Source organism: Amycolatopsis sp. NPDC098790, assembly GCF_044759945.1.
Taxonomy (GTDB): Bacteria; Actinomycetota; Actinomycetes; order Mycobacteriales; family Pseudonocardiaceae; genus Amycolatopsis.
The window spans coordinates 346,030-402,361 of record NZ_JBIWAI010000002.1 but is presented as its reverse complement, the minus strand read 5'-3'; the positions used below and the strand labels follow the sequence as shown (position 1 = coordinate 402,361).

Here is a 56,332-nt window from a genome sequence, read left to right as displayed (position 1 = left end):
AAGTGCCGGCGGAGCGCGTCGAAACCCCGGCCCCACCGCGTCGGCGCTGGTACGCCGCGGTGGCCATCGCCGTCGTGGTGCTGCTGGCGGGCGGCCTGTTCTGGGTCACCGCCGACGGGTCCGGAGCCCCTCCCGGCCGGTACGCCGACCGCGTGCTGTTCTCCCCGGGCTGCCAGCCCCCCGTGAGCATGGGCCAGCACGACGAGTGCGTCACCGAGGTGCAGAACCTGCTGGTCTCGGCCCAGGGCCGGCTCTCGGTCGACGGCTCGTTCGGTCCGGAGACCCTGCGCCGGGTCACGGCGTTCCAGGTGCTGGCCGGCCTGCCCGCGCGCGGTGTGGTCGACGACGCCACCAAGAACGCGCTCTACGACCACCGGACGAGCCTCGCGGGCTGGCCGCCGGCCGTGGTGGAGCAGCGGATCCGGGCCGTGTTCACCGAGGCACCAGACACCGCCGTCGCGATCGCCCGCTGCGCGTCGTTCCTCGACCCGCTGTGGGTGCTGCCGAACACGAACGGCAGCCGCAACTGGGGCGTCTTCCAGATTTCCGACGCCCGCCTGCTGGACCTCGGCGGCACGCCGCGCCAGGCGTTCGACCCGGGGTGGAACATCGAGGCGGCCCACCGCCTGTGGAGCGTGCGCCACGACTTCCACGACTGGCCGTCCTGCTCGGCCGCGCTCCAGACCCCGCCGCCGCACTGAGCACCGAAAAGGCGAAGCCCGCGCCCCCCTGCGAGGGGTGGCCCCCCTGGGAGCGGGGCCGGGAGGGCGCGGGCTTCGCGGCAAGCTGACGCCGGAAACCCGTTGTCCGATGCGGGTTTCCGGCGTCAGACCCCCAGTGGCCGGATCAGACGGTGCCGTTCTCCCACCACCACGCGCGGCCGAGGTCGGCCCGGCTGTCCACGTGCTGGTGGTCGGTGTTGTAGGTCTCGAGGCCGGAGAACCCGCTGGTCTCGGCCTTCTGGTAAACGGTCTTGTTGGCCACGCCCGGGACGTCGAGGTCGGCCGCGGTGCCGTACATGTGCATGCTGTCGCTGGCGCCGCCGATCTCGGCGTTGTGCGCGATGCTGCGGAACCCGGAGTTCACCGTGATCGGCTTGTTCCCGAGCTTCTTGCGCACCGCCTCGAGCTTGTACATGCAGCGGCGGGCGTTCTCCTTGGCGGTGGCCGCGCTGACCTTGCCGCCGTTGAAGGTGCCGCTCACCCGGTCGGTGAACTCGCTGAAGTTGAAGTGCGCGGTCGACCCGTCGCTCTGCTCCAGCGCGTTGAGCGCGGCCTGGGTGGCCGGGCCGGCCTGGCCGTCGACGCCCAGTCCGTAGGCCGCCTGGAACCGGCGGACCGCCGCCGCGGTGCCGGGGCCGAACTCGCCGTCGATCGAGACCCGGCTGTGGCTGGGCGAGTCGGCCGCCCAGCCCGCGACGCGGATCTGGAGCTCGGTGACGTCGGCGCCCGTGTTGCCCTGCACGAGGGTGCGGGACCACGAGTACGCCTGGGCGGTGCCGGACAGCAGCAGCGGGCCGGCCGCCGCGGTCGCGCCGAGCACCACCGCGCCGCGGAGCACCGTGCGGCGGCTGAGGGGGAGAGTCATTCTCGTCCTTTCCTAGCGGGGATTCAGCGGTTGGCGAGCCGGTCGAGGTCGGCCTGGGTGCCGTTGAAGACGTCGCCGGTGGCCGGCGCGGGGATGCCGTCGGGGATGGCCGCGTCGGTGTACTGCCACATCAGCCACGTCTTCGACCCGGCGGGTAGCGCCGGCTGCGTGACGGACTGCCGGTAGTCCGCGAGCTGCATCGGGTACGCGGACAGCGCGGTGGTGCCGCCCAGGCACGCGTCCAGGAACGACTTCTGGGTGTAGATGATCGGCGTCCGGCCGAACGCGGCCTGGACCTTGTCCAGCCACGCCTTGGCGTCGGCGACGGTGGCGTACGGCGGGCAGCCGCCGGAGCCGTCGTCCTTCCACTCCAGGTCGAAGACGGGCGGCAGGTCGCCGGCGCGCTTGCCGGTGTACCCGGTGGCCTTGACGGCGGCGATGAACCGGTCCGCCTGCGCGCCACCGGTGTTCGCCGCGGTGCCCGTGTAGAAGTGGTACGGCCCGACCGCCAGGCCGGCGTTGCGCGCGGCGGGCAGGTCGGTGGCCAGGTAGTCGTCGGTGACGTTCAGGCCGCGGGTCGCCTTGACGGTCGCGAACTCGACGCCGGACGCCTTCACCGCGCCCCAGTTGATCGGCGCGCCACCGGGGTGCTGGTACTTCGCCGTGTCGACGCCGTCGATCGGGTGCCCGGCGGGCTTCGGTGGCGTGCAGTAGGTGTTGCGGCTGGACCAGTCGGTGACCTTCGCCCAGGTGGTGGGCCCGGCGACGCCGTCGGCACTGGCATTGACGCAGTGCTGGAACTGGATCACGCGGGTGCGGGTGCCGTCGCCGAACTGGCCGTCGATCGTCAGGGGCGGGTAGTGGCCCGGCTCCATGGCGAGGTTCAGCCGGCACTGGAGTTCTTCGACGTCGGTGCCGGTGGACCCGCTCTGCAGGGTCGGGCGGGCGGTGGAGAGGCCGCACACGACGCTCTGCGCGGTGCCGGCGGTGCCCTGGGTGGCGCACTTGCGGGGGTGCGCGGACCACGTGTTCAGCGCGGCCCAGGTGTTGGGCCCGATCTGGCCGTCGACGTTCAGGGCGGCGCACTTCTGGAACACGCGCACGCGGGCGTCGGTGGCGGGACCGAAGGAGCCGTCCGCACCGATGGGCGAGTACCGGCTCGCCTTGGTCGCGAGGTTGAGTTCGCACTGGGCTTCGGCGACGGCCGCGCCGGTCGCCCCTGCGGCCAGGGTGGGCTGAGAGGTGGTGTGCCCGCACACGGCGACGGCTTCGACGGCTGGTTCGGCGGCGACCGCGGTCGCGGCGGGGACCACCAGCAGCACCGCGACGGCCAGAGCGAGTCTTTGCATGGCGAGGAGGCTGGCAGCGGTTCAGCCTGCCGGTCGCGGGTCACCGGGCAAGTCGGGACGCCGGGACAGTCCCACCCGGGTGGACCAGCGGGAACGCCGTCCCCGTGGGACGCCGCTGGGATGACGGCGCGCCCAGCCGTCTCAGGTTCGCGGCCCGGCCTTGCGGGTCAACCACGTCTCGGCGGGCCGGCACGACAACCGCGTCCCCTCCGCGCGGCACCAGGTCTGGTAATCCACCGAGTACAACCGCGCGCCGACCCACGCGTACCCCGGCCCCGGCTCCGTGCGGGGCGTGTACGCGACGAAATTGGCCGCGTCGTCGGTGCTCCCCGTGCCGTCGTACCGGGCCACCGCCGGGTACGGGAACACCGGGCGGCTGCGCGTCCCGTTCGTGGCGACCACCCGGCCTGGCTGCTTCCCCGTTTCCGCCCACGCCATCACCGGGGTCAGCACGTCGAACGTGTTCGGGCCGTCGCCGCCGCCGCAGTGCGCCACTCCGGGGAACAGGTACAACCGGGCGAACCCGGCGCCCGTCGCGGTCCGCAGCGCGTCCCAGTAGGCGAGCGTCGACTGCGGCGAGATGTGCTGGTCGTTCCAGCCGTGCCACAGCAACAGCTTCCCACCGCCACGCTGGTACGCGCGCAAGTCGGGGTTCATCGCCGCCAGGTAGGCCGACGACTGCACGGTCTTCCAGAACGACGCCTCGGTGAACTCCAGGTCCGACAACCGGAAATCCGGGTCCTGCGCGTCCGGGTAGGCGAGGTAGCGCAGGTAGGACAACGCGAAGTTCGCGCTGGCCGACGGCCCCGTCGGCGTGGCCGGGACGAACAGCGTCCACTCGAGCTCCGAGCCCCACTCGTGGGCGATCGCGGGTTCGAGGCGGCGGCCCCGCGCGTCGACGGCGCCGTCGTGCAGCTTCCGGACGACCGCGGCTTCGGCCGGGCTGAGGCAGGTCGCCGGGTCCTGGCCGGGCGCGCAGATGAGCGTGGCGGGGTCGAAGCGGCACCGCCGGGGGTCGTCGAGCTGGCCGTCCCGCAGGCCGTCGAGCGCGTCGCAGGCGTTGAGAACGCCCGCGTGGACGAGCGGGAGCTTGCCCGCGAGCAGGATGGCGTGGCCGTCGGCGTCGAGGTTGGCGACGACGTTCCAGGCGTGGTGGAAGGTGTTCTGCACGGCCATGTCGTTGGCGGGCGCGCCGGCGGCGATGCCGTCGAAGTCGTCCGGGTAGCGCTGGGCCTCCATGAGGGCTTCGCGGCCGCCGTCGGAGCAGCCGGTGAAGTAGGAGTACGCGGGGGCGCGGCCGTAGAAGCGGGTGATGAGCGCCTTGGCCACCTGGGACGTCACGTGCACGCCCCGGTAGGCGAAGTCGATCTGCGCCTGGGGGTTGTCCAGCGCCCACGAGCCGTCGTTCTGCCCCTGGTGCCCCATGTCGGTGGTGGCGCTGGCGAGACTGCCGTCGACGACGAGCGGGCACGTCGATGCCTGCCCGAAATTGATGTTCGCGCTGCCGCAGAGCCCGCCGCACCCGGTTTGGACGTACCGCTGGGTCCAGCCGTTCAGCGGCAGGCGCACGACGACGGTGTTCGCGGGGGCGACGGTGCCACGCACCTCGCAGTAGGGCGCGGCGGTCCCGGTGGTCACCTCCTTCGCCGACGTGATGGTGACCGGTGCGTCGGTGACACCGCGGAGATCGAGCGAGGGGACGTCGGCGCAGGTCATGACCGGCGGCAGCGCCGGGAGGGCGGCCAGCCCGTCGGGACGCGGCCCGGCGGCCGCGCTCCCCAGCGGCAGCTGGACGCCGAGCAGGACGGCACAGCACACCAGCACCGTGCGGCGGAGGGAAGGGCGAGCGAAGAGACCCGGCATTGCGCAGCTCCACTTCGACGAGGCGAGTCGGGGCGTCGACCGGCTCGAAACGCTACGAGACTGTCATCGAAATTGTCAACGATTTCATCGCCATTCACCGGCCCGGTGCCGGGCAGCGGCGGCCTTCGTACACCTAAGGTTGCGGCTTTCCCCGTTCCCGCACCGGTTTTCCGCTCTTACGCTCGGCTCGTCCGGGCCCGTGACCCGGCGGGAAGGCGGAGCACATGGCGGCGAAAACCGTGCCACGGCTGGTGGCCGGAGCTTGGCGGGCACCCGACGCCGGCCGGGTCCTGGAAGTACGCGATCCGGCCGACCTCCGGCGGGTCGTGGCGCTCGTCCCGGCCATGACGGCGGCCGAGGTGGCGGAACTGTTCGACGCCGCCGAGCGCGGAGCCGTGGCCTGGGCGGCCGAGTCGCCGCTGCGCCGGGCCGAAGTGCTCACCGGTGCCGCCCGGCTGCTGCGGCAGCGGGCGGACGAGATCACCGCCGACCTCGTCGCGGAAATGGGCAAGACGCGCGCGGAAGCTGCCGGCGAAGCGGCCAAGTCCGCCGACTTCCTCGACTACTACGCCTCGTTCGCGCGCCGGCCCTACGGGTCGCTGCTCGCCGACGCGCGGCCGAGCACCTCGATGAGCACGCGGACCGAACCGCTCGGCGTCGTCGTGCTCGTCACCCCCTGGAACGACCCGCTGCTCACGCCGGCGCGCAAGCTCGCCCCGGCCCTGATCGCCGGCAACGCCGTGGTGCTCAAGCCCGCCACCGAAACGCCCCTGTCCGCACTGCACCTCGCTCGCGCGCTGCACGACGCCGGGCTGCCCGCGGGCGTACTCGGCGTCGCGGTGGGCCGGTCCGCCGGAATCGGCGACGCGCTCCTCGACGACCCCCGCGTGGCCGCGGTGTCGTTCACCGGCAGCACCGCCGTCGGCCGCGGCCTGCAGCGCCGGCTGGCCGGGCGCGACGTGCGCGTGCAGACCGAGATGGGCGGCAAGAACGCGACCGCCGTCCTCGCCGACGCCGACCTCGGCCTGGCGGCGTCCACAGTGGCCGCCGCGGCGTTCGGGCAGACCGGGCAGCGCTGCACCGCGACCAGCCGCGTGGTCGTCGACCGGGCCGTCGCCGGGGAACTGACCGAAAGCCTGATCGGCGCGGCGCGGGCCTGCCGGGTCGGCCCGGGCGAAGACGCCGCCACCACGACGGGACCGCTGGTCAGCGCGGCGCACCGGACCGACGTGCTCGAACACCTGACGCTGGCCCGAAAGGAAGGCGCCAAGCTGCTCACCGGCGGCGAAGTGCCGGCCGAGGGACACGGCTGCTTCCTCACGCCCGCCGTGCTCGGCGGCGTGACCCGGACGATGGCGATCTGGCGCGACGAGGTCTTCGGCCCGGTCGTCGCGGTGCACGTGGTCGACGGGTTCGACGAAGCCGTCGAGGCCGTCAACGACTCCGCCTACGGGCTCGCCGCGGCCGTGTTCACCACGAACCTGCGCCACGCCAACGAATTCGCCGCCCGCGCCCGGACCGGCCAGGTGGCGGTGAACCTGCCCACCACCGGCTGGGACGTCCACCTGCCCTTCGGCGGCTTCGGCGACTCCGGCTCGCCGTTCAAGGAGCAGGGCGCCGAGGCGCTGCGCTTCTACACCCGCGTGAAGACGGTCGCGGTCGCGTGGTGAGGGTCGGGGTGGTCGGGGCCGGGCTGATCGGCCTCGCCGTCGCGCGGGAACTCACCAGGACCGCCGAAGTCGTCGTCTTCGAAAAGGAAACCGCCGTCGCGCGGCACCAGTCCGGGCACAACTCCGGGGTCGTGCACGCGGGCGTCTACTACCCGCCGGGTTCGCTGAAGGCGACGCTGTGCCGCCGCGGTGCCGGGCTGCTCAAGGACTTCTGCGCCGAACACGGCCTGGCGTACCGCGAAATCGGGAAGGTGGTCGTCGCCCGGGACGAGCGGGAAGCGGCCCGGCTCGACGAGTTGGAGAGCCGCGCCCGCGCCAACGGCGTCCCCGGCCTCCGGCGGCTTGATGCGGCCGCTTTGAAGGAGCTCGAACCGAACGTCCGCGGCGTCGCCGCGCTGCACTCGCCGACGACCGCGATCGTCGACTACCCCGCCGTCGCGCGAGCGCTGGCCGACGACGTCGGACGCCGAGGGGGCAAGGTGCTCCTCGGTTCCCGCGTCACCGCCATCGAACCCGCCGGCGAACGGGTGACCGTCCATTGTGGAGAAGACCGGCACGGGTTCGACGCGCTCGTCCTCTGCGCCGGGCTGCAGTCCGACACCCTGGCGGCGCTGGCGGGCGCCGGGCCGGAGCCGAGGATCGTCGCGTTCCGCGGCGAGTACCACCGGCTGCGCCGGGACCTCGTCACCGGGCTCGTCTACCCGGTGCCGGACCCGGCGTACCCGTTCCTCGGCGTGCACGTCACGCCGCGGATCGACGGCACGGTCGACGTCGGCCCGAACGCCGTCTTCGCGCTCGCCCGCGAGGGTTACCGGCGCCGTGACGTCGACGTCCGCGACCTGTGGCGGACGCTGACCTGGCCCGGGACCCGGCGGCTCGCCCGGGCCCACTGGCGGACCGGGCTCCGCGAGCTGCACGGCTCACTGTCCAAACGCGCCTTCGCCGCGGCGGTGCGCGAGTACCTGCCGGAGCTGACCGCCGCCGACCTCGTCCCGGCGCCCGCCGGCGTGCGGGCGCAGGCGGTCGACCGCGACGGCGGGCTCGTCGACGACTTCCGGATCCACACCACCGGCCCGGTCACCGCCGTGCGCAACGCCCCCTCCCCCGCCGCCACCTCGTGCCTGGCCATCGCCGAGCACCTCGTCCGAGACCTCTGAAGGAGAACCCATGTTCATCGTCGACACCCAGATCCACGTCTGGCAGGAAGAAACCCCCGACCGCCCGTGGGTGCCCGGCGCCCGCGAGCGGATCCGGCTCAACGGCCACCGCGAAGAGGCGTTCAGCTACCAGGAAGCCTTGCGGCTGATGGACGAAGGCGGCGTCGACCGCGCGCTGATCGTGCCGCCGTCCTGGGAAGGCGACCGCAACGACTACGCGCTGGAAGCCTGCGAGAAGCACCCCGGCCGGTTCGGCGTGATGATCCGCATCCCGCAGAACAAGCCCGAGGAAGGCGCGGCGCTGATGCGGGAGGCCGCGGCGAACCCATTCGTCAAGGGCACGCGGCTGACGTTCCACCGGCCGCAGGACCGCAACTGGATGATCGACGGCACCGCCGACTGGTACTGGCCGCTGGCCGAGGAGCTGGGCCTGGTGACCATGGTGCACGCGCCGATCTGGAAGGCCGAGCTGGGTGCGATCGCCGCGCGGCACCCCGGGCTCAAGCTGGTCATCGACCACATGGGGATCATGGCCCGCTGCGTCGACGACGCCATCGGCTACTGGGTCAAGGAGACCGCCGACCTGCACGTCCACCCGAACATCCACGTCAAGGTCTCGGCGCTGCCCGGGTATTCGACGCAGCCCTTCCCGAACCTCAACCTCGCGAAGTACGTTCGGGAGATGGTCGACGCGATGGGTCCGCAGCGGTGCTTCTGGGGCACGGACCTGACCCGCCTGATGGGTCACGGCCTCACCTACGCCGACACGGTCGCCCAGTTCACCGAGCACTTCGGCTTCACCGAAGAGGAACTGGAGTGGATCATGGGCCGCGGGATCAGCGAATGCCTGGGCTGGCCGGTGCCGGCCGCCGCGGAGCCGGCCCGATGACGCTCGACGGCGGCGAGGCGATCCTCGCGGCGTGCCGCGACCTCGGCGTCGACGTGGTGTTCTCCTCCCCCGGCTCGGAGTGGGCCCCGGTGTGGGAGGCGCTGGCCCGGCAGGCGCGCGATCGCACGCCCGGCCCGCGGTACGTCGACCTGCAGCACGAGACCCTGGCCGTCGCGATGGCCACGGGGTACGCGCTGGTCACCGGGCGGCCGCAGCTGGTGCTGCTGCACGCCGGTCCGGGGTTGCTGCAGGGTGCGTGCGGCATCCACGGCGCGTTGCTCACCGGGGCGCCGATGGTCGTCTGCTCGGCCGAGTCGACGACGTACGGCGAGACCGAGCCCGACCCGGGTTCGCAGTGGTACCGCAACCTGTCGGTGGTCGGCGGGCCGCAGGCGATGGCCGCGCCGTTCGTCAAGTGGTCGTCCCAGGTCGGCGATGTGTCCACTTTGTACGGTTCGGTGGTGCGGGCCGCGGAGCTGGCCCGGCGCGGGCCCGCGGGACCGGTGTACCTCAACGTCCCGGTCGAGGTGCTGCTGGCCGGGTGGACGCGGCCCGCGGCCGCCCGGCCGGTCCCCGAACCCGGCACCCGCGTCAGCCCGCCCGAGGAGCTGCGGCGGGCGGCGGACCGGCTGCTGGCTGCCGAACGGCCGGTGCTCGTCACCGAGTCCGCCGGGCGGCACCCGGACGGGTTCGCCGCGCTGGTCGCGTTCGCCGAGTCGCTGGGCATCCCGGTGGTGGAGCCGCAGTCGGCGGTGTGCGCGAACTTCCCGCGCGACCACCCGCTGCACCGCGGCGGTGACTTGGTCCGGGACGCCGACCTGGTGGTCTTGGTGTGCTGCCGGGCGCCGTGGTACCCGCCGAGCAACCGTCCCGAGGCTGAAGTGCTGGTGATCGACGACGTTCCGCACCGGCCGTACGTCGACTACCAGGTGCTAAGTGCCGACCAGTACCTGGAAGGGGACGTCGGCCCGACGTTGCGGGCGTTGACCTCGGTCGTGCTCGAGTCCCGGGTGGACGTTCCCGTGCTTCCGGCCGCGCTGGAAACGCCGATCGCCGGGGATGGTCTGGAGGCCGCGCACGTCGTCGACTTGCTCCGGGAGCTCCTGGACCCGGACGCGGCGGTCGTCGACGAGACGATCACCCACAGCCGGACCGTGCAGCAGTACCTGCGGGCCGACCGGCCCGGGCGCTACACGTACGTCCAAGGTGGACTGGGCCAGGGCCTCGGCGTCGCGCTCGGGGTGAAGCTGGCCGACCCGGACCGCGAAGTCGCCCTGACCATCGGCGACGGCTCGCTGCTGTACAACCCGATCGTCCAGGCCCTCGGCGCGTCGCGCTCGCTCGGGCTGCCGCTGCTGATCGTGGTGTTCGACAACCGGCAGTACCGGTCGATGAAGCTGAACCACCTGCGCTTCTACCCCGACGGCGCCGCGGTGTCGGAGAACGACTTCCGCGGCGTCGACCTCGCCGACGCCCCCGACCCGGCCGAGCTGCTCACGCCGTTCGGCCTGCTCGGGCTGACCGTGCGGGAGCCGGGCGAGCTGAAGCCCGCGCTGGTGCGTGCGCTGGAGAGCGTCCGCGCCGGGACCACCGCGCTGGTCGACGTCCGCGTCACCCGCTGACCCCTTCTCTCCTCCGGAGGCTCCTGTGCCGAGTACTTCTGTGCCTGCTGTGTCCATTCCTGAGAAGGCGCTTCGCACCTTCGTCGCCGACCTCTTCACCGCCCACGGCACCAGCCGCGAGCACGCCGACACGATCGCCGACGTGCTCGTGTGGGCGAACCTGCGCGGGATCGAGTCCCACGGCGTGTCCCGCATCCCGCGGTACCTGGAGCTGTTCGCGTCGGGGGAAGCCAACCCGCGGCCCGAAATCGGCTTCGACCAACCGCGTTCGGCGGTGGCCACGCTGGACGCGGACGCCGGTCCCGGCCCGGTCGCGCTCACCCGGGCGATGGACGAAGCCGTGAGCATGGCCCGCTCCGCGGGCGCGGCGTGGGTCGCAGTGCGTGGAACTGTCCACACGGGAGCGATCGGCTACTACACCGAACGCGCGGCGCAGTACGGCATGGCCGGGCTGGGCATCGTGGCCGGGGTGCCGAACATGGCATACCCGGGCGCGGCCGGACCGGCGGTGGCGACGAGCCCGCTGTCGATCGCGCTGCCGGCCGGGAAGCATCCGACGGTGCTGCTGGACATGGCGACGGCGGTGGTGGCGCTCGGCCGCATCGCGGTGCTGAAGGCCCGCGGCGGCAGGCTCCCGGAGGGCGCGGCCGTGACGGCCGACGGCCACCCGACGACCGACCCCGCCTCAGCGGCGGTCCCACTGCCGGTGGGCGGCGCGAAGGGCGCGGGCATGTCGTTGCTGTTCGACATGCTGGCGGGAGGGCTGACGCTGAACCCGATCGTTCCGGCGTTTCATTCGGGCGAGCGCCGGCACCGCCAGAACGCGCTGCTGATGGCGATCGACGTGGCTGCGTTCACGCCGGTGGCGGAGTTCCGCCGGACGGTGGACGAGACGGTGGAGGCGATCAAGTCCCTGCCGAGGACGGACCCGGCGGCGGAGATCCTGGTCCCGGGCGAGCGCGGGGCGCGGTGCCTGGACGAGCGGCTCGTGTCGGGGGTGCCGGTGGCGGCCAAGCTGGCGGGAACGCTGCGGACTCTCGCGGTGGAAAGCGGTGTGTCGGTGCCGGAGGGGCTTGGCTGACCACGGAGGCGCCCCGGCCGGCGGAGATCCTGGCCGGGCGCGGCGCCGGGTCTCCGGAGTGCCGGTGCCCGCCAAACGGGCGAGCGCCCTGCGGACACTCGCGCCGAAAGCGGTGTAGCGGTTCCGGAGGAGCTGGCCCGACAACAAAGGTGCCCCGGCCAACGGCGTGGCGGAAATCCTGGCCGAGCCCGGTGCGTGGGCAAGCGGCTCACCTCCGGGTACCGGCGCTGGCGGGCACCCTGCGCACGCTCGCGGCCAAAAACGTGAGCGGTGCCGGAGGACTGGCGGAAACGCTGCGGACACTCGCGACGGAAAGCGGTGTGTCAGCTCCGGAGGAGCTGGCCTGACCACAAGAATTGCCCCCGGCCAAGTCGGCCGGGGGCATTTCGGCTGTCATGAACGACTCTTTCATGTCGTCTGGCGACATGAAAGAGTCGTTCATGACGTTCGGCCCGGCCTCAGAGCTCATTGCCCCAGAAGTACCGGGCCGCCACCTCGACCAGCTCCAGCTTCGCCCGCTGCACCCCCTCGACCGCCGGATCGACGAAGGCGCCGTTCGTAGCGATCGCGATGTCGTCCACCGCCACCACCGCCGCGGCCTCATCGACCCGCCGAAGCAGGTCGTCGACCGACTCCAAAGCGGATGTCGACACATCGACCACCCCCAGCGCGACCACGCACCCCGGCCGCAGCTCTTCCAGCGGGAACGGGTCCTCCACACCCAAACGGCCGAACGGCTGCCGGTCCAGGAACGTCGTCAGCGCCTTCGGGTCGTAACCGCCGCTCACGTCCGCCGAGCCGGACGTCGTCAGGTCGAGGCCGATCCGGAAGTCCGCCGGCACCTCCAGCCCCGCGAGGACCGCCGCGTCCGCGGTCAGCAGCAGGTCCAGCAGCGCGTCAGGATCCAAACCGAGCGCGCGGGCCCGCTCCCGCCCACTCACCGTCAGCACGAACGGCAGCACCGGGTCGTGCAGCTGCACGTAGGCGATCCCTTCGGCGGCCAGCGCGGCGACCTCGTCCCGCACGATCGCCGCCAGCTCCACCGCCGCCGTCTCGCCCGAGCCTGCCGCCACATACCCCGGTGACGGCAACGCGATCACCAGCGGGTGCCGGGTCGCCGAAACCAGGAACTCGGCCTCGTCGCGCGCCAACCGTCCACACGCGACAGGCGACCGCAGCGGCCGGGACGGGCCCGCCAGACGCGGACCCAGCAATTCGTCGAGCGGTCCCGGCGACGGCGAGCCGAAGCCGGAGACGTGGTCGTGCACCACCGAAAAAGCGTCCCGGCGACGGAACTGGCCGTCCCCGACCGCCGTCAACGCCACTCCCCGCTGCATCGACAACGCCGCCGTGATCGCGGCGTCCACGTCGTCGAGCCCCGGCGGGCGGACGAGGCCGACGTGGTGGTCGATGTGGTACTTGAAGTCGTCAGCCACGGACCGCTCCCGCCCACGCCGGGAAGTCCGTCGCGAACCCGGCCGCCGAGACGATCGCCTCCGCCACCTCCTGGTCCTCCTCCGGGCTGCCGCCGGAAATGCCGACGCCTCCCAGGATTTCGCCGTCCCGCTTGAGCGTGTAGCCGCCGAGCGTCGCGACGATCGGGTGGTGCCCCATCCGCGCGACCTGGCCGAAGAACACCGGGTCGCTCGCCGACCAGCCCTTGAGCATCGCCGTCGGCCGCTGCATGACCGCCGCCGAATACGCTTTGGACAACGCGATGCTGGGCGTCATCGGGCGAGCGCCGTCCATCCGCTCGACGGCCACGACGAACCCGCCGTAGTCCACGACCGCCACGGACAGCGCTTTCCCCAAAGCGAGCGCCCGTTCCTGCGCCGCCCGGATCAACGACCGCGCGTCAGCCACCGCGAGGGTCACGCGACCACCGCCCCGGCGTAGACCCGGTCCAGGAACCGCAGCAACGCGGCATTGAACAACTCCGGTGCCTCCCAATACATCGCGTGCGGTGCGCCCGGAACCAGCTCCAGCACCGATCCCGTGACGCGGTCCGCGGCCGCGCGCACGGTGTCCGCCGACAGCACGGCGTCCTCCTCCCCCGCCAGGAAGCAGATCGGGATGCCCGAAGAACAGACGTCGGCGACGGACGGGCCATCGGCGTTCAGGTTCCGCAGATCGGCCATCTTCGCCGTGTTGAACGTGCCCAGCTGCCGGAACAGGAAAGTCCGCGCCGGTTCCCGCTCGCGGAACGCCGGGGTCAGCAGCCGGTCGAGCACCGGCAACTGCTCGGCCCGCGCGCGATCGGCGCGGACTCGAGCGGCCAACTCCTCGTCGGCGATCCCGCCGAGCGAGTGCGCCAGCACGACGCCCGCGGCCAGTTCAGGGCGGCGCAGCGCGGCCTTCAACGCGGCCGCCGCTCCGATCGACTGGCCCGCGAGCACCGCCCGGGACACGCCCGAGTCCTCCAGCACGGCGAGGACGTCGTCGGGGAACACGCGGCTGTCGAACTCGGTGAAACCCGAGTCGGAACGACCGAAACCGCGCAGGTCGAGGGTCAGCACGGTGTGCCGCTCGGCCAGCGCCGGCACCTGCTGCCACCAGGCCGCGTGGTGGCCGCCCGAGCCGTGCACCAGCAGGACGGCCGGGCCGTCGCCGTGGCGCTCGTAGTAGATCCGCGTGCCGTCCGCGGCGGTCGCGTAGGCCATCTCAGTTCTCCGTCCCGGCCAGCGGCGGGCGCCGGCCGTGGTAGACGAGCTCGATCATCGTGTGGTCGGGGTCGTGGATGTAGCAGAACTTCGACTGGTTCTCCGGGCGCTCGATCGGCCGGGTGTGCCGGATGCCGAGGTCCTCCAGGTGGGCCAGGAACCCGTCCCAGTCCTCGACTTCCACCGCGAAGTGGTACGGCGCCATCCGGTCCATCTCCTCGACCGGCGTGAAGTGCAGGTCGAAGTTGCCGCGGGTCATCAGCACGACCCGGGTGTTGCTCTTCGGCGTGATGGCCTTGAGCCCGAACACCTTGGTGTACCAGGCTTTGGTGCGTTCGGGGTCGGTGGTCGGGAAGTTGACGTGGTGGATGTAGGCCGGGCGGTTGCTCATTCGTCCTCCTCCGGAACGATCGGGTTGCTCAGGACGCCGACCCCGCCGATGGCGACGTCGACGGTCGTGCCGGGGCGCATTTCGACGGTCGCGCCGGTCCCCAGCCACAGCACGTCACCGGGGTGCAGCGTGATGTACCGGGAGATCTCGGCGAGGTAGTCGTACGGGTCGAAGACCATCGCGCCGGTCGGGAAGGCCGCGACGCGCACGCCGTCGACGGACACCGTCGTCTCGGCTTCCAGGGGTGCCGCGGCGGTGTCGATCCACGGCCCCATCGGCTTGAACGTGTCGCAGTTCTTGGCGCGCCACAGGGTCCGGTCGGTGCGCTGCCAGCCGCGGACGCTCACGTCGTTGCCGATGGTCCAGCCGAACACGGCGTCGGCGGCTTCGTCGCGCGAGCACCGGCGGACGGTCCGGCCGAGCACCGCCACCAGTTCCGGCTCGGCTTCGAACGCGCCTTCGGCGTCCGCGGGCTTCACGACGGGCTCGCCGTGGCCGATCAGCGCGCTCTGCGCCCGGTACCCCACTTCGGGCCGCTCCGGGGCCGGGCCGTGCGAGCGGTAGTTGAAGCCGACAGCGTAGAACGTCGGCGGCACCACCGGCGGCAGCAGCCGGACGGCGTCCAAGGCCCGTACTTCACCGGTGCGGCGGTGCTCACCGAACGGCGTCCCGTCGACCAGCTCGACCTTGTCCTCGGTGACGATCCCGAACGCTCCGCCGGCCACGCGGCACCAGCGCATCAGACCGCCAGCCGGTGCGAGACGCGCTTGGTCACGAGGTAGCCGTCGAGGCCTTCCGCTCCGCCTTCGCGGCCGTAGCCGCTGTCCTTCCAGCCGCCCGAGGGCGCGTGCGGCACCGAGCCGCCGGTGTGGTTGAGCGACAGGATGCCTGCCTCGAACCCCCGCACCAGGCGGTCGGCGACGTCGGCGCGGTGCGTGAACCCGTAGGCCGCCAAGCCGAACGGCAGGGCGTTGGCCCGCGCGAGCACCTCGTCGAGGTCGTCGAACCGCAGCAGGGGCGCGACCGGTCCGAACGGCTCTTCGCTCAGGATCGCGGCGTCGTCGGGCACGCCGGCCAGCACGGTCGGCGGGTAGAAGTACCCGGGACCGTCCACTGGGGACCCACCGGTGAGCACTTCGGCGCCGCGGTCGCGGGCGTCGGAGACAAGCCGGTGCACCGCGTCCCTCCTTCGCGAACTCGCCAGCGGTCCCATCCCAATCCCGGGCGCCAGACCGTTGCCCACGCGAACCGCTTCGCTGGCTTCCACGAACGCGCCGAGGAAGTCGTCGTAAAGATCGGAGTGGACGTAGAAGCGGCTCGGCGACGTGCACACCTGACCCGCGTTGGCGTACTTGCCGCGCACACACGCCCGGGCGGCGGCGACCGGGTCGACGTCCGGGCAGACGATCACCGGCGCGTGCCCGCCCAGCTCCATCAGCGCCGGTTTCATGACCTCACCGGCCATCGCGGCCAGCTGCTTGCCGACCGGGACCGAGCCGGTGAAGGCGACGAACCGGATCACCGGCGACGGGATCAGGTGCCGCGACACCTCGGCCGGGACGCCGAAGACGACGTTGAGCACGCCGGCGGGCAGCCCGGCCTCGGCGAAGCAGCGCGCGAGCAGGCAGGCGGTGCCCGGCGTCTCCTCCGACGGCTTGATGACGATCGAGCACCCGGCGGCGAGGGCGGCGGCGATCTTGCGCATCGGCCCGCCGGCCGGGAAGTTCCAGGGGATGAACGCGGCGACCGGCCCGATCGGGACGCGGTGGACCGACAGCGTCTCCCCCGGGCCGGACGGGATGAGCCGCCCGTGGGCGCGCCGGGCTTCCTCGGCGTCCCAGTCGAGGAGGGTGGCGGCGCGGTGGGCTTCGCCGGTGGACTCGGTGAGCGGCTTGCCCTCTTCGGCCGTCATCACCCGGCCGATTTCTCCCGCCCGCGCGCGGATCAGGTCGGCGGCGCGGTGCAGGATCGCGGTGCGCTCGGCTACCGGGGTGTCTCGCCAAACGCGGAAGCCGCGGTCGGCCGCTTCCAGGGCGGCGTCAAGGTCGGCTGGTCCGGCGAAGGGGACCTCGCCGAGCGTCTCCCCGGTGGCCGGGTTCAGCACCGGCTGGCCGCTGGTGCCGGACTTCCACTCGCCGTCGATGTACAGGCCGAGGTCGGGGTAGTCGACCTCCGGCGGTGCGGGCAGGGTCGTGGTGCTGGTCATGACTGGTCACCGTCCCGGTTCGTGGTGAGCGTCCAGAGGTGGTGCGGCGGGGTGGTTTCGTGGACGCGGGTTTCGTAGGTGTCGTCGACGCGGTCCATGTCGGCGGCGTACTCGACGCGGCCGCCGCAGGGCGCGTGCAGGAAGCGGAAGACGTTGGAGCCGACGGTGTGCCTGCCGAGCTTGCGGGCTTCGCGCCAGCCGCGGTCGAGCATGTGGTTGGCCCCGGTGATCACCTCGTCGAAGGAGGCGACCTCGTAGGCCGTGTGGTTGGTCCCGGCGCGGTCGGGCCGGTGGCACAGCAGCATGGTGTGCTGGTCGTGGTCGCCTTCGGCACGCAGGAACGTGCCCATCGGGAGGACCTGGTCGGTGATGCGGAAGCCGATGCGGGTGTAGAACGCGACGGCGTCTTCGCGGCCTTCCTTGGGGATGTTCAGGGCGACGTGGCACAGCCGCAGCGGCCGGACGCGGCCCGGCGGTTCCAGGGGCCGGTTCCAGCGGCGGACTTCTCCGAGCCGGTTCGCCGGTGGTACGGCGGGCTCGGCCGGCGTCACCGACGCGACCGCGAAGCCCACGCCGAACCCGGTTTCGTCGGTGGTGTGCAGGACACCGCCGGACTCGGTGACCGAGCCGAGCCGCTCGTGCAGCCGTTCGAGGTCGCGCTGTTCGCGCACGCCCCAGACGATTTCGCGCAGGCCGGGGCCCGGTTCGACCGCGGCGGGCAGGGCCGGGTCGTCGAGCGGGCGCAGCTCGACGACCTGGCCGGTCGCGGTGGTCAGGCCGGGGCCCAGCCCGAAGTCCTCGAAGAAGCGGGTGCAGCGCTCGACGTCGTCGACGCCGTACACGACGCGTTCGATCCGTTGAATCGTCACGAACCCTCCCCGGTCAGTGGGTGCCGGCGGAACCAGGCGGAGACGTAGTCGAGGAACAGCCGGACCTTGCGCATCGTGTGCGAGCCCGGCGAATGCACGGCGTAGAGCGACCGCGCGGGCCCGTCGAAGGCCGGCAGAACCCGGTGCAGTGCCCCGCTTTCCAGGTCGGCCTGCACCGTGCGCTCCGGCATCAGCGCCAGCCCGCGCCCGCGCACCGCGGCCTTGCGCAGCGTCAGGTAGCTGTTCGACGAGTACACAGTGGACAGAACCTTGATGTGCACCTCCTCGCCGTGGTGGCGCAGGTGCCAGACGGGGTCGTTGAGGTGCACCAGGCAGTCGTGCTCGGCGACCGACGCCGGATCGGTCAGCGGCGGCGCGGTCTTCAGGTACGCCGGCGCGGCGCACAGCACGTATTCGATGTCGGCGACGCGGCGGACGAGCAGCGTCGAGTCGCGCAGGTCGCGGGTGTGGAACGCGATGTCGTAGCCCTTGTCGAGGAAGTCGAAGGTGCGCTCGGACATGCCGCCGACCTCGAACCGCACGTGGATCTTCGGGTGGTCGACGGCGAAGTCCGCGATCGCCTCGCCGAGGTCGAGGTGCCCGATCCACTTCGGACAGATGACGGCGAGGGGTCCCTCCGCTTTGTCGTGGATGCCACGCAGGACCTCGTCTTCGGCGTCGACCTCGTCGAGGATCCGGCGCGAGAAGTCGTAGTAGCGCCGCCCGACGGCGGTCAGCGTCACTGCGCGGGCCGTCCGGTTGACCAGCCGCACGCCGAGCTGCTTTTCGAGCTCGGCGATGTGCCGGGAGACCAGCGACCCGGAGATCCCGAGCCGCCGGGCGGCGTGGCTGAAGGCGCCGTGCTCGCCGACGCCGACGAAGCTGCGCATCACGGTCATCCGGTCCACGGTTCAGCCTCCGCTCGAACACGCAACCGACGCCGGCCACCGGCACGCAACGCCGCCACGATGTCCTCCGGACCCGGCCGCCCGGTCAGCTCCGCGTGCACCGCGCCGCCGTCGAACACCAGGACTCGGTCGCACAGCAGCGCCAGCTCGTTCTCGTCCGTGCCGGACACGAGCACCGCGCAGCCACTCGCGGCCGCGTCCCGGATCGCCGCGGCGATCGCGTGGCGCGCGCCTACGTCGACCGCCTGGGTCGGCTCGTGCAGCACCAGCAGCCGCGGGCCCGTCGCGAGCCACTTGGCGAGCAGCACCTTCTGCTGGTTGCCGCCGCTGAGCTTGGCCACCGGCAGGTCCGGGCGCGGCGGCCGGACGTCGAGCGCCTCCAGCCACCGGCGCACCTGCGTCCGCTCGGCGGCCCGGTGGCGGGGCAGCACGTCCCTCGTCCGGCAGCCGCGGTCGGTCAGCAGCAGGTTCTCCGCGACGGTCAGCTCCCCCGCCAGACCGTCGCGGTCCCGGCTTTCCGGCACCAGCGCGACACCCGCGTCGATGGCCGTCGAGCAGTCGAGACCGGCCAAGGACAGCACGCGACCGCCGAGCCGCAGCCGGCCGGCCGAAGCGCGGCGCGCTCCGGCGAGCAGGTACGGAACCTCGTCGTGGCCCGACCCGGGCAGGCCGGTCAGCCCGACCACTTCACCGGGCGCGACGGCCAGCTTGACCTCGTCGGCAACCGCGCCGCACAGGCCGTCCACCTCGGCCACCGGACCCGCCGCCGAAACCGGCGGCCGCCCACCGCCGGGCCCCGTCAGCTCGCGGCCCAGGACGGTCCGCACGAGGTCCGCCTCGGTCAGGTCGCGGGTCCGCAGGCCGGTTTCGACGCTCTCGCCGTCACGCAGCACCGTGACGCGGTCGGTGGCGTCCAGGACCTCCTCCAGCCGGTGGGTGATGAGCAGCACCGACGTCCCGGTGGCGACCACCTCGTCCAGCAGTGCATAAAAGTGCTCCAGGGTCTCGCGCGTCAGCGAGCGGGTGGACTCGTCGAAGACGATCACCCCGCGGCCGTCGCGGGCGTCGTCGAGGGCGCGGGCGATGGCGACGGTGGCCCGGTCCTCCTCGTTCAGCTCGCCCGCCCGGGCCCGCAGGGGCACGTGCCTGCCGAGCCGCGCCAGGGCGGCCGCGGCGGCTTCTTCTTCGGCCCGCCAGGCGATCCGGCGGCTGACGCGGCCGGCGCGGTAGCGCCCGAGCCGCAGGTTCTCCACCACCGTGCGGTCGTCGACCAGGCCGAGGCTCTGGTGGACCACGGTCAGTCCGGCGTCGCGCGCCCGCGCCGGCCGGACCGGCAGCCGCAGGGCCGCGCCGTCGACCGCCACCGTGCCGCCGGGGTCCGGGCGGTGGTAGCCGGTGAGGATCTTCGCCAGCGTCGACTTGCCCGAGCCGTTCTGCCCGACCAGGCCGTGGATCTCGCCGGCGGCGACCTCGAGGCGCACGTCCCGCAGCGCGCGGTGGCGGCCGAACGTCTTCGACACGGCGTCGACGCGCAGCCGGGTCATGCCGCGACGCCCCAGAGGGTCTTGAACCGCTGCGGGTAGTCGGTGGGCCCGAACCAGGCGCCGGATGCCTCCGCCGCGGCGGTCACCTCGACGCTGCCTACGTTGTCGCGGGTGAACAGCCGCAGCGGGATCGTGTAGGTGGGCAGCGGCTCCTTCAGCATCAGCCGCAGCGCCGCGTCGGCGCTCACCCAGCCCTGGTAGGCCGAGCCCTGCCCGGCGTCCACGTGCAGGAAGTTCTTCGCGGCCAGCATCTGCAGCCCGCTCAGCTGCGCGGCGGTGGACACGCCCTTGATCGAGGACATCCGGCCGGACTGCTGGACGCCCTGCAGCGTCGGCTGCAGGTACTGGTCGAACTCCGAGACGACGTAGTTCACGCCGGGGTTGCGCAGCACCGCCGAGCTCGTCGAGGACGCGATGAGCGAGTAGTTCGCCGACGAGATCGGGTTGACCACGACCGTGCAGCCCGGGCACTTGCCGGAGAACTCCTGCTTGGCCTGCTCCACATAGGACACCGTCGACGGCGAGTCGGTGCTCTGGTTGATCAGCACCTTCGCCGTGCCACCGGAGTCGGCGATGATCCAGTCGGCGACGGCGCGCAGCATGTCGCCGCCGGCGCCCTGCACGTAGCCGAGCGTGGCGTCCGCCGGGTGCGCGGGATCGGGGATCTGGTCGGTGACGAGCACCGGGATGCCCTTCGCCCGTGCGGCGTTCAGCGCGTTCGCCGCCAGCGCGTACGGGATCGAGTCGGTGATGACCGCGCCCGCGTTCGCCGCCGTCGCCTGGGAGACGCAGGCGGAGATCTGCGACGGGTTCGAGCCGCCGTTGCAGACCTGCAGGGTCAGCCCGGCGGCGGTCAGCGCGTCCTTCAAGGCGTTGGCGGTGACGGTGAACTGCGGGGCCTGCTGCGTCACCGGCACGTAGTAGACCGTCTTGCCGCGCAGGGAAGCGGTCCGGGTCAGCTCCGCGGTCGGCAGCGGGTAGCCGCTCAGCGGGTTTTCCAGCTTGGTGGCCAGGTCGCGGGCGGCCGTGACGTCGGCGTCCCCGCTCCCGGTGGTGCCGGCCGAGCCGGCCTGGCCGCACGCGGCGGTGAGGACGAGCACGGCCGCGGCGATCACGAGTCTGCTCCGGGATTGATACATCGTCGAACCTTTCACGGAGGGGAGGGAAGTTCAGCCCGCGCGGGCGCGCAGGAGCGTCGAGATCGTCACCGCGACGACCAGGACACCGCCGTAGAAGACGTTGGCCACCCAGCCGGCGACGCCGAGCAGCTGCAGGCCGAGGATGCCGGTGGCGAGGAAGTAGACGGCGATGAGCGTGCCGAGCGGGTTGAACCGCCCCGGCTCGAGAACGGCGGTGCCGAGGAAGGTCGCGGCGAACGTGGGCAGCAGGTAGCTCTGGGACACCGTCGGGTCGAAGCCGCCGGTGGCCGCGGCCGAGAGCACCCCGCCGACGCCGGCGATGAGCCCGGCGGAGGTGAAGGCACCGAAGCGGATCCGGGCCACGCGCACGCCGGCAAGCCGGCTGACCTCGCGGTTGGCGCCGACGAACCGCATGTTGCGGCCCAGCGGCGTGCAGCCGAGGACGTACGCGAAGGCCAGCATCAGGACCAGGCCTTCGAAGAAGCTCACCGGCAGGCCGGCGACCGGGGCGAGCGCGATCTGCGCGAAGTCCGCGTCGAGGCCGCTGACCGGGGTGAGGTTGCTGATCCACAGCGCCAGCCCCAGCAGCAGCGTGCCCATGCCGAGCGTCACGACGATCGTGTTGACGCCGAGGAAGACCGTCAGCGCACCGTTGAGCGCGCCGGCGGCAGCGCCGATCACCACCGCGGCGAGCGACGCGAGCCAGACGTTCCAGCCGTGCTGCACGGTCAGCACCGGCACGACGATCGCGCAGAGCCCGAGGATCGAGGCGACGGAGAGGTCGACGAACTCGCCGACGCAGATCGTGCACAGCAGTGCGGCGGTGAGGAACACCAGTGCCTGCTGGCTGCCGAAGATCGTCTGGACGGTCCCCGCGGTGAGGAACGTGGCCGGCGCCGCGAGCGCGTAGACCACGGCGAGCAGCAACCACACGCCCAGCACGGAGAAGCGCGCGCCGAGTCCTTTGTGGCCGGACACCGTCGCGGTGGTCACGACGCCGCCCCGGTGACGCGGCCGTACCCGCGGACGTCGGGGAACGGCGGCTCGCGGTCGGGTTGCAGGTCGACTTCGAAGGTGTTGAGCAGCATGGCGAGCATCGAAAAGTTGCCGAGGGCGCCGATCAGGTCGACCAGGCCGCGCTCGCCGAACGCTTCGAGGCCGGCGGCGAACGTCTCGTCGGTGACGAAATGGTTTTCGAGGACTTCGGCCGCGAACCGGTGCAGCAGCGCGTCTTCCGGGTCCGGGAAGTCGGGATCTTCGCGGCGGGCCAGCCTTTCCAGCGCCGCGCGGTCCACGCCCACGTCGACGGCCTTGTCGATGTGGGCGTTCCACGAGTACTGCGCGTCGAAGTGCCGGGCGGCGACCAGCAGGCTGAGTTCGCGCAGCCGCAAGGGCAACGCGGATTCGAAGCGGCAGTACGCACCGAGCGCCTCGACGCGGTCGCAGAGCCCGGGGCTGCGCAGCCAGACGAGGAACGGCCCGCGCGTGCCGCCGCGCCGGTTCGTGATGCGGGCGCTCAGCTCGGCCTGTTCGGGGCTGAGCTCGGAAAGCGGTCCGAGACGCATGTACACCTCCTGATCACGGCCGCCGCGCAGGGTCCGCGGGCCGGTGGTGCCACGATGGTGAACGGCGGGTGATTTTGTCCATGGCGCAAGGGAAATCGGAGGCCGCCGTGGTGCAACATTAGAGTTCGCGCCGGAGCGCGGTGCCGGGGTTAGGCTCCCGGCATGACCGTCATCAAAGCCGCCGCCGTGGCCCGGCTCGACCGGGGCGGGAGTGTCCGCACGATCCCGTTGGTCACGCGGGCGAGCGCGACCGAAGCCACCACGTTGACGTCGGGGATCAGCACCTACCCGGCGGGCACGGGCGCGCCGATGCACACGCACAACTGCGTGGAGCACGTGACCCTGCTCGAAGGGACCGGGGAGGTGGAGATCGACGGCGTCGTCACGCCGCTGGAGAAGTTCGACACGACCTACGTCGAAGCCGGAATACCGCATTGTTTCCGCAACACGGGGACGGCGCCGATGACGATCCTGTGGGTGTACGACTCGGCCCACGTGACGCGGACGTTCACGGCGACGGGCGTGACCGTCGAGCACCTGTCCGAGGCAGACCGCATGGCCTGACCGGCGGGGCGCGCGTCACGGGGACACCTCGTCGTCCGTCGTCATGGCCTGCAGCCGTTCCATCAGGTGCCGCATCGCGGGCAGGGCGGCGACGAGGCTGGCCCGGTCCTTTTGCGACACTTCGCTCAAGGCCCGGCTCAGCACTTCGTCGCGGCCGGCGGCGAAGGTCGTCAAGACGGACTTGGCTCGTTCGGTGGGCACGAGCAGCACCGAGCGCCGGTCGTCCGGCGCGGGGTGTCGCTCGAGCAGCTCCGCCGCGACGAGGTCCTTGACGAGGTTGCTGACGGTGGGCCGGGCGAGGTGCAGCTCCGCGGCCAGCCGCGCGGGGGTCAGCGGACCGAGCGTCACGAGGGTGCGCAGGACGAAGACCTGCGCTTCGGGTAAGGAAGGCAGCCGTTCGGCGGCCCGGACGGCGACGACGATCGCCCGCCGCAACCGCGGCATCAGGTGCCACAGCTGCTCACCGGCATCCCGCTCGACGGCGGTCGGTTCACCCACGATCGGCCTCCTCGCCTCACCCGGCGCGGCCGACCATATCATTTTGTGGCAAAACTACCTAGCGGCTCACAGCGGAACGAGATCGAACCGTTCCCGCCCGGCCAGCTTCGGCAGCACGCCGGCGCGCAGGTACTGTCCGAAGTGGACCGAGTCGAGGTGGGCCTGGAAAGCCGTTTCGTCGCGGTACTCCTCGACGAGCACGAAGAGAGCAGGATCGCCGGGCGCGCGGTAGACGTCGTACCGGAGGTTCCCCGCTTCGGCCCGGGTGGGCTCGACCATCCGGCCGAGAAGAGCGGCGACTTCGGCTTCGGCACCGGTTTCGACCCGGTACTTCACCACGACGACGAACGACATGGAACCTCCTGGCTCGGGAGGTCCCACCCTAGGGCGGTGGACGCGGGTGGACAGGGGGTCGTCGTGCAACCTCAGCGTGCACGGCGGGTTGACAGCTTCGTGACAACGTCGGGCAGGCGGTTCCGCCCTCCCCGGCGGGCTGGTGAGCTTGACGGGTGAAGCGCGGGAAGCTCGACGAGATCGTGAACGCGACCGTCCCTGCGCCCGGCTGGTGGCTGGTCGCCGTGACCGGGCTGGCCGCCGCGGTCGTGGCGCTGGCTTCGGTTTCCGCGTTGCTGACCGGACAGGGGCGCCTGCTGACCCGCTTCAACGTGCTGGGGACGTTCGTGCACGAGGGCGGCCACGCGCTGATGAGCGTGCTGACCGGCGGCGGGGTGTACCGGGTCGGGATCGACAGCCCGGAATCCGGGGTGACGTTTTCCTGGGTCCCCTCGCGGTTCTCCTCGATCCTCACCAGCGCGGCCGGCTACGCGATGCCTTCGCTCGCCGGGCTCGGGGCGGCCGTGCAGCTGCAGCGCGGACACGTCGCCGCCGTGCTTACCCTCACCGTGGTCGCCGCCGGCCTGCTGCTGTTCCTGTCCGCCGACCTGCTCACCTTCGCCATCGTCGCCGGCATCGGGCTGGTCGCCTTCGCCGCGCTGGCCTGGGCGCCGCCGTGGGCGCAGACGACAGTCGCCTACCTCGAGGCGTGGCTGCTGCTCACCAGCGAGCTGTCCGGCGTCGCCCACCTCGTCGCGGCCCGCTGGCACGGCGGTGGTTCCGAGATCGACGACGCCGCCGACCTGGCGGCGGAGACCCACATCCCCGGCGTCGTGTGGATCGCCGGCTGGCTCACGCTGAACGGCTGGGCGCTGGTCAAGGCGTTTCCGTTGCTGTGGCCGTGACCTCCGGCCACGGCCGGGCCTCCCCCAGCAAACCGATCATGCCCGCCACCAGCCGCATCTGCTCCACCGTGCGGATGTCCGCCTCCACCAGCTTCGCCGAACACACCAGCACCGCCAGTACCTGCGCCCGGGACAGCGCCACGTTCAACCGGTTGCGGGACAACAAGAAGTCCAGCCCGCGAGGCAAATCGACCGCCGACGACGACGTCATCGTCGTGATCACCACCGGGGCCTCCTGGCCCTGGAAGCGGTCGACCGTGCCCACGCGCACGCCCGGGAACCCGGCGTCCGCCAGCGCCCGCGTCACCGTGCGCGCCTGCAAGTTGTACGGGGCCACCACCACGATGTCCGTGTCGGCCAGCGGGCGGGCCGGGCCGTGGTCCGTCCACAGGCGACCGATCAGCGACGTCACGATGTCGACCACCGCCGCCGCTTCCTCCACTGAACGCGTCGTGTTGCCGTGGTGGTCGACCTCGGCCAGGTACAGGCCGGCGGGGACGTCCGAAAGGCTCCGCGAGGCGGCCGACTCGTGGGCGTGCAGGCGGCCGGCGTAGGACAGCTTCGACACCGGCTCGCACACCGCCGGGTGCATGCGCCGCGTCTCGTCGAGGAAGTAGCCCAGCTCCGGCGGCATGATGTCGGCCTCGCCGATCAGGTGGCCCAGCGCCGACGCCTCCGCGCCCGCCGGGTGGGTCCCCTGCACCACCTGCGGCAGCTGCTGCGGGTCGCCCAGCAGCAGCAGGTTCTTCGCGCACGTCGACACCGCCAGCGCGTCGGCCAGGGCGAACTGGCCGGCTTCGTCGATGATCAGCAGGTCGAACGGCTCCTCGCGGACCGCCGCGTTGGCGAACGTCCACGCCGTGCCGCCGACCAGGTGCCCGGTGCCGTGCTCCTCGCGCCACTTCACCAGCGCAGGGTTGCTCTTCGGCTGCTCCCACGGCGCGGCCGGGTCCGGGGTCCGCTTCGCGCGCTTGGCGCACGGCAGCCCCGGCGCGGTCTTCAGCGCCGCGCTCAGCACGTTCTCCACGGCCTTGTGGCTGGTGGACGTGACCGCGACCGTGCGCCCGGCCCGCACCAGCCGGGCGATCAGCTTCCCGGCCAGGAACGTCTTGCCGGCTCCCGGCGGGCCCTGGACCGCGAGCGTCGAGCCGTCGAGGGCTTCGACCGCCTCGATCACGGTGGCGATCAGATCCGCGCCCGGCTCCGGCAAGGCTCCTTCACGCAGTCGCGGCGGGGTCCGCCGGAGCAGGTCGACGCCGGGGTGGCGCGGCAGCACCGGGAGGGCGTCGACGACGAGCTGCGCGAGGTCGGCGACCGCCTCGTCCTTGGGCGAGGGCCGCACCGGGCTGCCGGGCAGCACCGCGGTCGGCCGGTCGGCGGTGGTCGCGTCGGGCGGGCAGCTCTCCTCCAGCGTCAGCTCCACCGCCGACGCGGCCGCGACCTTGGCGTCGCGGGTGACGCCGTCGTAGCGCAGCCGGACCTCGTCGCCCGGCGCGAACGGGTGCGGCCGGTCCGGGTCGCACGCCACGACCAGCGTCCGCTTCGCGAGCCGCACACGCCCGGCAGGCGGGACCCACTCCCCCGCCTCCAGGGACACCGGCACGGTGCACGAGGTGTCGACCTCGAGGTCGCCGAGCGGGGCGGCCAGCTGGCGGAAGTACTCCCACCACGCGGGGTTCGTCTCCCGGCGGTGGTAGCCGACGGCGGCGGCCAGCAGCGCGCGGGCCCGCTCGTCGGCGGTGAACTCGCCCGGGTCGTCCGGCAGGCCGTCGAGCAGCGGGTCGACCAGCGCGGCCAGCCGCGCGGCGCGTTCGGCCCGGCGCTCGGCGGCGACGTCCTCTTCGGCCTGACGCAGCAACGCGTCCTCCGGCGACTCCTCCGCCGGAGCGACGAGCTCGATGCCGGCGTCGGTCCGGACCTGGTGCAGGAACTCGAACAACCGCAGCGCCGAGACGCAGTCCTCCTCGCTGTCGCCGGCGATGCCGCGCAGGACCTCGTCCGCGCGGCCCGGCTCGGCGGACCGGGCGAGCAGCAGGTACTCCTCGTACGCCTCGACGTCCGACAGCGCGGTCTTCACGTCGCCCTCGCGGGTGCCGGGCCGGTAGAGCGGCTCGAGGTGCCGGATCGAATAGGACCGCTGCGAGACCCGCAACGCCTTGCGCACCACGGTGTGCAGGTCCACCAGCGCGCCGCCGCGCAGCAGCTGGTCGACGGTCTCCTCGCGCGTCCCGTGCACGGCGGCGAGGCGCTTGACCGCGGTCACCTCGTACGGCCCGTAGTGGTAGACGTGCGAGCCGGGGTGCTCGGCGACCCGCGCGGCGGCGAAGTCCACGAACTCCTCGAAGGCGCGCTTCTCCTGCGCGCGGCTGTGCGCCCAGAACGGCGTGAACCGCTGCTCGCCGCCCGGGGTGAGGGCGCCGAAGAGGAACTCCAGCCCTTCGCCGGCCAGCGCGTGCGGATCGCCCGCCAGATCGGCGAAGACGTCACCAGGCGCGGGCGTCGGCAGGGCGGCCAGGACGTCCGGGTCGACGACCTCGTAGCTGACCTCGCCGGTGGCGTCCTGCCGCACCTGGAGGGCGGCTTGCGCGCGCAGGGTGGTGAAGGCGGTGGCGGACAGGTCCCGCGGCCGGTCACCCGGCGTCGCCGCCGCGAGCGCGTCGATGGACCCCAGTCCGGCGGCGGCCAGCTTGCGGCGCTGGTCGCCGCGCATCCCGGCCACGAGCAGCAGGTCGCGGTCGGCTTCGCGGGCCGACGCGCAGTGGCGGGCGTACCCGCAGCCGGCGCAGGCGGGGCGTTCGTCGGCCCACAACGGCGTCGGCAGCATCGGCGCGCGGCCGCGCAGCCGCGTTCGCAGCCGGTCCACCAGGGGCCGGAAGTCTTCGACGCGCAGGCTGCGGGTGCCGCCGTCGCCCAGGCGCAGGTGCACGTGCGGACCGGTCGGCCACCCGGCCCGGCGCAGCGCGTCCGCGAAGGCGACCAGCCGGACGACGGCGGCCGGCTTGGCCTGCCGGGCCGGCTCGGCGTCGTAGACCTCGTAGCGGCCTTCGCCGTCTTGGATCAGGAAGTCGGCGACGCCGGAGAAGTCGTCGCCGTGCAGGACGGCCCGGTGGATCACACCGGCGCCCGACCACAGCGCCGCCGCGGTGGTTTCGGCGGCCGCGACGAGGTCCGCGGTGTCGATCTCGAAGACGTCGTGGCCTTCACCGCGCAGCCGGGCGAGCATCGCCTGGGCGGCGGCTCGCCCCCGCCGGCCGGCGGCCGGGTCGGGCACGGGCCGCGGCGCACCCGGCAGGCCCGCGGCCGACGCCTGGTTCAGGACGCTGCGGTGTTCGCAGTCGAGCAGGTCGGCGAGATCGGCTGGGGTGAGCATCGCCAGGCAGTCTGACACGGCCGTACACCCGGTCGGAGCAGCCCGGGCCGGACACGCCCGAACGAGGATGACGTGGCGGGCTCGTCGGTGCGCCGGCCCGGGCCTGAGACCGGCGGGACCACCGCGGGCAAACGGGTTCCCCGTCAGCCGTCGAGGGCGGCCGCGGTCAAGGTGAGGTGCCGGACGAGCCGCTCCGCCGCCGTGTCGGCGTCACGGTTCAGCGCCGCTTCCTCCAATCCGCGGTGCTCGCCGGCGGCGTCCCGCTCGGGCGTGCGCCGCGACGACCAGCGGCGGGCCAGCTCGCTCGCGGCCCACATCCGGTCGAATGTGTCCAGCAGGGCGGCGTTGCCGCACCCCTCCAGCAGCGTGCGGTGGAACGTCCGGTGCGCTTCGGACCAGGCGGCGCTGTAGTACTCGCCTTCGCCCGGCGCGTACGGCTCCGTGCGCGCCAAGCGGTGGTGCGCGGCGCGGACGCGGGCTTCCCAGTCGACGTCGCCGCGCTCGATGGAGAGGCGCAGCACCACCGGCTCGACGGTCCGGCGCGCTTCCGTGATCTCCTGCCAGCGCCGGTCGGAGAACGCCGGCACGGCGAAGCCCCGGTTCGGCAGCCGGTCGGCCAGGCCCTCCCCCACCACCCGTACGAGCGCCTCACGCACGACGGCCAGGCTCACGCCCTGATCCCGGGCGAGGTCCTGGGGCTTGAGCGCCTCGCCCGGGGCGTAGTCCCCGCGCATGATCGCGTCCCGCAGGTGCGCGTAGACCTGCTCCGACAGCATCTGAGCCATGCCCGAAGTATAGATGTTGCGGAAGATAATCGATTATCTGTATCTTCATCGATGAACCACCTCTCGGAAGGAACCACAGATGACCGTCAACGACCCGTTCGCCCGCCTCCCCGAAGCCGCCGCCTTCAGCGTCACCAGCACCTCGGTCGCCGACGGCGCCGCCTGGCCGCTCGAGCAGTGGTCTTCGGGCGTCCCGGGCGGCAAGGACCTCTCCCCGCAGCTGTCCTGGAGCGGCGCGCCGGAAGGCACCAAGAGCTACGCCGTCACCGTCTACGACCCCGACGCCCCCACCGGCTCCGGGTTCTGGCACTGGGCGGTCGCCGACATCCCCGCCACCGTGACGGACCTGCCCGAGGGCGCCGGCGACGACACCGGCCTGCCCGAGGGCGCCTTCCAGCTGCCCAACGACGCCCGAGTGGCCCGCTACCTGGGCGCGGCTCCGCCCGCCGGACACGGGCCGCACCGCTACTTCGTCGTGGTGCACGCCTTGGACGTCGACTCGATCGGCGTCCCCGCCGACGCCACCCCGGCCCTTCTCGGCTTCACGATGGCGGGGCACATCCTCGGTCGCGCGGTCCTGACCGCCACCGCCGAAACACCCGCGTGAACCGTGTCCAGCCGGACCTCCGATCGTGTGACACGCGCAGGCGGCTGACCACCCCATCCATAACCCGAAATGGTGCACCTTCCGGCCCGCGAATCGACGTCCCGCGAAGACGGAACCCGTTTCCCCGCAACGTTTTCCCGGGAACCCGTCACGCACCGTGCCTCCGCGGCGGAATTCTCCGAACGCATCACGCTTCCGGGTAACCCCGAAAGCCGAACGCACTCCATTCCGTCACCCACTCGGCAATTCAGTCCTCCGAACGGGAAACGCCGGCGCTTTTCCTAGGCTTCGCGTACCCGAACGAAGGATCAGTCCGCAATGGATTACGCAGTGCTCGCCGCGTCCGCCGTGCTCTACGCGGTGGGCATCGTCGCGCAGAGCGTCGCCGCCCGGAGGGCAGGCGACCGGGGCGGGGCCGGGCTCGGCCTGCTGGCCCGGCTGACCGCCGATCCGGTCTACCTCCTCGGTTTCGCCGGTCAGGCCGGCGGCTTCGCGCTCGCGTTCGCCGCGCGGGCGTCGTTGCCGCTGTACCTCGTCCAGACCGCTTCGTCGTCGGCGATCGGCCTGGCCACGGTGTTCGGCGTGGCCGTGCTGGGGTGGGAGATCCGCGCGGGGGAAGCACTGACGCTGGTGCTGCTGGCGGCCGGGCTCGTCGTGCTCGCCGGCTCGTCGTCCGCGTCCGTCGCCGCGGACCTCCCGGCGGCGGGCGTGGCCGCGCTCGCCGTCGTGGTGGCCGGGATCGGGCTCGCCATGGTCTTCGCCGGCCGGGCCGGCACGTTCCTGCCCGCCGCGGTGCTGTCCGGGGTCGCATTCGCCGTCGTGGCGGTCGCGAGCCGCGCACTGGCCCACCTCGACCTCTCCGCGCTCCCGGGAAACCCACTGACGTGGCTGATGCTGGTCGCCGCGGTGCTCGGGCAGGCGTCGATGGCGGTGGCCCTCCAGCGCGGCCGGGCCCCCGCCGTCGTGGCGACGGCCGACGCCACGACGATCGTGCTCGCTTCGGTCGCCGGCCTCACCGTCCTCGGCGACCGCGTCGCCGACGGGCACGGGCCGTGGATCGCCGCGGGCCTCGCCGTCGTCGTGTCCGGCGTGCTGTTGCTGGGCGCGAGGTCCCGGACCACCGCAGCCGTCGTCGGGGAGGCCGCGTGACCGCGCGGCCCCTGGCCAGCGTGTCGGTCGACCTCGACAACCTCTGGGCCTACCTCAAAACGCACGGCGACCCCGCCTGGCGCGACCACCCCAGCTACCTCGGCACCGCGGTGCCCCGGCTGCTCGACGTCCTGGGCGGGCAGCGGCTCACGTTCTTCGCGGTCGGCGCCGACGTCGTCCGCGAAGACGGCGCCAAGGCGGTCGCCGCGATCGCCGCCGCGGGGCACGAGGTGGCGAACCACTCCTTCGGCCACGAACCCTGGCTGCACCGGTACTCCCGCGACCGGCTCGAGGACGAGCTGAGCCGGACCGAGGACGCGATCGCCGCCGCCGGCGTGCCCCGGCCGACCGGGTTCCGCGGCCCCGGCTACAGCGTCACGCGCGACCTGATCGAGCTGCTCGCCGAACGCGGGTACGCCTACGACGCCAGCACACTGCCGACCTGGATCGGCCCGCTGGCCCGCGCCTACCACAACCGCGGCGTGCGCGCGGGCGCCGGCGGCGACGGCCTCGACGAGCTGTTCGGCGGTTTCTCCCGCGTGCTGGCGCCGGTGCACGCCTACCGCTGGCAAACCTGCGAAGGCAGCGCGCTCGTGGAACTCCCGGTGACGACGATGCCGCTGCTGCGCACGCCGATCCACGGCTCGTACCTGCTGCAGCTGCACGCCGCGTCGCCGCGGCTGGCCCGCGCGTACTTCCGGACGGCGCTGCGGCTCTGCCTCGCCCGCGGGGTCGCGCCCTCCCTCCTGCTCCACCCCACCGACGTCCTCGGCGGCACCGAGGCGCCCGGGCTGGAGTTCTTCCCCGGCATGGCGGCCCCGGGCACCCGGAAGGTGGCGTGGCTGAACTGGGTGCTCGACGCGTTGCGCGAGCACTTCGACGTCGTCGGCACCGGCGAATTCGTCCGGCGGTCGGACGTGCGGCGCAGCCGCCCGGTCACGCGGCTGGACGGCGGGCGGTGACGCTCACGATCGCCCGGCCCGCCACGCAGACGACGGCGCTGCTACCCGTGCTCGCCTGCGCCACGGTCGCGCTGGCCCCGGTCGAGGGCTACCTGACGGCCGTGCAGCCCCAGCTCGGCAAGCTCGCCCCGGCGTTGCTGACGGTGGTCTGGCTCGCGGTGCGTACCCGGCAGCGGCGGTTCCCGCGGCCGACACCCCTGCACGTCGTGCTGGCGCTGCTCGCCGTCGTGCTGGCCGCGACGGCGGCGTGGCACTCCGCCGGCCCGTTCACCGCGGAGTACACCGTGCGGTGGCTGCCGTTCCTGGTGGTCACCGTCGTGCTCGCTGACGTCGCGGGCCGGGAGGTGCCGATCCGGTGGCTGCTGCTGGCCGCGGCCGCGGGGGCCACCGTCGCCGGCGCCGGCGCGCTGTACAGCCTGATCGCCGACGGGCAGGCCCGGGCGAGCGGTCCCCAGCCGGATCCCAACGACCTCGCGTACTTCCTCGTCGCGGCCGTTCCCCTGCTCGTGGCGGCCCGCGCCCGGCCCGTCGTGACGGCGCTCGCGGGCGTGGTCCTGGTGGCGGGCGCGGCGGCGACGTTCTCCCGCGGCGGCGCGCTCGGCCTGGCCGCCGCGGCCGGCTGGCTGCTGGCCCGCCGCGTGCTGCCGTGGCGGCTGGTCGCCGCGACGGCCGCCGCGGTCGCCGGGCTCGGCCTGGCGACGCTCCTGCTCGCCGGGCCGCACCTGGCCCGCGCGGTGCAGGAAAAGAGCTTCATCGCCGCGTCCAATGTGGATACCCGCGAGCTGCGCTGGCAGGCGGCGGCCCGGATGGTGACCGCGCACCCGGTGCTCGGCGTCGGCCCGGGCGGCTTCCGCGAGCAGTACGCCGCCGAGTCCCACAACGCCGAGGTCGACGAGCAGACCCCGGTGGCGCACAACATGTACCTCGAGGTCGCCGCCGAACTCGGCCTGCCCGGGTTCGCGCTGTTCGCCGGGGTGGTCGGCGTCGCCGCGGTCGCGAGCGAGCGGACCGTCCGGCGGGCGGGACCGGGCCCGCGGCGGACGGAAGCGGTCGCGATCCAGGCGTCCCTGCTCGCGGTGCTGGTCACCTCGACGTTCCTGTCCGAGCAGTACTACCTGCCGCTGTGGTCGCTGGCCGCGCTCGCCGTCGCGGCCGAAACCCGGCTTCGCCGAGAAGGAGAGGAAAGCGCCGATGCGGGTGCTGCACGTCATCAGTGAGCTGGGGGCAGGCGGGGCGGAGACGCTCGTCGCCGGGATGGTGACTCACGGCGGGGAGTACGGCTGGGAGTCCGCGGTCGCCAGTGGCGGCGGCTTCCGCGCCCGCGAACTCGCGGCGGCCGGCACGCCGGTGTTCCCCGTCCCGCTCGCCCGTCGCAGCAAGGCGGGCGTGCTGAAGGCGGCGTGGGCGGTCCGCCGCGCGGTGACGCGGTTCAAGCCCGACGTCGTGCTCGCGCACAACGTCGGCGCGAGCCTGGTCGCCCGGCTCGCCACCCGGCGCCCGGTGGTGACCGTCTTCCACGGCGTCGCCGACGACGACGTCCCGGCGGCTGCCCGGATCCTGCGGCACACGTCCCGCCACGTCGTCGCCGTGTCCCCCGCGACCGCCGGCCGGCTCGCCGATGCCGGGCTCGCCCGTCCCGCGGTGATCCGCAACGCCGTGTTCGCCCGGCCGCCGGTGTTCGGCCGCGCCGAGGTGCGGGCGTCGCTCGGCGTCCCGGCGCGGACACCGGTGGCGCTCTGCCTGGCCCGGTTGGAGCCGCAGAAGCGGCACGACGTCCTGCTGGACGCCTGGGCGGCGGTCGGCGGCGACGCGGTGCTGTGGCTGGCCGGCGACGGCAGCCTGCGCGCCGAGCTCGAAAGCCGCGCCGAAGCGCTGGGGCGCCGGGTCGAGTTCCTCGGCACCCGCACCGACGTGCCCGATCTGCTCGCGGCCGCCGACGTCACGGTCCTCACCAGCGATTGGGAAGGCCTGCCGCTGGCGGTGCTGGAGTCACTCGCGGCCGGCCGTCCGGTGGTCGCGACCGACGTGGGTGGCGTCGGCGACGTCCTGGCGGACGGCGGCGGGCTCGTGGTGCCCTCGGGCGATCCGGCGGCGACGGCCGCGGCCCTGACGACGCTGTTGTTCGACGACTCCGCACGCGAAGCCGCGGCTGCTGCGGGCGTCCGCACCATTCAGCGGGAGTACGACCCGCACCCGTTGATGAAGTCCTACGACGAACTGCTCCGAGGTGTCCGGTGAAGAATCCGCTGACCCGCACCGCCGCGCTCAGCGTGGCCGTGGCGCTGCTGGCCGGAGCGCTCGTGCTCGTCGTCGGGCTGGCGCGCGGCGACGAGTACCAAGGCCGCGTGAGCCTGCTCGCCACCCCGGCGGCCGACGCCGCTCAATACGGCGAAGTCGTCTCGCTGACCTTGCCCGCCTTGGTCGAGCTGGCCCGCAGCCCGTCGGTGCTGACGGCCGCGGCCCCGGTGTCCGGCTACTCCCCCGACGAGCTGGGCGAGCGCGTGTCCGTCGAGCTGGTTCCGGCGTCCGGGCTCGCGCGCCTGTCGGTGCGGGCGTCCTCGGCTGAGCAGGCCGGCGCCGCGGCCACCGCGCTCGGCAAGGCGATGATCGACGCGGATCTTCTTGCCCCGGCCGGAAAACTGCGGACGCTGGATCCGCGGCCCGAGATCGTCCCGATCGCTCCGGACCTGCCGCTGGTGCTCGGGCTGGCGCTGGTCGGCGCGGTCGCGGCCGGGCTCGCGACCGCGGCGGTCCGCCGGCTGGCCGCGGGCATCGGGCCGGGACCGGTGCGCCGCGCGCTGGCCGCGGCGGGGATCCACCGCCCGGTCGCGGTCCTGCGCGCCGGCGACCCCGCGGTGGCCGACCGGCTGGCCCTGCTCGGCGACGCGGGCGGGCGGCCCGTCCGGGTCCTGCCGGTGCGGCCGGACCTCGCCGAGACCGCGGCGAAACTGGCGGCCGGCCTGCCGGAAGGGGAAGGCGACGGCGTGTCCGTCGTGGCCGTGACCGCCGGCCGTCGCCAGGACGAGCTGACCGCCGCTCTCGGTGTGCTCCCGGCGGACGCCGTCCTCGTGGCGGTGGTGCTGGCGTGACTCCGCGGCAGCGCGTGGTGTTCGCCGTCGCGGTGCTCGTCGGCGGGGTGAGCGCCTGGCACGCGCTCGCGCCGTCGTGGCAGGTCCCGCTGCCGACGTGGGCCAACCGGCCCGAAGAACGGCTCCAGGACTTCCGCGACGCGCTCTACTTCCCGATCCGCGAGTTCCTCGCCGGCGGAAACCCCTACGACCCGGCCGCGATGTTCGCGCAGTGGCCGGTGCGCCAGGACTTCAACCTCTACCAGCCCTACCACCTGCTGCTGCACGCGCCGTTCGCGCTCCTGGGCTACCGGGCCGGCGCGATCGCGTTCTCGGTGTGCTCGCTGCTGCTGCTCGTCGCGCTCGCGGCGCTGGCGGCCCACGCGGTCCGGCGGTTCGCGCCCTTCGCGGTCACCACGGCCGTCGTCGCGGCGCTGCTGGTCACGAGCCAGGTCGGGAAGGCCCAGCTCTACGTCGGCCAGGTCAACCCGCTGATCGCGCTCGGCGCGGCGGGCGCGCTGCTGGCTCGGCGCGACCGGCCGGGGTTGGCCGCGGCCGCGCTGGCGCTCGCGTGGCTGAAACCGCAGTACGGATTCCCGCTGGCGGTCCTGCTGTTCGCCCGCGGTTCGCGGCGGGTGGCGCTGACGGGCACCGCGATCGCGGCCGCCGCCAGTCTGCCCGTCGTGGTGCTGCTGGTGGTGCGCGGCGGCGGGGTCGGCGCGTTCCTCGACGTCGTCGCCGCGAACCTCACCCACGCCCGCGCCACCGACTACGGCGCGGTGGATTCCCTGACGGCGCAACGGATCGACGTCGCCGCGGTGCTGTTCCGCGTCACCGGCTGGGCGCCCGCCGGCATCGAGCTGGTGATGCTGGCCGTCGTGCTGGCGACGAGCGTCTGGCTGGTCCGGCGGCTTGACCGCGACGGCGAGACCCCGGTCGCCGACCTGCTGACGTGCCTGGCCGTCGTGGTCTGCGTGGTGCACCAGCCCGGCGACGTCCTGCTGGCCGTGCCCGCGCTGGTGGCGCTCTGCTGGTGGCGCGAAAGACTGGTGACCGCCGCCGTTCTGGCGCTGGCCGTCCCGTTCGCCCATCTGTACACAGTGGACTCCGCCGTCGTCTCGGCGTTCGGGCCGCGGGCCGCGGTCACCGTGGACGGTGTGGCGGTCGTCGTCGCGTGGTGCCTGCTGGTCGTCCGGTCGACGCGGATCCGGGCCGCCCGGCCGGTGGTGGCCGGATGACGCTCGGGACCCGCGCGGTCCGGGGATCCCTCTGGCTCGGCGCGGTCAACCTCGTCAGCAAGAGCAGCCAGATGGTGGTCACGCTGGTGCTGGCCGCCCTCCTGACCGAAGGACAGCTCGGTGCCGTGGCCCTGGCCGTGGCGCTGGTCAACCTCGGCCAGGTGGTGCAGTCGATCGGCGTCTACGACGTCATCGGCCGCACCTCAGGGGATCCGCGCCGGATGGCGGGCACCGTGCTGACGTTGAGCGTCGGCGCCGGGCTCGTCCTGGCCGTCGCCCTGGTGGCCGCCGCCGGTCCCGTCTCGCTGGTGCTCGGCACCCCGGACGCCGCGGGACTGGTCCGGCTCGCCGCGCTCGGCCTGCCGTTCTCGGCCGCGGGCGGCGTCCAGCTGGGCCTGATGCACCGGGAACTGGACTTCCGCCGCCGGCTGGTGCCCGACGGCGGCGGCGCGGTGCTCGGCGCCGCGCTGACGGTGGTGCTCGCGATCTGCGGTGCCGGCCCGGTCTCGCTGGTGCTCGGCCTGCTGGCCACGGCGGTGGCGCAGCCGCTGCTGGGAGTGCTCGTGCGCGGCGGGGTGCGGCCGTGCTGGGACGCCGGCGCGGCCCGGGAAGCCCTGCGCTGGGTGGCCGTGGTGGGCCCGGCCGCCGTCGTGGGCGCGCTGCTGGTCAACCTCGACTACCTGGCGGTGGGGCATTCGCTCGGGCCGGGCGCGGTGGGCGTCTACTCGCTGGCCTACCGGCTCGCCTGGGTGCCCTACATCATGGTGGCGGTGGTGCTCGGCGCCGTCGCGTTCCCGGTGTTCACGCGGTTGCGGCGCGAGGGCCGGACGCTGACCCCGGCCGTCGTCCGGTTCACCCGGGCGGTGCTCGTGGTCACCGGCGGGCTGTACGCCGGGCTCGCGGTCCTCGCCGACCGCGTCGTGCTGCTGGGCGACCGGTGGGCGGCCGCGGCGGGCCCGCTCGTGCTGCTGTCCGGCTACGGCGCGGGGATCTGCCTGCTGCAGATCTGGTACCAGGCGGTAAAGGCGACCGGGCACGTCCGCCGGTACCTGGCGCTCGAGACGACGCACCTGGCGCTGCTGGCGACCGGGCTCGCGCTGTTCACCTCCTCGGGGATCGACGCCGTCGCGGCCGTCCAGTTCGCCGCCGCGTGGCTCGTGGTGCCGCTCGCGTGGCGGGTGCTGGCCGGCGTCGGCGTGCCGCTGCCGGTCGCCGGGATGGGGTTGCGCGTCCTGCTCGCCTGCGTCGCCGGGGCGGTGCCCGCGCTCGCGTTGCCCTACCCGGGCTCTTGGCTGGGTGCCGTTGTCCAGGCTGTCGTGTTCGTTGTCGGGTACGCCGGTGCGACGCTTCTGTTGCAGCGCACCGCTATCGCGGAACTGCGCCGGGGTGGCCTCCGGTGAAGGTCGTGCACGTTTCCCAGCCGGTGACGGCCGGGGTGGCCGCCGTCGTGCTGGAACTCGCGGTGGCGCAACGGGATCGGGGTTGGGCGGTGACCGTGGTCTGCCCGCCGTCGGGCTGGCTGCCTGACCGCGCGCGGGCACTCGATATCGACGTCCGCGGCTGGGTGGCGAGCCGGTCCCCCGGTCCGTCGACGGTCGTCGAAACTCTGCGCCTTCGCCGGCTCCTGGCCGAAGTGGCGCCGGATGTCGTGCACCTGCACAGTTCGAAGGCCGGACTGGCGGGGCGGCTGGCCCTGCGGGGTGGACGTCCGACGGTCTTCCAGCCGCACCTGTGGTCCTTCGAGACCGCGAACGGCTCGTTGCGGCCCGCGACGACGGCGTGGGAGCGCTTCGCCTCGCGCTGGACGGACTTGGTCGTGTGCGTGAGCGACGACGAACTCGCCGCCGGCCGCGCCGCCGGGGTGACGGCCCCGGCGGAGGTGGTCTGCAACGGCGTCGACACGACCCGGTTCTTCCCCAGCGACCGGTCGGCGGCGCGACGGCGGCTCGGCGTGCCGGAGAACGTCCCGCTGGCGGTCTGCGTGGGACGGCTGGCCGAGCTGAAGGGCCAGGATCGGTTGCTTTCGGCGTGGCCCGCGGTGCTGCGACGCGTCCCGGACGCCCACCTCGTGCTGGCCGGCGACGGGCCGATGGGTGCGTTGTGGCGGGCCCGGTTCACGGACGCGTCGGTGCGGTGGGAGGGGCACACCGACGAGCCCGCGGCCTGGTACACGGCCGCGGACGTGGTGGTCCTGCCGTCCCGCGCGGAAGGCATGGCGTTGGTCTCGCTGGAGGCGATGGCGTGCGCGCGGCCGGTGGTGGCGTTCGACGTCGGCGGCGTGCGCCAGAGCGTCGGCGACGCGGGGGCGGTGCTGTCTTCGGGCGATGTCGACGGCCTCGCCGACGCGGTCGCGGCCCGGTTGGCCGACCCTGCTTCGGCGGCCCGCGAAGGGGAAGCCGGCCGCCGGCGGGTCGAGGTGTTGTTCGACTGCGGGCGGATGACCGATCAGATTGCTGTGCTCGTGGATAAACTCACCGCATCGGAGCGTGCCTCGTGACCCGGATCGCCTACCTGCTCACCCAGGACCGCGGGGGGCCGGTCGACGTGACCGTCCGGCTGGCCGCGTTCCTCGCCCGCGGCGGTGCCGACGTGCGCGTCTTCGGGCCCACGCCCGCGCGCGGCGCCGACCTGCTCGACGGCCTCCACCACGAACTCGTGGTCACCGACAAGGAAGACCTCGGCGCGGCGAGGCGGGCGCGGGCCGCGATCCGGGCGTGGCGGCCCGACGTCGTGCACGCCCAGGACCGGCGCGCCGGCCTGGTGATCGCCGGCCTCCGCGGCGGCGCGCGGCCGGCGCTCGTGCAGACCTACCACGGGGTGCCCGACGACGTCGCCGAGCCGTGGTTCCGCGGCGACCGCGGGGCCGCCGGGCCGTCGCCGTACACGCGGACGGTGCTCGCGGCCGACGCGGTCGTCGCCCGGGTGCTCGACCGGACGATCGTGCCCGCCGAAGCGATGGGCGAGTTCCTGCGCCGCCGTCTCAAGGTACCGGCGACGCGGGTCGTGCACATCGGCAACTGCGTCGAGCCTGCCCTGCCCGACCCGCCGCGCGGACCGGTGCGGCACCTCGTCTTCGCCGGGCTTCTGGTGGAGCGCAAAGGAATCCTCGACCTGCTGGCCGCGCTCGCCCGACCCGGCGTGCTGCCACCGGACGCCCGGCTGACCGTCGTCGGCGACGGCCCGCAGCGCGCCGAAGCGGAACTGGCCGCGCAGGCGCCGCCGCTCGCCGGGCGCGTGACGTTCCTCGGGTTCCGGCCGGACGTCCCCGCGCTGCTGGCCGCCGCGGACGCGCTGGTGCTGCCGTCGTCGATGGAACAGCAGCCCCTGGTCGTGGCGGAGGCGATGGCCGCCGGGAAGCCCGTGCTGGCCACCGCGACCGGCGGGGTGCCGGACATGGTGGGTGACCGGTCGTTCCTGGTGCCGCCCGGTGACGTGACGGCGCTCGCCGGGGGGCTCCGGGCGCTGTTCGCCGAACCGGACCCGGGCCGGATCGGCCGCCGGTTCGCCGAGCGCGCCCACACGCTGTACCACCCGCAAGCCTGCGCCCGACGGCACACCGCCCTTTACGAGCGGCTGGCCCGGGCGAGGACGAGGACCCCGGCGACGAACCGGTCATGACTGCCGGCCACCGGTAGACCACCGGCGCGCGCCGAATCCGGCCGGGCACCCGGCACGCCCACCAGCGGCCAACCCAGCCCCGGCCCGCGCCGGCCTACCGGCAGGCCAGCATCAACGGCCCCGACCCCACCCCGGCGCACCCGACACCGCGCGCCGGCTTCGACGGCCGCACCATCACCAACCCGTCCGCCGCGTTCAGCGACACCGGCTCCGGCGGCTCGGCGACCGACACCGCCGGCGCACCCGGCTCGGCCAACCCCTCCGGTGGCGTCACCGTCTGCGTCTCCGCCGTCGTGTTGACCGCGACCCACCCGTTGCTGAACGTCCGCGTCCACACCCCATTCGGCAACCGGCCGGCCGCGTCGACCGCCTCGCCCAACCCGCTGTCCTGCAACGCCGACCACTCCGGGTCGCGGTAGTCGTCGGTCGTCGCCCGGGTCCAGCACGTCCGGGGCCCCGCCAGCAAAGCCGCACTCGCGTAGCCGGCCCGCTCCTGCTGGGCGTTCCGGGTCCGGGTCACCAGCAGCAGCAACGACTCCCCCAGCGCCGCCTGGGCCCGCAGCTCCTGGAACTCGTTGCCGCGAAACGTCAGCAGCCCTCCGGTGCCGCCGTCCTCGCGGAACCCGAAGTTCTCCTCCATCGCGCCACCGAAACGCGAGTGCGCGGTCCAGCGGCCCGGGACCAGGTGCGTCTCGGACACGTTGGGCACCAGCAGCTTCCCCGCCTTGGTGAACGCGTCGCCCACTTTGGACAGGAACGCGTCGAGGCCGTCGCGGAGCTTGCGGTCGGTCTCCGCCACGTTCGCCGTCCCCGCGAGCACCGCCGGCGAGTAGTGGCTCAGCGAGTTGAAGTCGTTGTCCGCCAGCACGCCGTCCCAGCCTTCGCGCGTCGTCTCCGCGACCACCGCGTCCGTCCAGGCCTGCTGGTAGGCAGGATCCCAGACCGTCATCTGCCAGTGCTTCGGGTAACCCTGCCACTCGATGCGGCGGCCGCGGTCGTCGACCGCGAACCAGCCCGGGTGGGTGTCCTGCGCGGCGACGTACCCGATGCCGCTGGGCAGGAACGCCGCGTCGCGGCCGCCGTCGACCGCGCCCGCGTAGTTGCGGGTGCTGGACAAGTCCTTGTACACCAGCACCTTCACCTTCGGGTTGAGCTCGTGCAGCCGGCGCATCGCCGCGGTCTGGTCGGCGTTGAGCACGACGACCTGGTACCGCTTGGCGGCCAGCTCGATCTCCTTCGCCGTCGGCGGCTGCCCGATCCCGTACCACCACGCGCACGGCGCCAGCGGCTTCGGCGGCGGCACCGACGTCTCCTGCGCCGAGCTCGCCGTGCACCCGGAAAGGGAGCCCGCCACCAGGACCAGCAGGGCCGCGGCGGCCCGGAATCGGCGCATCAGCGTTGCCTTCGGCACAGGAGCTCTCCCACGGTCAGGATGACGATCTTCACGTCCAGCCACAGCGACCAGTTCGCGATGTAGTAGTTGTCGTAGCGCGCGCGGTCCGCGATGGAGGTGTCCCCACGCAGGCCGTGCACCTGGGCCAGGCCGGTCAGCCCGGTCGGCACCCGGTGCCGCGCCCAGTAGAGGTCGTGCACGGCGGAGAACTCGTGCACGAACACCGGCCGCTCCGGGCGCGGGCCGACCAGCGCCATGTCGCCGCGCACGACGTTCCACAGCTGCGGGAGCTCGTCCAGCGACGTCCGGCGCAGCAGCCGCCCGACCGGGCCGACGCGGCTGTCGCCCACCACCGACCAGCGCACCTGCGAATCGTCCACCTCGGACGGCCGGACGCTGCGCAGCTTGTAGAGCAGGAAGGTGCGCCCGTCCATGCCGACCCGCACCTGGCGGAAGAACACCGGGAAGCCGCTCTCGATCGCGACGGCCAGCGCGCAGCAGGCGATGACCGGTGCCAGAACCACGAGCGCGAGCGCGGCCAGCGCCGTCTCGACGCCCCGCTTGACCCACCAGCCGGGCCGCCGGGTCGGCGCGCCGCCCAGCCACACCAGCGGGTAGCTGCGGAGCCGGTCGACGCCCGGACCGTCGGGGCACAGCTCGAACAGGTGCGGCAGCACCAGCGTCACGCAGCCGAGCCGGTGGGCGCTGATGGCGGCGTCGACGATCGCGCCGTCGCCCTCGCCGTCGCCGTCGGGGGCGAGGACCACGGTGCCCGCGCGCAGGCGGGTGATGGCCTCGGCGAGGTCGTCGCCGATCGGCTCGACGGGCAGGCCGGCCGGGGCCGCTCCGGAAGCCGCGATGCCGACCGGCAGCAGCCCGAACTCGGGGTGTTCGAGCATCGTGCGGACCAGCTCGGTGCCGATCCGGCCGGAGCCGACGACGACGGCGCGGTCGCACCGGCGCAGCCGGCGGCGGCCCCACCGGCCGAAGGCGAAGACGAACGGGCGGGCCGCCTCGCCGAGCACCGCGAAGAGCAGGACGATCTCCTGCATCGACGCGGTGCTCGCACCGTCCATCCCGGACACCAGGCCCACGCCGGTGACGAGCGCGAACGCCAACGCCGTGGCGGTGACCGAGCGCGGGAGGTCCTGCAGCCACGACAGCCACAGCCGGCGGCGGTGCACCCGCCCGGCCGTGCGGGCCAGCAGCAGCGCGCCGCCGGTCACCGCCGCGCCCACCGGCCCGGGTCCGGTCCGCAGCACCGCGGTGACCCAGGCGGCGACGTCGACGGCGATCAGCAGCGACGCCACCGCGTTGACCCGGGTCAGGAACGGGCGGGACCGCGCCCGCTGTTTTTTCGGCCGGGTGCGCGGCCGGACGCGGCGCTGCAGCGGCAGCGCTTCGGTGAAGATCGCGTCTCTCAGTTCAGTCACTGGTGTCTGCCTCGGTCGAAATGGTTGTCGGGGCCGGCCATTCCATCGTCTTTCCGCACGATTTCCCACCCGTTCGGGAACCCAGGAAAACCCGAACCGGTGACGGGAGGAAACAGCGTGTAGTTCCGATGACGCCCATCCTTTCGGGGGACTTTTCAGGCCGCTAAAGAAACCCCACAACATAGCCGAATACGTCCCGTCGACCGCTCGGAGAGCGATACCGGTCGAGTGACAACCCGATCGAACAAAGGGAACGTGGTGCGCGAAGAATCACCTCTGGCCACCCTGGCGGAACCGGAACCCGTCATGACGGCGACCGACGGGCGGGCGCACGTCGTGCTGCCCGCGTTCAACGAAGAAGCGTCGTTGCCCGCCCTGCTGCGGCGGCTCGCCGACGTGGCGCGCACCGAGCGGATCACCGTCTGGGTCGTCGACGACGGTTCCGCCGACGCCACGGCGGCGGTGGCCGGGTCGGGGTTCGCCGGGCTCGACGTGCGCGTCGTGCGCCACGCGGTGAACCTCGGGCTCGGCCGGGCGGTGCTGTCCGGGCTCCGCGCGGCGATGGAGGAAGCCGGGCCCGACGACTCGATCGTCGTGATGGACGCCGACGACACGCACGACCCGGCGCTGATCCGCGCGCTGCAGGCGGAGATCGACGGCGGCGCGGACGTCGCCATCTGCTCGCGGTTCGTCCCCGGCGGCGACGACCGGACCGCCCCGCTCGGGCGCCGGCTGCTCTCGCGCGGCGCGGCGAAGCTGTTCCACCGGGCGCTCGACGTCGACGGCGTCCGGGACTTCACCAGCGGGTACCGCGCCTACCGGGTCTCCCTGCTGAAGCGCGCGTCCGCGCACTGGGGCGAGCGGCTCATCGAGGAGCAGGGTTTCGCTTGCATGGTGGAACTGCTGCTCAAGCTCCGCCACTGCCGTCCGGTGATCACCGAGGTCCCGCTGGCCCTGCAGTACGACCGCAAACGGGGCCCGAGCAAACTGAAGCTGCGCCGCACCATGGCGCAGTACCTGAAACTCCTCGCCCGCGACCGGCTGAGCCCGGCGCCCTTCCGGAAGCTGTGATGCCACCGGTGACCGACTCGACCACCGCCCCGCACGTCGCCGTGATCGGCGGCGGCATCTGCGGCCTCGCCGCCGCCCACCGCCTGGCCCGCCGCGGCGCGCAGGTGACCCTGCTCGAAGCCGGCGACCGGCTCGGCGGCCTCGGGACGTTCTTCCGCCACGGCGACCACTGGGTGGAGCGGTTCTACCACTGCGTCATGCCCACCGACGACGCGCTGCTCGGCCTGCTGGACGAGCTGGGCCTGCGGGATGCCGTGCGGTGGCGGGAAACCACGATGGGCATGGTCGTCGACGGCCGCCGGTACCCATTCAACTCCCCGCTCGACCTGCTGCGGTTTTCCGCGCTGCGGCTGCACGACCGCATCCGCTTCGGCGTGGTTTCGGTGCTGCTGCGGCGGTTGGGCCGGGGACGCGACCTCGACCACCTGCGCACCGAGGACTGGCTGCGCGGGCTCTACGGCGACGTCGTGTGGGAACGGCTCTTCGCGCCGATGTTCGGTTCGAAGTTCGGCCCGGCCTTCGGCGACGTGCCCGCGCTGTACCTGTGGCAGCGGCTCGGCCGGGAACGCAACGTCGCCACCCGCGGCTACCCGGTGGGCGGCTACAAGGCGCTCATCGACGCGCTGCGGGCGTCGATCGAGGAGGCCGGGGGCACCGTGCGCACGGCGGCTCCGGTCCGGCGGCTGCACAGCGCGGGCGAGAGCGCGATCATCACCCTGACCGGCGGCGAGGTGCTCGGCGCCGACCACGTCGTGTCGACCGTGCCGCTCCCCTTGCTGCGCCGCATTTCCGACGAGGCCCTCGCCGCCCGGCTGCCCCGCACCGACCTGCCCTACCAAGGCGTCGTGACCGGCGTGTTCTTCCTGCGCCGGGCGCTCACCGAGCACTACTGGACGCCGGTGCTGCACTCGGGCACCGAGTTCGACGGCGTCGTCGCGATGTCCGAGCTCGCCGGGACCGAAGCCAACGGCGGGCACCACCTCGCCTACGTCATGCGCTACACCGACCGCGACTCGCAGCTCTACCTCGACGACGACGCCGCGATCGCCGCGCGGTGGTCGGCCCAGCTCCGGGGGCTGTACCCGGAGCTCGGGCCGGACGACATCGCGCAGGTGCGGGTGTTCAAGGCGCCGTTCGTGGAACCGGTGTACCCGCTGGGTTACCTCGGCCGGCGGCCCGCCGTCGAGGTCGAGGGCACGAACCTCCTCCTCGCGACGACCGCGCACGTCTACCCGGAGGTGACGAGCTGGAACTCGAGCGTCGCGCTCGCGAACGACGTCACCGACCGCATCCCCGCCGGCCGGGATCAGCCCGCGATCGCGGAGCCCGCGCGGTGAACGAGCGAGCCGAGCGCGGCCACGATCCGCGCCGAGGCCGACCCGTCACCGTAGGGCGACGGGAGGCACCGGAGCCGCTCGCGGTGGCCGGCCACGTCGTCCAGCCACCGCTCGGTTTCTTCGCCGATCCGCGGCCCGGCGGGGACGCGCACGCCGAACGTCCCCGCGATCTCGGGCCGCTCGGTGCTGCGCCGCACGACGACCACCGGTCGCTTGAGGACGCTCGCTTCTTCCTGGATACCCCCGGAATCGGAGACGAGCACGGCGGCCTCCGCGGCGAGGGCGAGGAACGCCGGGTAAGCCTGGGGTTCCAGCACGACGAGCGGCGCGAGGAGCCCGCGCAGCCCGAACCGGTCGATGCTCTTGGCCGTGCGGGGGTGCAGCGGGAACACTACCGGCAGCGGCAGGCGGCCCAGCTCGCCGAGGACGACGGCCAGCCGCGCCCGGTCGTCTACGTTCTCCGGCCGGTGGATCGTGGCCAGGACGTACCGGTCGCGCGTGAGCCCGTGCGCGGCGAGGACGTCCGCGCGGTCCCCGGCCGGCGGGAGCGCGGTTTCCAGGGCCTCCACGACGGTGTTGCCGGTGACGGCGATCCGTTCGGCGGGCACGTTTTCGGCGAGCAGGTTGCTCCGGTTGAGCTCGGTCGGCGCGCAGCAGAGGTCGGCCAGGTGGTCGATCAGGACCCGGTTGTGCTCTTCCGGCATCGCCCGGTCGTGGCTGCGCAGCCCGGCTTCGACGTGCACCAGCGGGAGGCCGTGCGCGTTGGCCGCCAGCGCGCCGGCGAGCGCGGACGTCGTGTCGCCCTGCACGAGCACGACGCGGCCCGGGTGGGTCGCGAGGACCTCGTCGACCGCGCTGATCGTCCGGCCCAGCTGGTCGCCGCGGCGGCCGGCGCCGACGCCGAGCTCGAGGAAGCGGTCCGACGGCGGGAGGTCCGCGCGGATGCGCGAGTAGAGCGGCCCGTCGTAGTGCTGTCCCGTGTAGACGATCGAGCACTCGTCGCCGAACAGGCGCATCAGCGGCGCCAGCTTGATGAGTTCGGGGCGGGTCCCGCAGACCAGGGTCGCGCCCCCGACGGCCGCGAGCACGACCTCGGGAGAACTCTCGATGGCGGCCCGAAAATCGGCGGTGGTCGGCATGCTTTTCCTTTTCTCCGGCGACGGTTCGCCCGCACGCTACTGATTCGTGCCCCGCGGGCGACCCGGCTCAGCCCATCGAGTGACACACCCCGAGGACGGTGAACCCGTTGTTCAAGAAGTACGCGGTCCTGGTGCTGACGGCGATCCTGGCCGCGGCACCGGCGTCGGCCCCGCGCGCCGACGCGGCCCCCGATCTCCTGCTCCCCGACCTCCGCCAGGTCCCGCCGGGCTGCACCGGCGGCCACTCCGCCGACCTCGCACTCTGCGGGGCCTGGGACGTGTGCCCGGTGATCGACCCCGCGGCGCCCAACGGCCGCTGCGTCCCGGCCGCCGTGGCGAAGGCCGTCCGGCTGCGCTTCACCAGTTCCGAGGAGAACGTCGGCGACGGGCCGCTGCTGCTGTACGGGCGTCGCGACAACGCGAAGCAGGACAAGATGACCGTCCGGCAGGCACTCCGCAACGGCGGCGACGGCTCGATCCCGGGTGACTACGCGTCCGCGCAACGGGCCACCCGCGCGTACACCTACTACGAACCCGCGCTCGCCCACCAGCACTGGCACCTGATGAACTTCGAGAAGTTCGCGCTGGTTTCCCCACAGGGCAGGACGATCGTCACCGACCGGAAGAACGGCTTCTGCCTCGGCGACCGCTTCCCCGTCGCCGACGCCGGTGGGCTGTCTCACGTGCCGGGGACGACCGGCCCCGACGCCGAGCTCGCGCAACGCTTGCGCGCCAACAACTGCCGCCACCACGAGCCGACGGCGCTCGACGTGGTCGAGGGCATCTCGGTCGGGTCCGGCGACGACTACAAGTACGAAGTGGACTTCCAGTGGCTGGACATCACCCACGTGCCCGCGGGGACCTACGACCTGGTCAACACCGTGAACGCCGACCGGACGCTCGCCGAGACGAACTACCGCAACAACTCCTCCGCGGTCGCCGTGTCGATCGAATGGCCGCGCGGCCTGCCGGGCGTGGACCAGGTCATCCCGGAAGCGCCGGTGGTGCGCTTCCTCCGCAGCTGTCCCGGCCGGGCGCAGTGCGCGTGACGGGCGTTCAACGCGCGGCCGTCATCCCGCCGTCGATGGTGACGACGGTCCCGCTGATGTAGCCGGCGCGCTCGGACGCCAGGAAGGCCACCAGGTCGGCGACTTCGCGGGGCTCGGCGATGCGCCCCGAAGGCAGCGAAGCGAAACCGGCGTCGACGTCGGCGTTGGCGGCACGCATGGCGGTGACGCGCTCGGTGGCCACCGGGCCGGGGTTAACGCCGACCACGCGCACGCCGTGGCGCGGGCCTTCCCCGCCGAGTGCCTTGGTGAAGGCCATCAAGGCGGCGTTGCCCGCGCCACCGGCGATGTACCCGGCGGTCGGCCGTTCGCCCGCGCTGCCGATGACGTTGACGATCACGCCGTGGCCGCGGGCGCGCAGCCGCGGGTACACGAGCCGGACGAGGTCGACGTAGCCGAAGACCTTCAGGTCCCACGCGTGCCGCCAGCGCTCGGGCCCGACGTCGTCCAGGGTGCCGGCGGGGATGTCACCGGCGTTGTTGACGAGGATGTCGGCGTCGCCCGCCGCCTCGGCCAGCCGCTCGATGCCGGCGGTGCCCCGGAGGTCGACGGCGTGCGTGGTCACCGCCACACCGTGGTCCTCGCGCAGCTTCCGGGCGCGCTCCTCCAGCGCTTCCCCGTTGCGGGCGGCCAGGTGCAGGTCGCACCCTTCGGCGGCCAGCGTCTCGGCGACGGCCGCGCCGATGCCCTTCGAGGCGCCGGTGACCAGCGCCCGTTTCCCCTCGAGGTGCAGATCCATGGCTCCAGCTTCGCAAGGACGTGATCTTGAGCGGCAGGGTCCCCCTCGACGAGGCCGGCGACTTCGGCGGTTCTGTCCGATTTGGACCGAAACTCCCTTGCTGCGGCCCGGGTTCCGGCCGGGACGGGACGGGCCCGCACGGCCGCCGGATAGCATGATCGGGTGACCAACCCGCTCGTTGCGCAAGCCCAGGACTCCACCAAGCCCTACACGGGCATCTCCCTGCTGGAGAGCGCGAACGACCTCAAGTCGGCCATCGAAAGCGGGGACTGGGCCTCGGTCGCCATGGGCGCGGTGGGGACCGCGCTGGACGCCCTGTCCATGGCGATGGACCCGTTCGGCGCGATCCTGGCCGCCGGGGTGGCGTGGCTGATGGAGCACGTCGGGCCGCTGAAGCAGGCGCTCGACGGCCTGACCGGCAACGCGGACGAGATCGCGGCCCAGTCGGAGACCTGGAAGAACGTCGCGGGCGAGCTGCAGTCCATCGGCACCGACCTCGGCGACATGGTGGGCGCGGACCTGCGGTCCTGGACCGGGCCGGCGGCCGACTCGTACCGGCAGCGGACGCAGGACGCGGTGGCGCTGCTGGAGTCCGCCCAGAAGGGCAGCGAAGGCGCCTCCAGCGGCGTGAAGACCGCGGGTGAGGTCGTGGCCGCGGTGCGCGCCCTGGTGCGGGACATCATCGCGGAGCTGATCGGGCACCTGATCAGCTGGGCGTTGCAGGTCGTGTTCACCCTCGGGATCGGCCTCACGTGGGTGGTGCCGCAGGTGATCGGCGCGGTGGCGAAGACCGCGTCCAAGATCGCGGATCTGGTCAAGCGGCTGGTCACGGCGCTCAAGGCACTGGTCCCGCTGCTCAAGCGCGCCGGCGACCTGTTCGGCGACGCGGCGAAGGCCCTGAAGAACCTCAAGACCGGCGGCAAGGTGTCGACGCCGCCGAAGGTCGGCCCCATCGACGGCACGCCGAAGGCCCCGAAGCCCCACGGCGGCGACTCGACGACGCCGTCCGGGGACCACTCGCCGCCACCCCCGAAGGGCGGCGACGCCACCACGCCGTCCGGCGATCACACCCCGCCGAAGACGCCGGACGGCACGCCGGACACCACCCCGGGCGGCACGCCGCCGCCGGGCAAGGGGCCTTCGGACACCACCACGACGTCGGGCGCGGACGGCGGCATCCGGGGCGGCAACGGCAACCCGCCGCACAACTCCACCCCCACCCGCGACCTGCCCGACTGCGGTGACCCGATCGACGTCGCGAGCGGGCGGATGTTCCTCCCCCAGACCGACGTCGAGCTGCGCGCCGCGCTCCCGCTGATCGTCTCGCGCACGCACCTGTCGGACTACCGCTGCGGCCGGTCGTTCGGCCCCACCTGGGCGTCCACCCTGGACCAGCGGCTGGAGGTCGACGACGAGGGCGTCAGCTTCGCGGCCGAAGACGGCGCGCTGATGACCTACCCGCTGCCGGGCGTCACCGGGTCGGTGCTGCCCGAGTTCGGGCCGCGCTGGCCGCTGGCCCGCACCGCGGACGGCGGTTTCACCCTCACCATGCCCGAGCTGTCGCAGACCCTGCTCTTCGCGCCGACCGGCGGTCCGGAGCTGCCGGTGACCGCGGTGCTGCGCGGCTCCGGGCCCCGCATCGACTTCCACCGCGACGCGACCGGCGTCCTGCGGACCATCGGGCACTCCGGCGGTTACTTGCTCGCCGTCGAGTCCGCCGGCGGCCTGGTCACCGGGCTCAGCCTGGCCGGCGGCGCCCGGCTGCCGGACGGCACGCCCGCCGACCTCCCGCTGGTCCGCTACCGCTACGACGACGCCCGGCGCCTCGTCGAGGTCGTCAACTCCTCCGGCCGTCCGCTGCGCTTCGGTTACGACCGCGACGGGCGCATCACGAGCTGGGAAGACCGCAACGGCGCCTCCTACCGCTACCACTACGACGCCGCCGGCCGCTGCGTCCGCACCGAAGGCGACGGCGGGTACCTCGACTACACCTTCGCCTACGACCCGGCCGCGCGCGTCACGCGGGCGACGAACTCGCTGGGCGCGGTCATCACCTACCACTTCACCGAGTGGGGCCAGGTCAGCCGCGAGGTCGACCCGCTCGGCCACGAGGTCCGCTACGAGTGGGACCGGCACCACCGGCTGCTGGCCCGCACCGACGAGCTCGGCGGCACCACCACCTACACCTACGACGAAGCCGGCGACCTGGTCGCGGTCGGCTACCCCGACGGAACCGGCGACTCGGCGCGGTACGACGAGAAGCACCGGCCGGTCCTCACCGTGGACGTCGACGGGGCGCGCACGACGCGGGAGTACGGCGAACGCGGCGAGCTCGTCGCGGCGGTCGACCCGGCGGGCGCCCGCACGACCTACGGCTACGACGGCGCGGGGAACCTCGCCACGATCGTCGACCCGGCAGGCGGGCGGACCACCATCGTCTCCGACGCGCGTGGCCTGACCCAGGCGATCACCGGGCCCACCGGCGCGGTGCGCACGTTCGAGTACGACGCCTTCGGCCGCCTGGTCGCGGAGACCGGCCCGGCCGGCGAGACCACCCGGTACGCCTGGACCGTGGAAGGCCGCCCGCTGCGCCGGACCGGCGCCGGCGGCGGCACCGAGCACTGGTCCTACGACGGCGAGGGCAACCTGCGCGAGCACCGGGACGCCACCGGGGCGCGGACGCTGCACGAGGTCGGCGGGTTCGACCTGCCGGCCGCGCGGATCGCGCCGGACGGCAGCCGGATGGAGTTCACGCACGACACCGAGCTGCGGCTCGTCGCGGTCCGGAACGAGCAGGGGCGCCGGTGGGAGTACCGCCACGACGCGGCGGGGAACCTGGTCGAAGAAACCGACTTCGACGGGCGCGTGCTGCGCTACGCCTACGACGCGGCGGGCAACCTGACCAGCCGCACGAACGGCGCGGGCGAGACGCTCGAGTTCACCCGTGACGCGCTCGGCCGGGTGGTCGAGCAGCGCGCCGGCGCCGAGGTGACCCGCTGGACGTACGACCCGGCGGGCCGGCTGCTGCGCGCGGTCAACGCCGACGCCGACGTCACGTTCACCTACGACGCGCTCGGGCGGGTGCTGTCCGAATCCTGCAACGGCCGCACCGTGCGGTCGGAGTACGACGTGCTCGGCAGGCGGACCCGGCGCACGCTGCCGTCGGGGCTGGTCAGCGAGTGGGCCTACGACGCGGCCGACGCGCCGGTCGGGCTGCGGGTCGGCGGGCACGCGATGAGCCTGCGCCGCGACGGCGCCGGCCGTGAGGTCCAGCGCGAATGGGGCGCCACGGACATGCGCCGGCACTGGGACTCCGCGGGCCGGCTCACCGCGCAGACCGTGACGAGCGGCCCGGCCGGGGTGGTGCACCGGCGCTCCTACGACTACCGCGAGGACGGCCTGCTCGTCGCGACGCACGACGCCGCGGCCGGGACGCGGTCGTTCGAGCTCGACCCGGTGGGCCGGATCAGCGCGGTCACCGGCGCCGCGCACACCGAGCGCTACAGCTACGACAGCACCGGCAACGTGACCGGCGTCCAGGCGGGCGCCGTCCCCGACGCGCTCGCCGGGCCACGGACGTACGCGGGCAACCGGATCACCGGCGCCGGTGCCGCCCGCTACACCCACGACCGGCAGGGCAGGCTCGTCGAGCGCACCGCACCCGGGCTCGACGGACGGCCGCACGTCTGGCGCTTCACCTGGAACGCCGAGGATCGGCTCACCGGCGTCACGACGCCCGACAGGCAGCGCTGGAGCTACCGCTACGACCCGCTGGGCAGGCGGGTCGCGAAGCAGCGCCTCGCGGGCGACGGCACGGTGGCCGAGCAGATCGACTTCACCTGGGACGGCGCGGCGCTGGCCGAGGAGCACCGGCTGACCGCGGCCCGGCAACGGCGGCTGGTGAGCTGGGACGTCGAGCCCGGCAGCGACCTCCCGCTGGTGCAGAGCGAACGGCTGCTCGGACCGGACGGCTTCCGGCAGGTGCTCGACGAGCAGTTCCACGCGATCATCACCGACGTCGCCGGCACGCCGACGGACCTGGTGCGGCTCGACGGCGTGATCGCCCGGCAGCAGCCGCAGTCGATCTGGGGCCGGGCGCTCGCCGCCGCGCCGGACGTGACCCCGCTGCGGTTCCCCGGGCAGTACTTCGACGCCGAGACCGGCCTGCACTACAACTACCACCGCTACTACGACCCGGGCACCGCGCGCTACCTCAGCGCCGACCCGCTGGGCCTGGCGGGCGGGCCGAACCCGCAGGCGTACGTCGCCAACCCGCTGGCATGGATCGACCCCTCGGGGCTGACGCCGTGCGCCGACGCCGCGTCCGGCAGCGGCGGCGGCAACCGCGGCGGGGGCGGGAACCGGGGTGGCGGCGGCAACAACAACCGCGGCAACGGACGGGGTGGCGGCGGCAACACGAGCGGGCCGAGCCGGCCGCCGCGCACGAACAACCGGCCGCCCCCGCCGTACTACGACAACCCGCTCCCGACGACCCCGCACGCGACGGTGCCGCACACACCGGACAACCCCAACGGGAGCCTTTACCACTACACCAACGAAGCCGGCATGAACGGCATCATGGGCAGCGGCCACGTGCGGCCGTCGGCGTGGACGCACGGCACGCCCGACAACCCGCTGGTCGGCTCGCACGCGCGGTACGGATCGGGCGGCTACTTCACCAACATCGCGCCCGGGCAGCTGTCGCAGGAAGGGCTGTCCCAGGCCCTGGTGCTCAACCCGGGCTCCGGCGCCAGCTTCACGCACCACATCGAGGTCAGCCCGTCCGCGCTGGAGAGCCAGGGGTACACGATCTCGCAGTCCGACCACCGGCCGGACGTGTACGTGGTGCACCACAACGACCAGCCGACGAACCACCCGAACCCCCGGCCGGTCCAGATCGGCGACGCGCACGTCAGCCACGGCCCGAACCCGCCGGGGCCGCACCTCGGCAGCAGCATGGGCCAGGAAGACTGGGGCGACGCGGCCCGCCCGCGCCCGCCGCGGCAACGCTGAACCGGAGACCCGACATGGACTACCTGCACGTGCACTGGCGGCACGAGGCCGCCGACGCCCCGGTGGACATCTACAGCGAACTCGACGACGACCGCTGGGAGGTCCGCAAGGTCGAGGTCTTCCCCGACGGCACCCTGCACCACGCCGACGACTGGAGCTCGACGGGCAAGACCGGGCTCAGCGAGGTGCCGCTCCCGTCGTTCGAGGAGATCGCCGCCCAACGCGCGCTCACCCCGGCCGTGATCGACGCGGCGGAGTTCGAACGGCTGTGGAAGCGCGCGACCGAGGGCTGACGGCCGCCGTCTTCACGGTTCCAGGACACCGAGCCGGCCGGCCGCCTCGATCACCTCGCCGAGCAGCTCCAGCCACCGGCCCACGTCGGCGGCCTGCAGGCCCTCCGCCAGCCCGAGGCCCTGGCCGCCGGCGAGGTACACCTGGGTGGCTCCGCTCTCGCGGGCCGTCACGAGGTCCTCGGCGACCTGCCGGGGCGAGCCGCCGAGGAAGGGCCGGCCCGCGCCGATCGGCTCGCGGGTGAGCGGGGTCGGCCAGGGCACCTGGTCGACGACCGCGAGGTCGCGCGGGTCGCGGCCCGCTTCCCGGGCGGCGGCGTGGAACGTGGAGACGACGTTCCGCAGCTCCGCCGCCGAGGAGGCGATCGGGACGATGCCGTCGGCGATCCGGGCGGCGCGCTCGACGGCGGCGGGCGCGTTCGCGGCCAGCAGGACCGGGATGCGGGCCTGCACCGGTTTGGGGTTCACCTCCGACGGCGCGATCCGGTAGAACTCGCCCTCGTGCCGGACCGGGTCCGGGCCCCACGCGGCCCGCATCGCCGTGATGAACTCCTCCGTGCGGGCCCCCTTGCGGGCGACCGGCACGTTCGCCGTCTCGAACTCCTGGTGCTGCCACCCCTGGCCCAGGCCGGCGACGACCCGGCCGCCGCTGAGCCGGTCCAGGGTGGCGAGCCGGCGGGCGAGCACCACCGGCACGTGCAGCGGCGCCACCAGGACCGCGGTGCCGAGCTTGATCCGCTCGGTCACGGCGGCGACGTAGTCCAGCGTCGCCAGCGGCTCGTACGTCGAGGCGTAGAACTCCGGCACCCGCTGGGGTGCACCTCCGCTCCACAACACGACCTCTTCGAGCGGGCGCAGCAGGCGTTCGAACGTCCACAGCGCGGCGTAGCCGAGCCGTTCGGCTTCCCGGGCGACCTCGACGATCGTCTCCGGGGAGGTCTGCGGTCCGGCGGTGGGCAGGGCGATTCCGAGTTCCATGGTTCCTCACAACGGGGTGGGCGCGCTCGGCGAGGTCGGCCGGGCGCGGTCGGGTTCGACGACCGGCGCGCTCCCAGCCGCCGGCGTCCAGCTCGTGGAAGGCGTGCGCGCCGAGGCCGGCGGCCCCGCGTCCCGGTCCCGCACGGTGAGGGCGGGCAGGTACGAGTCCTTTCGGGACATCAGCTCGGCCACGGCGAGCCGGTGATGCGCTCGACGGTCGTCGTGCGCCGGAAGCCGGGGACGAAGTGGGCGAGGTAGTCGGCGTTCACGGTGCCGTTCGTGGTGTCGGGCCGGTTCTTCAGGCCGTCGACGGTGGTGCGCAGGAACTCGTCCTTGAAGTTCCCCCGCGGGTGGGCGGCGACGATCTCGGCCAGCTGGTCGCCGTCCAGGTCGTCCAGGCCGAAGCCGAGCACGTCGGTCAGGACGCCGAGGTACGTGGCCGCGACCTCCGGCGCCATCCGCACGGGGATGCCGGGGGTGGTGTGCAGCGCGATCGCCGTCCAGGCGGTCTCGGCCGCGGCGGCCGGGAAACCCCGGTCCAGGAGGAACGCTCGCGCGTGGTCGGCCCCGTCGACCTCGAAGCGCTGCTCGGCGTCGGAGAACGGGGTCAGGAGGCCGGCGTCGTGGAACATCGAGGCGACGTACAGCAGCTCCGGATCGGGGTCCACGCCGAGCCTGCGCGCGTGCACCAGGCCGAACAGGAAGACCCGCCGGGAGTGGTGGTAGAGGAGGGCGCTGGTCGTCTCCCGGATGTGCCGGGTCGCCTCGGCGACCGCGGCCGTTCCCGGAATCTCCAGCCCCGCAATGACTTCGGACATGCTTCCATGCTGCTCGCGGGGCGGCGGCCGGCGCCGCCTCCGTCCGGCCGGGAACCCCTCGAATCCGGACACGGCGGCGTGCTACCAATGAACGATGCCTGCTCATCGCGTCGCGTTCCTCGTCTACGACGGGGTGACGCTGCTGGACCTCGCGGGGCCCGCGGAGGTGTTCAAGGAGGCCAACCGGTTCGGCGCCGGCTACCGGATCGCGCTGCTGTCGCCGTCCGGTGCGGACGTCACGTCGAGCCTCGGCGTCCGGATCGCGGTCGACGGCGCCGTCACCGCGCAGCCGGCGCACGACACGTTCCTGGTGGCCGGGTCCGACATCTACCCGCGCAGGCGGGTTACCGGTGACCTGGCGGACGCCGCGCGGATCCCGGCCGCGGCGGCCGGCCGGGTCGCGTCGATCTGCACCGGGGCGTTCGTCCTGGCCGCCGCGGGCCTGCTCGACGGCAAGCGCGCGACCACGCACTGGCAGGTGGCGCACGAGCTCGCCGCCCGGTGCCCGACCTGCCACGTCGAACCCGACGCGATCTACGTCCGCGACGGCACCACCTACACCTCGGCGGGCGTGACGGCCGGCATCGACCTCGCGCTCGCCCTGGTCGAAGAGGACCACGGGCCCGGCCTCGCGCGCGACGTCGCCTGCGCCCTGGTCGTGTACATGCAGCGGGCGGGCGGCCAGTCGCAGTTTTCCGCGCCGCTGCGGGGATCCCCGCCGCGCTCGCCGGCTCTGCGCACGATCACCGACCTGGTGACGGCGAACCCGGGCGGCGACCATTCGCCCGGTGCGCTCGCCAAGCACCTCAACGTGAGCACCCGGCACCTCACCCGGCTCTTCCACGACGAGCTGGCCACGACACCGGCCCGCTACGTCGAGAGCATCCGGTTCGACCTGGCCAGGGCGCTGCTCGACCAGGGGCACACCGCGACGCAGGCCGCGGCCCTCGCCGGGTTCCCCGGCTACGAAAGCCTGCGCCGGGTCTTCGCCCGGAAGCTGTCGATCAGCCCCGCCGCCTACCGGCGCCGGTTCGGCACGGCTCGCCGCTGACCGGCCAGCACCACGTCGATCAGCGAGTCGGCAGTGGCGCGGAGCCGGTCCGGGTCCTCGTAGACGCGTTCCATCACGACGATGCCCCGGGTCATGGTGACCAGCACCCGCGCCGCCTCGGCCGGGGGGAGGGCGAGCCGGTCCTCTTCGGACTCGAGCCGGTCCCGGACGAGCTCCTCCAGACCGTCGAGCAGGCCCCGCAACGCGGTCTGGATGCGCTCGCTTTCCGCCCGGGAGTCGATCGCCGTCTTGGTGGTCAGGCACCCGCGATGCGGGTCACCGGTGGTCATGGACGCGATGGTGAAGCCGAAGAAGTCCCGCAGGGCCCGGCCGACGTCGGGGTCGGCGAGCACGCGGGCCGCCTCGGCGAGGAAGTCGCGGGCGTAGTCCTCGAACACCTGCAGGA

General features: G+C 73.4%; 51 protein-coding genes (2 of these 51 running past the window's edge). 25 read left to right on the top strand and 26 right to left on the bottom strand.

Features of this window, described 5'->3' with window-relative positions; all coding sequences use genetic code 11:
- On the top strand, positions 1–701 hold the 3' portion of the coding sequence (locus ACIQWX_RS15630; protein WP_400870440.1) for a helix-turn-helix domain-containing protein. The gene continues 250 nt to the left of window position 1, outside the view; 701 of the gene's 951 nt are visible here — the last part of the coding sequence; the start codon falls outside the window, past its left edge; it ends in the stop codon at positions 699–701.
- Positions 702–846: 145 nt separating this feature from the next.
- Here ACIQWX_RS15630 and ACIQWX_RS15625 read toward each other — a convergent pair whose 3' ends face one another.
- The 3 genes from ACIQWX_RS15625 to ACIQWX_RS15615 all read right to left on the bottom strand — a co-directional run bounded on the left by ACIQWX_RS15625 (position 847) and on the right by ACIQWX_RS15615 (position 4,799).
- Positions 847–1,587 carry a D-Ala-D-Ala carboxypeptidase family metallohydrolase gene (locus tag ACIQWX_RS15625; protein ID WP_400870438.1) on the bottom strand — a complete coding sequence of 247 codons (741 nt, stop codon included), beginning with the start codon at positions 1,585–1,587 and terminating at the stop codon, positions 847–849.
- Between the two features lie 23 nt (positions 1,588–1,610).
- Complete coding sequence (locus ACIQWX_RS15620; RefSeq protein WP_400870435.1) at positions 1,611–2,936, bottom strand: GH25 family lysozyme; 1,326 nt, start codon at positions 2,934–2,936, stop codon at positions 1,611–1,613.
- Between the two features lie 141 nt (positions 2,937–3,077).
- Positions 3,078–4,799 carry a tannase/feruloyl esterase family alpha/beta hydrolase gene (locus ACIQWX_RS15615; protein WP_400870433.1) on the bottom strand — a complete coding sequence of 574 codons (1,722 nt, stop codon included), beginning with the start codon at positions 4,797–4,799 and terminating at the stop codon, positions 3,078–3,080.
- A 224-nt stretch (positions 4,800–5,023) separates the two neighbouring features.
- Between ACIQWX_RS15615 and ACIQWX_RS15610 the strand changes: the two genes are divergently transcribed.
- From ACIQWX_RS15610 to ACIQWX_RS15590, 5 genes are read left to right on the top strand one after another with little or no spacing between them, the layout of a single operon-like run.
- Positions 5,024–6,469 (top strand): aldehyde dehydrogenase family protein, encoded by a 1,446-nt coding sequence (locus ACIQWX_RS15610; protein ID WP_400870430.1) that lies wholly within the window; start codon positions 5,024–5,026, stop codon positions 6,467–6,469.
- Positions 6,466–7,626, top strand: coding sequence for an L-2-hydroxyglutarate oxidase (gene lhgO / locus ACIQWX_RS15605; RefSeq protein WP_400870427.1), 1,161 nt, complete (start codon positions 6,466–6,468; stop codon positions 7,624–7,626). Before ACIQWX_RS15610 ends, lhgO begins: the two co-directional genes overlap by 4 nt.
- A gap of 10 nt (positions 7,627–7,636) precedes the next feature.
- Positions 7,637–8,515, top strand: coding sequence for an amidohydrolase family protein (locus tag ACIQWX_RS15600; RefSeq protein WP_400870425.1), 879 nt, complete (start codon positions 7,637–7,639; stop codon positions 8,513–8,515).
- Positions 8,512–10,137, top strand: coding sequence for a thiamine pyrophosphate-binding protein (locus ACIQWX_RS15595; protein WP_400870422.1), 1,626 nt, complete (start codon positions 8,512–8,514; stop codon positions 10,135–10,137). Before ACIQWX_RS15600 ends, ACIQWX_RS15595 begins: the two co-directional genes overlap by 4 nt.
- A gap of 49 nt (positions 10,138–10,186) precedes the next feature.
- A complete protein-coding gene (locus tag ACIQWX_RS15590; RefSeq protein ID WP_400870419.1) occupies positions 10,187–11,218 on the top strand; it encodes an Ldh family oxidoreductase in 1,032 nt (343 codons plus the stop codon).
- 458 nt (positions 11,219–11,676) lie between these two features.
- On the opposite strand, the gene ACIQWX_RS15585 is transcribed toward ACIQWX_RS15590, so the two are convergent.
- The 12 genes from ACIQWX_RS15585 to ACIQWX_RS15530 are packed head-to-tail and all read right to left on the bottom strand — an operon-like array spanning position 11,677 to position 22,500.
- Positions 11,677–12,654 carry a hypothetical protein gene (locus tag ACIQWX_RS15585; RefSeq protein ID WP_400870416.1) on the bottom strand — a complete coding sequence of 326 codons (978 nt, stop codon included), beginning with the start codon at positions 12,652–12,654 and terminating at the stop codon, positions 11,677–11,679.
- The gene (locus ACIQWX_RS15580) at positions 12,647–13,093 is read right to left on the bottom strand and encodes a heme-binding protein (RefSeq protein WP_400870414.1); all 447 of its coding nucleotides are present in this window, start codon (positions 13,091–13,093) and stop codon (positions 12,647–12,649) included. Before ACIQWX_RS15580 ends, ACIQWX_RS15585 begins: the two co-directional genes overlap by 8 nt.
- Entirely contained in the window at positions 13,090–13,878 is a 789-nt protein-coding gene (locus ACIQWX_RS15575; protein WP_400870411.1) for an alpha/beta fold hydrolase, read from the bottom strand. Before ACIQWX_RS15575 ends, ACIQWX_RS15580 begins: the two co-directional genes overlap by 4 nt.
- A gap of 1 nt (position 13,879) precedes the next feature.
- Positions 13,880–14,269 carry a VOC family protein gene (locus tag ACIQWX_RS15570; RefSeq protein WP_400870408.1) on the bottom strand — a complete coding sequence of 130 codons (390 nt, stop codon included), beginning with the start codon at positions 14,267–14,269 and terminating at the stop codon, positions 13,880–13,882.
- Complete coding sequence (locus ACIQWX_RS15565; RefSeq protein ID WP_400870406.1) at positions 14,266–15,009, bottom strand: fumarylacetoacetate hydrolase family protein; 744 nt, start codon at positions 15,007–15,009, stop codon at positions 14,266–14,268. The genes ACIQWX_RS15570 and ACIQWX_RS15565 overlap by 4 nt, the downstream gene beginning before the upstream one ends.
- Positions 15,009–16,475 (bottom strand): NAD-dependent succinate-semialdehyde dehydrogenase, encoded by a 1,467-nt coding sequence (locus ACIQWX_RS15560; RefSeq protein WP_400870403.1) that lies wholly within the window; start codon positions 16,473–16,475, stop codon positions 15,009–15,011. Before ACIQWX_RS15560 ends, ACIQWX_RS15565 begins: the two co-directional genes overlap by 1 nt.
- Positions 16,472–17,344 carry a VOC family protein gene (locus ACIQWX_RS15555; RefSeq protein ID WP_400870400.1) on the bottom strand — a complete coding sequence of 291 codons (873 nt, stop codon included), beginning with the start codon at positions 17,342–17,344 and terminating at the stop codon, positions 16,472–16,474. The genes ACIQWX_RS15560 and ACIQWX_RS15555 overlap by 4 nt, the downstream gene beginning before the upstream one ends.
- Positions 17,341–18,243 (bottom strand): LysR family transcriptional regulator, encoded by a 903-nt coding sequence (locus ACIQWX_RS15550; protein WP_400870397.1) that lies wholly within the window; start codon positions 18,241–18,243, stop codon positions 17,341–17,343. Before ACIQWX_RS15550 ends, ACIQWX_RS15555 begins: the two co-directional genes overlap by 4 nt.
- Positions 18,240–19,796: an ATP-binding cassette domain-containing protein gene (locus ACIQWX_RS15545; RefSeq protein WP_400870394.1), complete on the bottom strand. Its 1,557-nt coding sequence runs from the start codon at positions 19,794–19,796 to the stop codon at positions 18,240–18,242. The genes ACIQWX_RS15550 and ACIQWX_RS15545 overlap by 4 nt, the downstream gene beginning before the upstream one ends.
- A complete protein-coding gene (locus ACIQWX_RS15540; RefSeq protein WP_400870391.1) occupies positions 19,793–20,935 on the bottom strand; it encodes a sugar ABC transporter substrate-binding protein in 1,143 nt (380 codons plus the stop codon). The genes ACIQWX_RS15545 and ACIQWX_RS15540 overlap by 4 nt, the downstream gene beginning before the upstream one ends.
- Positions 20,936–20,965: 30 nt before the next feature.
- A complete protein-coding gene (locus ACIQWX_RS15535) occupies positions 20,966–21,928 on the bottom strand; it encodes an ABC transporter permease (RefSeq protein WP_400870389.1) in 963 nt (320 codons plus the stop codon).
- Positions 21,925–22,500 carry a carboxymuconolactone decarboxylase family protein gene (locus ACIQWX_RS15530; protein WP_400870386.1) on the bottom strand — a complete coding sequence of 192 codons (576 nt, stop codon included), beginning with the start codon at positions 22,498–22,500 and terminating at the stop codon, positions 21,925–21,927. The genes ACIQWX_RS15535 and ACIQWX_RS15530 overlap by 4 nt, the downstream gene beginning before the upstream one ends.
- Before the next feature lie 162 nt (positions 22,501–22,662).
- Here ACIQWX_RS15530 and ACIQWX_RS15525 point away from each other — a divergent pair, with 162 nt between their 5' ends.
- A complete protein-coding gene (locus ACIQWX_RS15525; protein WP_400870383.1) occupies positions 22,663–23,064 on the top strand; it encodes a cupin domain-containing protein in 402 nt (133 codons plus the stop codon).
- A 15-nt stretch (positions 23,065–23,079) separates the two neighbouring features.
- Here the strand turns inward: ACIQWX_RS15525 and ACIQWX_RS15520 are convergent, their stop codons facing one another.
- Complete coding sequence (locus ACIQWX_RS15520; RefSeq protein ID WP_400870380.1) at positions 23,080–23,562, bottom strand: MarR family winged helix-turn-helix transcriptional regulator; 483 nt, start codon at positions 23,560–23,562, stop codon at positions 23,080–23,082.
- 66 nt (positions 23,563–23,628) lie between these two features.
- Complete coding sequence (locus ACIQWX_RS15515; protein ID WP_400870377.1) at positions 23,629–23,916, bottom strand: putative quinol monooxygenase; 288 nt, start codon at positions 23,914–23,916, stop codon at positions 23,629–23,631.
- A 155-nt stretch (positions 23,917–24,071) separates the two neighbouring features.
- Between ACIQWX_RS15515 and ACIQWX_RS15510 the strand changes: the two genes are divergently transcribed.
- Entirely contained in the window at positions 24,072–24,800 is a 729-nt protein-coding gene (locus ACIQWX_RS15510; protein ID WP_400870374.1) for a M50 family metallopeptidase, read from the top strand.
- Here ACIQWX_RS15510 and ACIQWX_RS15505 read toward each other — a convergent pair.
- On the bottom strand, positions 24,772–28,170 hold the full coding sequence (locus ACIQWX_RS15505; RefSeq protein WP_400870371.1) for a TM0106 family RecB-like putative nuclease: 3,399 nt from the start codon (positions 28,168–28,170) through the stop codon (positions 24,772–24,774). The genes ACIQWX_RS15510 and ACIQWX_RS15505 overlap by 29 nt on opposite strands.
- A 143-nt stretch (positions 28,171–28,313) precedes the next feature.
- Complete coding sequence (locus ACIQWX_RS15500; RefSeq protein ID WP_400875773.1) at positions 28,314–28,946, bottom strand: GntR family transcriptional regulator; 633 nt, start codon at positions 28,944–28,946, stop codon at positions 28,314–28,316.
- Between the two features lie 88 nt (positions 28,947–29,034).
- On the opposite strand from ACIQWX_RS15500, the gene ACIQWX_RS15495 reads away from it, so the two are divergent.
- From ACIQWX_RS15495 to ACIQWX_RS15450, 10 genes are all read left to right on the top strand, one after another.
- A complete protein-coding gene (locus tag ACIQWX_RS15495) occupies positions 29,035–29,562 on the top strand; it encodes a YbhB/YbcL family Raf kinase inhibitor-like protein (protein WP_400870368.1) in 528 nt (175 codons plus the stop codon).
- 318 nt (positions 29,563–29,880) lie between these two features.
- Positions 29,881–30,711, top strand: coding sequence for a hypothetical protein (locus ACIQWX_RS15490; protein WP_400870366.1), 831 nt, complete (start codon positions 29,881–29,883; stop codon positions 30,709–30,711).
- Entirely contained in the window at positions 30,708–31,673 is a 966-nt protein-coding gene (locus ACIQWX_RS15485) for a polysaccharide deacetylase family protein (RefSeq protein WP_400870363.1), read from the top strand. Before ACIQWX_RS15490 ends, ACIQWX_RS15485 begins: the two co-directional genes overlap by 4 nt.
- On the top strand, positions 31,670–32,890 hold the full coding sequence (locus tag ACIQWX_RS15480; RefSeq protein WP_400870360.1) for an O-antigen ligase family protein: 1,221 nt from the start codon (positions 31,670–31,672) through the stop codon (positions 32,888–32,890). Before ACIQWX_RS15485 ends, ACIQWX_RS15480 begins: the two co-directional genes overlap by 4 nt.
- Positions 32,865–33,911 (top strand): glycosyltransferase, encoded by a 1,047-nt coding sequence (locus ACIQWX_RS15475; RefSeq protein WP_400870357.1) that lies wholly within the window; start codon positions 32,865–32,867, stop codon positions 33,909–33,911. The genes ACIQWX_RS15480 and ACIQWX_RS15475 overlap by 26 nt, the downstream gene beginning before the upstream one ends.
- A complete protein-coding gene (locus tag ACIQWX_RS15470; RefSeq protein ID WP_400870354.1) occupies positions 33,908–34,762 on the top strand; it encodes a hypothetical protein in 855 nt (284 codons plus the stop codon). Before ACIQWX_RS15475 ends, ACIQWX_RS15470 begins: the two co-directional genes overlap by 4 nt.
- Entirely contained in the window at positions 34,759–35,979 is a 1,221-nt protein-coding gene (locus ACIQWX_RS15465) for a glycosyltransferase family 87 protein (protein WP_400870351.1), read from the top strand. Before ACIQWX_RS15470 ends, ACIQWX_RS15465 begins: the two co-directional genes overlap by 4 nt.
- Positions 35,976–37,379 (top strand): oligosaccharide flippase family protein, encoded by a 1,404-nt coding sequence (locus tag ACIQWX_RS15460; protein WP_400870349.1) that lies wholly within the window; start codon positions 35,976–35,978, stop codon positions 37,377–37,379. The genes ACIQWX_RS15465 and ACIQWX_RS15460 overlap by 4 nt, the downstream gene beginning before the upstream one ends.
- Positions 37,376–38,476, top strand: a complete 1,101-nt coding sequence (locus tag ACIQWX_RS15455) for a glycosyltransferase (RefSeq protein ID WP_400870346.1) — start codon at positions 37,376–37,378, stop codon at positions 38,474–38,476. Before ACIQWX_RS15460 ends, ACIQWX_RS15455 begins: the two co-directional genes overlap by 4 nt.
- Positions 38,473–39,597: a glycosyltransferase family 4 protein gene (locus ACIQWX_RS15450; protein WP_400870343.1), complete on the top strand. Its 1,125-nt coding sequence runs from the start codon at positions 38,473–38,475 to the stop codon at positions 39,595–39,597. Before ACIQWX_RS15455 ends, ACIQWX_RS15450 begins: the two co-directional genes overlap by 4 nt.
- 94 nt (positions 39,598–39,691) lie before the next feature.
- On the opposite strand, the gene ACIQWX_RS15445 is transcribed toward ACIQWX_RS15450, so the two are convergent.
- Together ACIQWX_RS15445 and ACIQWX_RS15440 are read right to left on the bottom strand one after the other, a co-directional pair.
- Complete coding sequence (locus ACIQWX_RS15445; protein WP_400870340.1) at positions 39,692–40,990, bottom strand: putative glycoside hydrolase family 15 protein; 1,299 nt, start codon at positions 40,988–40,990, stop codon at positions 39,692–39,694.
- Positions 40,990–42,423, bottom strand: a complete 1,434-nt coding sequence (locus ACIQWX_RS15440) for an exopolysaccharide biosynthesis polyprenyl glycosylphosphotransferase (protein ID WP_400870337.1) — start codon at positions 42,421–42,423, stop codon at positions 40,990–40,992. Before ACIQWX_RS15440 ends, ACIQWX_RS15445 begins: the two co-directional genes overlap by 1 nt.
- A 306-nt stretch (positions 42,424–42,729) precedes the next feature.
- On the opposite strand from ACIQWX_RS15440, the gene ACIQWX_RS15435 reads away from it, so the two are divergent.
- Together ACIQWX_RS15435 and ACIQWX_RS15430 are read left to right on the top strand one after the other, a co-directional pair.
- A complete protein-coding gene (locus ACIQWX_RS15435) occupies positions 42,730–43,494 on the top strand; it encodes a glycosyltransferase (protein WP_400870334.1) in 765 nt (254 codons plus the stop codon).
- A gap of 8 nt (positions 43,495–43,502) precedes the next feature.
- Positions 43,503–44,831: an NAD(P)/FAD-dependent oxidoreductase gene (locus ACIQWX_RS15430; RefSeq protein ID WP_400870331.1), complete on the top strand. Its 1,329-nt coding sequence runs from the start codon at positions 43,503–43,505 to the stop codon at positions 44,829–44,831.
- On the opposite strand, the gene wecB is transcribed toward ACIQWX_RS15430, so the two are convergent.
- The gene (wecB, locus tag ACIQWX_RS15425; protein ID WP_400870328.1) at positions 44,801–45,970 is read right to left on the bottom strand and encodes a non-hydrolyzing UDP-N-acetylglucosamine 2-epimerase; all 1,170 of its coding nucleotides are present in this window, start codon (positions 45,968–45,970) and stop codon (positions 44,801–44,803) included. The genes ACIQWX_RS15430 and wecB overlap by 31 nt on opposite strands.
- Positions 45,971–46,068: 98 nt before the next feature.
- On the opposite strand from wecB, the gene ACIQWX_RS15420 reads away from it, so the two are divergent.
- Positions 46,069–47,019 (top strand): lysyl oxidase family protein, encoded by a 951-nt coding sequence (locus ACIQWX_RS15420; protein WP_400870325.1) that lies wholly within the window; start codon positions 46,069–46,071, stop codon positions 47,017–47,019.
- A gap of 7 nt (positions 47,020–47,026) precedes the next feature.
- Here ACIQWX_RS15420 and ACIQWX_RS15415 read toward each other — a convergent pair whose 3' ends face one another.
- A complete protein-coding gene (locus tag ACIQWX_RS15415) occupies positions 47,027–47,776 on the bottom strand; it encodes a short-chain dehydrogenase/reductase (RefSeq protein WP_400870322.1) in 750 nt (249 codons plus the stop codon).
- 162 nt (positions 47,777–47,938) lie between these two features.
- Here ACIQWX_RS15415 and ACIQWX_RS15410 point away from each other — a divergent pair, with 162 nt between their 5' ends.
- Both ACIQWX_RS15410 and ACIQWX_RS15405 read left to right on the top strand, forming a co-directional pair.
- Positions 47,939–52,789 carry an RHS repeat-associated core domain-containing protein gene (locus ACIQWX_RS15410; RefSeq protein WP_400870319.1) on the top strand — a complete coding sequence of 1,617 codons (4,851 nt, stop codon included), beginning with the start codon at positions 47,939–47,941 and terminating at the stop codon, positions 52,787–52,789.
- A gap of 14 nt (positions 52,790–52,803) precedes the next feature.
- Entirely contained in the window at positions 52,804–53,082 is a 279-nt protein-coding gene (locus tag ACIQWX_RS15405; protein ID WP_400870317.1) for a DUF6881 domain-containing protein, read from the top strand.
- 12 nt (positions 53,083–53,094) lie between these two features.
- Here the strand turns inward: ACIQWX_RS15405 and ACIQWX_RS15400 are convergent, their stop codons facing one another.
- On the bottom strand, positions 53,095–54,057 hold the full coding sequence (locus ACIQWX_RS15400; protein WP_400870314.1) for a TIGR03619 family F420-dependent LLM class oxidoreductase: 963 nt from the start codon (positions 54,055–54,057) through the stop codon (positions 53,095–53,097).
- On the opposite strand from ACIQWX_RS15400, the gene ACIQWX_RS15395 reads away from it, so the two are divergent.
- On the top strand, positions 54,056–54,262 hold the full coding sequence (locus ACIQWX_RS15395) for a hypothetical protein (protein WP_400870311.1): 207 nt from the start codon (positions 54,056–54,058) through the stop codon (positions 54,260–54,262). The genes ACIQWX_RS15400 and ACIQWX_RS15395 overlap by 2 nt on opposite strands.
- Here ACIQWX_RS15395 and ACIQWX_RS15390 read toward each other — a convergent pair.
- Positions 54,237–54,875: an HD domain-containing protein gene (locus tag ACIQWX_RS15390; RefSeq protein ID WP_400870308.1), complete on the bottom strand. Its 639-nt coding sequence runs from the start codon at positions 54,873–54,875 to the stop codon at positions 54,237–54,239. The two genes, ACIQWX_RS15395 and ACIQWX_RS15390, sit on opposite strands and share 26 nt — an antisense overlap.
- A gap of 94 nt (positions 54,876–54,969) precedes the next feature.
- Here ACIQWX_RS15390 and ACIQWX_RS15385 point away from each other — a divergent pair, with 94 nt between their 5' ends.
- Complete coding sequence (locus ACIQWX_RS15385) at positions 54,970–55,926, top strand: GlxA family transcriptional regulator (RefSeq protein WP_400870306.1); 957 nt, start codon at positions 54,970–54,972, stop codon at positions 55,924–55,926.
- On the opposite strand, the gene ACIQWX_RS15380 is transcribed toward ACIQWX_RS15385, so the two are convergent.
- On the bottom strand, positions 55,893–56,332 hold the 3' portion of the coding sequence (locus ACIQWX_RS15380; protein WP_400870303.1) for a TetR/AcrR family transcriptional regulator. 163 nt of this gene lie beyond the right edge of the window; 440 of the gene's 603 nt are visible here — the last part of the coding sequence; its start codon lies off the right edge, out of view; it ends in the stop codon at positions 55,893–55,895. The genes ACIQWX_RS15385 and ACIQWX_RS15380 overlap by 34 nt on opposite strands.

Excerpts from the sequence above, each read along its gene's own strand:
- ACIQWX_RS15565 (WP_400870406.1), bottom strand. The coding sequence starts at position 15,009 with ATGCGCTGGTGCCGCGTGGCCGGCGGAGCGTTCGGGATCGTCACCGAG.
- ACIQWX_RS15570 (WP_400870408.1), bottom strand. The coding sequence starts at position 14,269 with ATGAGCAACCGCCCGGCCTACATCCACCACGTCAACTTCCCGACCACC.
- wecB (WP_400870328.1), bottom strand. The coding sequence starts at position 45,970 with ATGCCGACCACCGCCGATTTTCGGGCCGCCATCGAGAGTTCTCCCGAG.
- ACIQWX_RS15615 (WP_400870433.1), bottom strand. The coding sequence starts at position 4,799 with ATGCCGGGTCTCTTCGCTCGCCCTTCCCTCCGCCGCACGGTGCTGGTG.
- ACIQWX_RS15415 (WP_400870322.1), bottom strand. The coding sequence starts at position 47,776 with ATGGATCTGCACCTCGAGGGGAAACGGGCGCTGGTCACCGGCGCCTCG.
- ACIQWX_RS15530 (WP_400870386.1), bottom strand. The coding sequence starts at position 22,500 with ATGCGTCTCGGACCGCTTTCCGAGCTCAGCCCCGAACAGGCCGAGCTG.
- ACIQWX_RS15385 (WP_400870306.1), top strand. The coding sequence starts at position 54,970 with ATGCCTGCTCATCGCGTCGCGTTCCTCGTCTACGACGGGGTGACGCTG.
- ACIQWX_RS15405 (WP_400870317.1), top strand. The coding sequence starts at position 52,804 with ATGGACTACCTGCACGTGCACTGGCGGCACGAGGCCGCCGACGCCCCG.
- ACIQWX_RS15610 (WP_400870430.1), top strand. The coding sequence starts at position 5,024 with ATGGCGGCGAAAACCGTGCCACGGCTGGTGGCCGGAGCTTGGCGGGCA.
- ACIQWX_RS15490 (WP_400870366.1), top strand. The coding sequence starts at position 29,881 with ATGGATTACGCAGTGCTCGCCGCGTCCGCCGTGCTCTACGCGGTGGGC.
- ACIQWX_RS15390 (WP_400870308.1), bottom strand. The coding sequence starts at position 54,875 with ATGTCCGAAGTCATTGCGGGGCTGGAGATTCCGGGAACGGCCGCGGTC.
- ACIQWX_RS15395 (WP_400870311.1), top strand. The coding sequence starts at position 54,056 with ATGGTTCCTCACAACGGGGTGGGCGCGCTCGGCGAGGTCGGCCGGGCG.
- ACIQWX_RS15525 (WP_400870383.1), top strand. The coding sequence starts at position 22,663 with ATGACCGTCATCAAAGCCGCCGCCGTGGCCCGGCTCGACCGGGGCGGG.
- ACIQWX_RS15560 (WP_400870403.1), bottom strand. The coding sequence starts at position 16,475 with ATGACCAGCACCACGACCCTGCCCGCACCGCCGGAGGTCGACTACCCC.
- ACIQWX_RS15495 (WP_400870368.1), top strand. The coding sequence starts at position 29,035 with ATGACCGTCAACGACCCGTTCGCCCGCCTCCCCGAAGCCGCCGCCTTC.
- ACIQWX_RS15515 (WP_400870377.1), bottom strand. The coding sequence starts at position 23,916 with ATGTCGTTCGTCGTCGTGGTGAAGTACCGGGTCGAAACCGGTGCCGAA.
- ACIQWX_RS15435 (WP_400870334.1), top strand. The coding sequence starts at position 42,730 with ATGACGGCGACCGACGGGCGGGCGCACGTCGTGCTGCCCGCGTTCAAC.
- ACIQWX_RS15445 (WP_400870340.1), bottom strand. The coding sequence starts at position 40,990 with ATGCGCCGATTCCGGGCCGCCGCGGCCCTGCTGGTCCTGGTGGCGGGC.
- ACIQWX_RS15460 (WP_400870349.1), top strand. The coding sequence starts at position 35,976 with ATGACGCTCGGGACCCGCGCGGTCCGGGGATCCCTCTGGCTCGGCGCG.
- ACIQWX_RS15595 (WP_400870422.1), top strand. The coding sequence starts at position 8,512 with ATGACGCTCGACGGCGGCGAGGCGATCCTCGCGGCGTGCCGCGACCTC.
- ACIQWX_RS15540 (WP_400870391.1), bottom strand. The coding sequence starts at position 20,935 with ATGTATCAATCCCGGAGCAGACTCGTGATCGCCGCGGCCGTGCTCGTC.
- ACIQWX_RS15545 (WP_400870394.1), bottom strand. The coding sequence starts at position 19,796 with ATGACCCGGCTGCGCGTCGACGCCGTGTCGAAGACGTTCGGCCGCCAC.
- ACIQWX_RS15600 (WP_400870425.1), top strand. The coding sequence starts at position 7,637 with ATGTTCATCGTCGACACCCAGATCCACGTCTGGCAGGAAGAAACCCCC.
- ACIQWX_RS15550 (WP_400870397.1), bottom strand. The coding sequence starts at position 18,243 with ATGACCGTGATGCGCAGCTTCGTCGGCGTCGGCGAGCACGGCGCCTTC.
- ACIQWX_RS15500 (WP_400875773.1), bottom strand. The coding sequence starts at position 28,946 with ATGCTGTCGGAGCAGGTCTACGCGCACCTGCGGGACGCGATCATGCGC.
- ACIQWX_RS15475 (WP_400870357.1), top strand. The coding sequence starts at position 32,865 with ATGCGGGTGCTGCACGTCATCAGTGAGCTGGGGGCAGGCGGGGCGGAG.
- ACIQWX_RS15620 (WP_400870435.1), bottom strand. The coding sequence starts at position 2,936 with ATGCAAAGACTCGCTCTGGCCGTCGCGGTGCTGCTGGTGGTCCCCGCC.
- ACIQWX_RS15505 (WP_400870371.1), bottom strand. The coding sequence starts at position 28,170 with ATGCTCACCCCAGCCGATCTCGCCGACCTGCTCGACTGCGAACACCGC.
- ACIQWX_RS15575 (WP_400870411.1), bottom strand. The coding sequence starts at position 13,878 with ATGGCCTACGCGACCGCCGCGGACGGCACGCGGATCTACTACGAGCGC.
- ACIQWX_RS15625 (WP_400870438.1), bottom strand. The coding sequence starts at position 1,587 with ATGACTCTCCCCCTCAGCCGCCGCACGGTGCTCCGCGGCGCGGTGGTG.
- ACIQWX_RS15400 (WP_400870314.1), bottom strand. The coding sequence starts at position 54,057 with ATGGAACTCGGAATCGCCCTGCCCACCGCCGGACCGCAGACCTCCCCG.